Source organism: Stenotrophomonas sp. 89682_Sma, from assembly GCF_056481405.1.
Window position 1 is genome coordinate 3847784 of record NZ_CM151147.1, and the last position, 54374, is coordinate 3902157.

Consider the following 54374-nt stretch of genomic DNA (forward strand, 5'->3'; position numbering starts at 1 on the left):
AGCGGGCTTCCTTCGAGATGGCGGGGCGGGCCCGGTTGCGGGGGGCGCCGTAGACCCATCCATGGGGGCTTGGCCGCGGCATCCATGCCGCGGACACCCCCGCAACCGGCCCCCCCCCGCCTTCGACAGTTTCCCGCTGCTGTCGGAATGGCATGAACTGCTCTTGGTGGATGTCGACCTTGGTCGACACGATGAACACGGCAACGACAGAAACCGGTTTTTGTAGAGTCGAGCCATGCTCGACTGCTTTGGCATTGGCACGCTGGACGCCAGCGCCGACAACGGCGAGGATGGAGCCTGGTTCTTCCGGCTGGCCCTGCATGGCGCAACGCATCCTTGAACCCGGTGAGATCGAGACGCTCGCCTCGCGCGATGTTCCGCGCATCATCCTGCCCGATGTCACTTCCCTGTTCGCCGAGCGCGCGGCGCGACTACGCAGCCTGGCCGCGCACAGCGCCATCGGCGGCTACCTGCAGCTGCTGGCGGCGTTGGCCGATGCACAGCAGGCAGTGCTGGACGAGCTGGCACCACAGCAACGCGAAGCGCTGCAGGCCCAGGCGCGTGCGCAGCAGTCGAGTGCGGCGGCCGATGCCGGCATGCCGTTGCGGCCGGCCAACACGCTTCAACTGGATGGGCGCTGGCGCGACTGGCTGCGCACGCTGTGCCAGCACTGTGCCGACGAGGCCGGGCTGCCGGTGGAGACCCGCCAGGAGCTGCAGCGCGTCGCCGCGGCCGACGATGCCTGGCTGGATGCGCAGGCCCATGCCGTGCTGGAGCGTGATGATGCGCCATCGGTGGACGCGGTCGCTGCGCTGCTGGTGATGAACGCACTGCAGGTCTACTGGGCGGTGCTCGCGGCCAGCTTCCGCCCCACCGACCTCAAGCCACTGGCGGATGCGCCGGGGCTGTGCCCGCTGTGTGGCACGCTGCCGGTGGCCAGCGTGGTGCAGGCACGCCCACCCTATGCGTCTTACCGTTATCTGTCGTGCTCGCTGTGCGCCTGCCAGTGGCACTACGTGCGCGTGCAGTGCAGCCAGTGTGGTGCCGCCGGCAAGGACATTGCCTATCGCGCCCTGGCCGATGTGGATGGCGACAGCGGCGAGGCGGTGCGCGAGAGCGCGGTCCGTGCCGAGACCTGCGACCACTGCCACAGCTATCGCAAGATCCTGTATCTGGAGAAAGACCCGTCACTGGAACCGGTCGCCGATGACCTCGGCACGCTGGCGCTGGATCTGCTGCTGGCCGAGGAAGGCTATGCGCGTGCCAGCCAGAATCCTCTGCTGTGGCAATCCGACGGCGATTGAGGCGATGACAGCCATGCCCCCCGCCCCGGCATCGGTCGCCGCCCTGCCCTCGCTGGACCGACTGCTGCGCCTGCCTGCACTGGCAGCACTGATCGAACGCCACGGCCGCAGCCGCATCACCCAGCTGCTGCGTTCGCACCTGCAGGGACTGCGCGACCGTATCGGCGCCGGCCAGCTGTCGACCGCGCAGCTGCAGGAAGCCATCGACGGCCCTGCGCTGGCCGTGGCACTCGATGCCGAGCTGGCCAGCGATGCACGACTGGACCTGCAGCCGATGTTCAACCTGACCGGCACCGTACTGCATACCAACCTGGGTCGCGCATTGCTGCCCCAGGGCGCGGTGCAGGCAGTGACCCGCGCGATGACCGCGCCGGTCGATCTGGAGTTCGACGTCATCCGTGGCCGTCGCGGCGACCGCGATGCGCGGGTACAGGCACTGGTCTGCGAGCTGACCGGTGCCGAAGCCGCCACCGTGGTCAACAACAATGCGGCGGCGGTCCTGCTGCTGCTCAACAGCCTGGCCAACCGTCGCGAGGTGGTGGTATCGCGCGGCGAACTGGTGGAGATCGGCGGTGCCTTCCGCATTCCCGATGTGATGCGCAGCGCCGGCGCGCGGCTGCTGGAAGTGGGTACCACCAATCGCACCCATCCAGCCGATTTCACCAACGCCATCGGCGCGCGCACCGCACTGCTGATGGAGGTGCACGCCAGCAACTACGCGATCACCGGTTTCACTGCCAAAGTTGACACGGCGGCGATGGCGGGCATCGCGCACGAACATGGCCTGCCGTTGGTCGTGGACCTGGGCAGTGGCAGCCTGTGCGATCTGGCGGCCTTCGGGCTGCCGCACGAGCCCACCGTGCAGGAAGCGCTGGCGGCTGGCGCCGATCTGGTTTCGTTCAGTGGCGACAAGCTGCTGGGTGGTCCCCAGGCCGGCATCATCGCCGGCCGCGCCGACCTGATTGCGCGGATCAACCGCAATCCGCTCAAGCGGGCACTGCGCATGGACAAGATGGGACTGGCCGCGCTGGAAGCGGTGCTGGCCCTGTACCGCGAACCGGAGCTGCTGGTACAACGGCTGCCGACACTGCGTATCCTGTCGCGTACGCACGACGATGTTTCTGCGCAGGCGCAGCGTCTGCTGCAGCCGGTGCGCGCCGGGCTGGCAGCAGACTACAGCGTCGAATGTGCAGCGATGCACAGCCAGATCGGCAGCGGTGCGCAGCCACAGGCCCAGCTGGCCAGCGCCGGACTGCGCATTAACAGCGCGCGCCGTGGCGGACTGGATCGCCTGGCCAAGCGCTTGCGTCAGCTACCACGCCCGGTGCTGGGCCGCATTGCCGATGACGCGTTGTGGCTGGACCTGCGCTGCCTGGAACCCGGGGACGAAGCGGCCTTCCTCGCCCAATGGAGCGCGCTGCAGGCATGATCGTCGGCACCGCCGGGCATATCGACCATGGCAAGACCAGCCTGGTACGCGCACTGACCGGCATCGAAACCGATCGCCTGCACGAAGAGCGTACCCGCGGCATATCGATCGAACTGGGCTACGCCTATGTCCCGGTGGAAAGCAGGGACGTCGAAGGCCCGGCCGCTACGCTGGGCTTCGTCGACGTTCCGGGCCATGAGCGATTCGTGCACACGATGGTGGCCGGCGCCACGGGCATCGATGTCGCCCTGCTGGTGATCGCTGCCGACGACGGCGTGATGCCACAGACCCGCGAGCATCTGGCGATCCTGCAACTGCTGGGCGTGGACCGCGGTGCGGTGGCGCTGACCAAGATCGACCGTGTGGATGCAGCGCGCATCGCCCGGGTCGAGATCGAGATCGCTGCGCTGCTGGCCGCAACACCGCTGCAGAATTCCCCTCTGTTCGCCTGCAACAGCACTGCACCCGACGATGCCGGCATCAGCGCACTGCGCACCCAGCTGCACGCGTGGGCGGCGGACGACGCCGGCACGCGCCAGGCCGAACTGCGCAGCGAACTGTTCCGCATGCCGGTAGACCGCGTGTTCTCGCTGGCCGGCCACGGCACGCTGGTGACCGGCGCTGTGCACGGCGGCATCGCCACTGTTGGCGAGCATCTGCAGCTGATGCCGGCCGCCACTGAAGTGCGAGTACGCAGCATCCACGCGCAGAACCAGGCCAGCGACCACGCGATGGCCGGGCAACGCTGCGCGTTGAACCTGGCCGCAATCGCCCGCGAGGACATCCAGCGCGGCGACTGGATCGCCGACCCGCGCGCACTGCTGGCCACCACCCGCGTTGATGTGCGCCTGCGGCTTTCCGCGCTGGCACCACCGCTGCGCGACTGGGCGCCGCTGCATATCCACTGGGGCACGATGCGCCGGCAGGCCCATGCAGTGCTGCTGGAAGATCGTGACCACGGCGATGGACAGCTCGTGCAGCTGGTGTTCGATGCGCCGGTCTGCGCGATGTGCGGCGATCGCTTCATTGCCCGCGACTCGGCGGCAACCCGTACGCTGGGCGGCGGTGTCGTACTCGATCCGGATCCGCCACAACGGCGGCGGCGCAGCCCTGCACGCCTGGCGTGGCTGGTGGCGCTGGAACAGCTGGCCACCAGCGCAGCTGTTGGCCCGCTGCTTCAGCAGGCGCCCACCGGGATTCCATTGGCCGCACTGCAGCGCTACTGCCGGCGCGCCGCCGACCGGATCGATCTTCCTGCAGGCGCGCAGCGCATCGCCACCCGCGACGACACGGTGGTCATCCTCGCTGCGCACTGGCAGGTGCTGCGCGAACAGGTAATCGCCTCACTGCGTGGCTGGCATGAACGACGCCCTGACGAACCCGGTGTCGACAGCGGGCGCCTGCAGCGCAGCACCCTGCCTGCGCTGGCAACGAGCCTGTGGAACGCGCTTCTCCAGGACCTGCTGGACGACGGCAGCGTGCAGCGCGTGGGCGCCTGGTGGCGCCTGCCCGGCCATGACCATGCGCCACCGGAACGCGAGCGTCTGCTGCTGGAACGCGTGCTGCCGCAACTGCACGCCGGTGGCTTCGATCCGCCGTGGGTGCGCACCCTGGCCGCCGACATCGGCCTGGCCGAAGACGAGGTCCGCGCCGCGCTGCGTCGCGCCGCAGCGCGCGGTGAACTGTTCCAGGTGGTACCGGACCTGTTCTATGCACCGGCCCGCATTGCCGAGCTGGCCGCGATCGTCGCGCAGCTGTCGCAGGCCAGCGGCGCGGTGGATGCGGCCGCTTTCCGCGATGCCATCGGCCTGGGCCGCAAGCGCAGCATCCAGATCTTGGAGTTCTTCAATCGCGTTGGCTACACTCGACGCGTCGGTGACCAGCATCGGCCGCGTGGCGACCTGCAGTGGAACGCAGCCCGCGACTGAGCCCACCGCTACCGCCGTACTTTCGGAAGGCATGCGCATCCGGGCATGCGGCTGGGCTTCAAACCCAGTAGGGGGCGTCGATCGTTCCCTGGTAGGTTCGACTCCTGCTGCCTTCCGCCATTCGTGTTTCCGCAGGAGATGTCGGCATGGCCACGCACGTGCAGTCCCCCGCCCCTTCAACGGCCGATGCCCCGCAACGCCTGACCTCGCTGGCGCATGGCGGCGGCTGCGGCTGCAAGATCGCGCCGGGCGTACTGACGGAACTGCTGCGCGGCGCTCCAGCGCTTCCGGCACCAGCTGAACTGCTGGTCGGCCGCGAGACCAGCGACGATGCGGCGGTATACCGCCTTGATGACCGCCAGGCGATCGTCGCCACCACCGATTTCTTCATGCCGATTGTCGACGACCCGTTCGACTTCGGCCGCATCGCCGCCACCAATGCGCTGTCCGACCTGTATGCAATGGGCGCACGGCCATTGTTCGCGCTGGCCATCGTCGGCATGCCGATCAACATCCTGCCTCAGGACACCATCCGCGGCATCCTGCAGGGCGGCGAACGTGCCTGCGCCGATGCCGGCATCGTGGTGGCCGGTGGCCACAGCATCGATTCGGTGGAACCCATCTATGGCCTGGCCGCGATCGGCGTGCTTGATCCGCAGCGGCTCAAGCGCAATGCCGATGCCCGCACCGGCGATGTGCTGGTGCTGGGCAAGCCATTGGGCGTGGGCGTGTATTCGTCAGCACTGAAAAAAGAAGTGCTGGATGCCGACGGCTACCGGCAGATGATCGAGTCGACCACCCGACTTAACACCGTGGGCGTGCCGCTGGCCGCGCTGGACGGCGTGCATGCGATGACCGACGTGACCGGTTTCGGCCTGCTCGGCCACCTGCTGGAAGTATGCCGCGCCAGTGGTGTCGCTGCCGAGGTGGACAGTGCACAGGTGCCGCTGCTGCCTCAGGCCCTGCAACTTCTGCAGCGCGGCTGCGTGACCGGCGCGTCCCACCGCAACTGGGCCTCGTATGGCGCCGACGTGCGCTTCGCCGACGGGTTGCCAGCACACTGGCAGCCACTGCTGACCGACCCGCAGACCAGCGGCGGCCTGCTGGTGTCCTGTGCCCCGGAAGCGGTGGATGCGGTGCTGGCCTGTTTCCACGACGCAGGGTTCGGCCAGGCAGCCGTGATCGGCCGCTTGAGCGCTGGAACACCGGGCGTCAGCGTGCGCTGATGCGCGGAAACGACAAGGGCGCCCGAAGGCGCCCTTGTTGTTTCGCTGGGTGCAGCATCACTCGATGTTCTGCACCTGCTCGCGGATCTGGTCGATCAGCACCTTCAGCTCGACCGCGGCATTGGACGTGCGGCTGTCCACCGACTTCGAACCCAGCGTATTGGCTTCGCGGTTGAACTCCTGCAGCAGGAAGTCCAGGCGGCGGCCAACCGGCTCGCGCTGCTTGAGCACGCGGCGGATCTCGACGATGTGGCTGCCGAGGCGATCCAGTTCTTCATCCACGTCCAGCTTCTGCAGCCACAGCACCAGCTCCTGCTCGGCACGGCCCGGGTCGACCGGGTGCGGCAGGTCAGCCAGGCGTGCGGCCAGCTTGGCGCGCTGGCCGTCGCGAATGGCCGGAATCAGGGTGCGCACTTCGGTGGCGATGCGTTCGATGCCGTCCACCCGCTCGCTGATGGCCGCCGACAGCTTTCCGCCTTCACGCTCGCGGGCCTCGACGAAGCCGTCCAGCACCTGGTCCAGCAGGGCCAGTGCCTCGGCCTGCAGCGCCGCGGCATCGGTGGCCTCGCCGCGGGTCACGCCCGGCAGCTGCAGCAGCTCGGTGAAGCTGACCTGCAGGTTGGGGAAATCCGAGGTCAGCCGGTGCGCCAGGCGTCCCAGCTGGCCCAACAGGGCTTCATCCACCTGCAGGTTGGCCGCCGCTTCCGGCGCACGCAGGCGCATCACCAGATCCAGCTTGCCGCGGCTCAGGCGCGCGGCAATGCGCTCGCGCAGCTGCGGTTCCAGCGCCCGCAGTTCCTCGGGCAGGCGGGTGCCGACCTCCAGGAAGCGGTGGTTGACCGAGCGCAGCTCGCAGCCCAGCGTGCCCCACGGGGTGACCCGCTCGCCGCCGGCGTAGGCGGTCATGCTTCGAATCATGGATTGTGTCCGGTGCGTGCAAAGGGGGAATGGTACCCTAGCGCCCTCACCAGAGCCCCCTTGCCCGCCCCGTGAAGGCCGCGGGCGTGGCGGCGTACTCCCTCGCCATTACGGAACCCGCACCATGTCCGATTCCCGCCCCAGCGGCCGCCAGCCCGACCAGCTCCGCCCGGTCGTCATCCAACGCGGCTTCACCCGCCACGCCGAAGGTTCGGTGCTGGTGTGCTTCGGCGAAACCCGCGTGCTGTGCACCGCCAGCGTCGAGAACCGCGTGCCGGGCTTCCTGCGCGGCAAGGGCGAAGGCTGGGTCACCGCCGAGTACGGCATGCTGCCGCGCGCCACCCACACCCGCAGTGACCGTGAAGCGGCCCGTGGCAAGCAGGGTGGCCGTACGCTGGAGATCCAGCGCCTGATCGGCCGCAGCCTGCGCGCCTGCGTGGACCGCAATGCGCTGGGCGAACGCACCATCACCCTGGACTGCGACGTGCTGCAGGCCGACGGCGGCACCCGCACCGCCGCCATCACCGGCGCCTACGTGGCCCTGGTCGATGCGGTGAACGTGCTGATGAAGCGCGGCGACATCAAGCGCAATCCGATCCTGGGCGCGGTGGCCGCCGTGTCGGTGGGCGTGTACCGCGGCACCCCGGTGCTGGACCTGGACTACGCCGAAGACAGCGACTGCGACACCGACATGAACGTGGTGATGAACGACGGCGGCGGCTTCATCGAGCTGCAGGGCACTGCCGAAGGGCACGCCTTCCGCCGCGATGAACTGGACGCGCTGCTGGGCCTGGCCGAAAAGGGCGTGGGCGAACTGCTGGCCGCACAGCAGGCGGCGCTGTCGACATGAACCGCCGCATCGCCCTGACCACCCTGGTGGTGGCCGATTACGACGAAGCCATCGCGTGGTACACCGGCAAGCTCGGCTTCGTGCTGCTGGAAGACATCGACCAGGGCCACAAGCGCTGGGTGGTGGTCGGCCCGACCGACGGCAGCGCCGCCGCGCTGCTGCTGGCCCGTGCCAGCAATGAGGAGCAGCGCAGCCGCATCGGCAATCAGACCGGTGGCCGGGTCGCCTTCTTCCTCAACACCGATGACTTCCACCGCGACCACGCGGCGATGCTGGCCGCCGGCGTCGAGTTCCTGGAAGCGCCGCGCGAAGAACCCTATGCAACGGTTGCGGTGTTCCGCGATCTGTATGGCAACACCTGGGACCTGCTGGAGCCCCGTCAATGAAGAAACTGGTACTGGCCAGCCACAACGCCGGCAAGCTGGTGGAGATGCAGGAGATCCTCGCCGACCTGCCGCTGCAGATCACCTCGGCCGCCGAACTCGGCCTGGGTGACGTGGAAGAAACCGGCCTGACCTTCGTCGAGAACGCGCTGCTGAAGGCGCGCGCCGCCTGCGAAGCGACCGGCCTGCCGGCGCTGGCCGATGATTCGGGCCTGATCGTCGATGCCCTCGGCGGTGCGCCGGGCCTGTACAGCGCGCGCTATGCCGGTCACCCGACCAACGCGGCGGCCAACAACGCCAAGCTGCTGGACGCGATGGCCGATGTTCCCGACGGCCAGCGCAGCGCCCGGTTCTATGCGGTGATCGTGCTGCTGCGCCACGCCACCGACCCGCAGCCGCTGATCTGCGAAGGCCGCTGGGAAGGCCAGATCATCCGCGAACTGCGCGGCACGAATGGATTCGGCTACAACCCGGTATTCCTGGACACCACCCACGGCCTGACCGCCGCGGAAATGGAGCCGGCGCTGAAGAACGCCATCAGCCACCGCGCCCTCGCCCTGCAGCAGCTCAAGCAACAGCTGGCGACGCTGTACTGACGCCACCCGATCGAACCAGGGAAGCCGGCCAGCGGCCGGCACTACCGAAGAAGCCCATGCCGCACGCCCACGACCACTGCAACCACCTGCCCGGCGAAGCCTGCTCCGCTGACCACGACAGCCCACCGCGGCTGGTGCCGCCGCCGCTGTCGCTGTACGTGCACCTGCCGTGGTGCGTGCGCAAATGCCCTTACTGCGATTTCAATTCGCACCAGGCCAAGGGCGAGCTGCCGTTCGATGGCTACATCGACGCGCTGCTGCGTGACCTGGACCAGGACCTGCCGCTGGTCTGGGGCCGGGTGGTGCACAGCGTATTCTTTGGCGGCGGTACACCCAGTCTGTTCCCGCCGGAAGCGATCGACCGCTTCCTGCAGCAGGCCAGCGCGCGCCTGCGCTTCGCGCCCAATGCCGAGATCACCCTGGAGACCAACCCGGGCACCGCCGAGCACGGCCGTTTCGACCGCTATCGCGCGGCCGGCGTGAACCGCCTCAGCTTCGGCATCCAGAGTTTCGACGACGCGATGCTCAAGCGCCTGGGCCGCATCCACGACAGTGGCGAAGCCGAGCGCGCGGTGAAGATGGCGCAGGACGCGGGCTACGACAACTTCAACATCGACCTGATGTACGCGCTGCCGGAACAGACCCTGGCCGGTGCCGAGGCCGACCTGGAGCGCGCCTTCGCGCTGCAGCCGGCGCACATCTCGCATTACCAGCTGACCCTGGAACCGAACACGGTGTTCTTCGCGCGCCCACCGCAGGGCATTCCCGATGAAGACAACGCTTGGGACATGCAGGAACACTGCCAGGCGCTGCTGGCGCAGGCCGGTTTCGGCCAGTACGAGGTCAGCGCCTACGCGCGACCCGGCCGACAGAGCGCGCACAACCTGAACTACTGGCGCTTCGGCGATTACCTGGGCATCGGTGCCGGTGCGCACGGCAAGATCAGTTCCGGTGCAGAGGAACACGTGCTGCGGCGCTGGAAGCTGAAGCACCCGCAGGCCTACCTGGACAGCGCGGGTACCCCGGCCTCGTTCGGTGGCTCCGACGTGATCGCGCCGGAGCGGCTGCCGTTCGAGTACATGCTGAACCTGCTGCGCCTGCACGAAGGTTTCAGCCTGCGCGATTTCGAATCGCGTACCGGGCTGCCGCGCAGCGTGCTGGACGCACCACTGGCCGAGGCCGTCCAGCGCGGCTGGCTGCAGCTGGCCGATGGCCATGTGCAGCCGACCGAACTGGGCCGCCGCTTCACCAACGATGTGGTGAGCCTGTTCCTGGACGATTGATCCTCGCTGGACAGAGGGCAGCGCCGGCCGCTGGCCGGCAATCCGGTGCAGATCGAGCTGCCGGCCAGCGGCCGGCACTACCGCACATCAGGGCCATGCCCGGCGCATGTGATTCACGTTCAGCCTAAAGTAGCGCCGACATCGGCCGACACGGTAGATTCACCAGATCGATCCGCGGGAATCCGGGTACCGCTCGCAGATGTCAGCTGTCTTTTCTCCAACCCCTGCCGACAAAGCCCGCCTGGCTGCAGCCGACCTGCCGCCGCGGGTGCGCGAACTGCTGGGCGCGTTGATCGGCCTCTGCCGGCAGACCCTGGCCGCGCCTCTGATCCTGACCGTAGAAGCGCTGGAACAAGCGCTGCTGCACGACGCGGATCGCGCGCGCAATCCCATGCAGCAGGCGGACCTGATGGCCCAGCGCGGCCAGTTGCATGCCTTCGCTGGCCATTTCCCTGATCGCATGCTCGACGCAGTCGCCGAATCCCTGGCACGCCTGCGTGACCCTGCGGCGGCGGCGCCGGTGCTTTCCACGCCACCACCGCTGCCCGGCATGCTGGGCCTGTCCCTGGTCGCCGAACACGATGTCGATCGCGATCTGCTGCTGACCGAGATGGTGCGGCGTGAAACCCTGCGTTCAACCAACTCGCTGAACCTGCTGGGCCAGCGGTTGGGCGTACTCGCCGCTGCGCCGGCATTCGAGACCGACGCCCTGCCCCTTGCACCGCAGGCCTTGTGTGCAATGGTGCGCAGGCTGGCCGAACAGGACGGCCTCAGCACCGAAGTGCAGCTGGCGCTGTACCGCAGCTTCGAACGCCAGGTACTGGAGCGCCTGGGCGATGTACTCGATCGCGCCAACGCCCTGCTGTCCCAGCAGGGCGTCCTGCCCGGGCTGGTCTACACCCCTTACCTGGCACGTTCGGCAAGCACGCGGCGCATCATCACCCAGTCAGTGGGTGGTGGCCGCGCGACACAGCCCGCCAAACGTACCGCAGCGCCGCTGACCGGCTGGAACGGGCCGGCTCCCTCCGGCTCGTGGTCGAACCTGCTGCAGGATGCGGTCAGCGACAGTGGTAGCGTCGGCTCGGCCACCCCCGGGCTGACCACCTCCGCCGGCAGCGCCCTGCATGAACTGCTGCAGCAGGCCCGGCAGGCCAGCGCAGCGCCCGCGCAGAGCGTCGCCGTGCCCAGCGCCGCCGTGGATGCCGTACTCGCGCGACTGCAGGCCCAGTCCAGCGCCGCCACCGGCGTTGCCGATCTGCAGGCGGCCGTTGTCGCCCAGCTGCGCAGCGAACATGGCGCACAGGCGCAGCTCGGCAGCCATGACCGTGACAACCTCGACCTGCTGCGCCTGCTGATGCAGCAGGTGCAGCAGCAGCAACGCCCAGACCCGGTGCCGGCGGCCCTGCTGGCACGCCTGCAGGTGCCACTGGCGCGCGCCGCCATGGCTGACCCCGGCTTCTTCGTGCGTGACGAGCACCCCGCCCGCGAACTGCTCAACCAGGTCGCCGAAGCCGGCGCCAGCTGGCTGGGCGATGATGATGTCGATCCGCAGCTGCTGCAGCGCATGGCGCAGAGCGTGCAGGGCCTGCTGGGCCAGGACGTCCGTACCCCGGAAGCCTTCGCCACCGCCAGCGAGGACGTGCAGCAGCACCAGCGTGCGGCAGTTCACCGCGCCGAGCTGGCCGAGCGCCGCCACGTCGAAGCCGCGCGCGGCAAGGAACGCCTGGAACTGGCCCGGCGCCAGGCCAATGCACAGATTGACCAGTGCTGTGATGCGCAGTCACCGCCGCGCTTCGTGCAGACGCTGCTGCGCCAGGCCTGGGCCGATGCCCTCACCCTGACCCGCCTGCGCCACGGCGATGATTCACCGCAATGGCAGGAGCGCCTGCAACAGACCCAGCGCATTGCAGCGGTGACCGCGCAGGCCGTGGATGCCCCCGGTGGCACCGATGCCGCGCTGGCCGCCGATGTGGAAGCCGCGCTGGTGCAGGTGGGCTACCACGCCGAGGAAGCCGCTGCGGTCGCGCGCAGGCTGGCCACGCCCGGCGGCGAGGATGACAGCACCTCGCGTACCGAGCTCAGTGCGCGCCTGAAGGCGCGCGCGCGGCTGGGAGAACAGGCCGGGCCCACCACCACCGCACCGTCCAGCCCGCGCAACGCCGCCGAGGAAGCCGCTTACCAGCAGCTGTCCGCGCTGCCGTTCGGCAGCTGGTTCGACATCGACAATGGCGCTGGCACGCTGCGCCGCCAGCGCCTGTCCTGGTACAGCCTGCTGACCGGCCATGCCCTGTTCGTCAATCCGCGCGGACAGAAGATCGCCGATACCGACCTGGATACGCTGGCCCGGCAGATCAGCGCGGGCCGCGCGCAGCTGGTCACCGAAGACAAGGGGCGGCTGGTTGATCGCGCCTGGCAGGCCAGCCTCGACGCACTGCGTGCACTGGCCGACGGCCACGCCGGGGAGACATCCGCATGAACACCCAACCGCCCCAGGACACCCGTCGCGCACCACGCCGCCAGGTCTCGGACCTGGTACCGGTCACCGACCAGATGCGCGACTGCGTGGTCGGTCGCCTTGGCAACGTGTCCGAAACCGGCATGCTGATGCTGGCCAGTACGCCATTGCGCGAGGACGCGCTGTACCAGCTGCGTTTCCCGTTGCCGATGGGCGACGGCCGCCAGGAGGCCATCGACGTGGGCGTGCACCTGCTGTGGAGCGAGCCTGCGCACGCCCCTGGGCAGAGCTGGACCGGCTTCCGCTTCCTTACCCTGTCGCGCGAACATCGGCAGCTGCTGCGGCAGTGGGTAGGCGAGGACAGCGATGAGGGACCGGTTTCGACGGCCTGAGTGCCGGTTCCGGCACAGCGGTTTTCTGCGGTATGCGGCAGAATCTAGGGCCGTTTTCCGTGTCGAGCCACCGCAATGATCCAGCAAGACCCCGGCGCCCTGTATTCCGACCACCTGGCCGTGCTGTGCCGACGCGCCGAACAGGCGCTGGCCCGCGGTGGCTTCGACCACCTGGTGGTGCCCAGCGGCACCCTGCATTACCAAATGTTCGATGATCGCGACTACCCCTACGCGGTAAATCCTCAGTTCAAGGCGTGGCTGCCGCTCACCCGCGTGCCCAACAGCTGGATCGTGTTCACCCCGGGCAAGCGCCCGGCGGTGATCTTCCACCAACCCTTCGACTACTGGCACGTGGTGCCGGACGCGCCCAGCGGCTGGTGGGTCGAGCACTTCGATATCCACATCATCCGCAAGCCCGAAGAGGCGCTGGCCCTGCTGCCGGCCGATGCGGCGCGCTGCGCGATCCTGGGCGAGCCGCAGAGCGCACTGGGTGCCTTCGTGCCGAACAACCCGGCGCCGGTGGTGAACTACCTGGAATGGCACCGCGGCAGCAAGACGCCGTATGAAATCGCGCTGATGCGCCAGGCGCAGGTGCTGGGCGTGCGCGGCCACCGTGCCGCCGAAGCCGCGTTCCGCAATGGCGCCGACGAATTCAGCATCCACATGGCCTATTGCCAGGCCGTCGGCCAGGATGCCAACGAACTGCCCTACGGCAACATCGTGGCCCTGAACGAGCATGCTGCGGTGCTGCACTACACCGAGCTGGGCCGCAAGGCACCGCAGCCACTGCGCAGCTTCCTGATCGACGCCGGCGCCAGCGCGCACGGCTATGCCAGTGACATCACCCGCACGTACGCCGCGCACGGCCACGACGAATTCGCCGCGATGATCGCCGCCGTCGACGCCGCCCAGCAGCAGATGTGCGCAGCAGTTCGCCCGGGCTTCGACTACAAGCAGCTGCATGTGGATGCACATGTTTCGCTGATGGGCGTGCTGAAGGACTTCGGCGTGATCAAGGTTTCGCCGCAGACTGCGCTGGAAACCGGCGTCAGCGCCGCGTTCTTCCCGCACGGCATCGGTCACCTGATCGGCCTGCAGGTGCATGACGTGGCCGGCTTCGCCGCCAGCGACGAAGGTGGCCGCATCGAGCGCCCGGCCGGTCATCCCTACCTGCGCCTGACCCGCGTGCTGGAGCCGGGCATGGTGGTGACCATCGAACCGGGCCTGTACTTCATCGACATGCTGTTGAACGAAGTGAAGGACGCCGGCCATGGCGATGCGATCAACTGGGACCGCGTCGACTTCTTCCGCCCGTATGGCGGCATCCGCATCGAAGACGAAGTGCTGTGCACTGATGGCGAGGCGGACAACCTGACGCGGCCGGAGTTTGCGGCGGCGAACGGCTGAGCCCCTCGTGGTTGGCCACACAGGTAGAGTCGACTGTTAGTTGTGTAAACCCACTACGTTGTTCAGCGGCACTCTGGAGATAGGTGGCTGGCCGCCGATCGCCATATGGGGACGGTGCCAGTTGTAGTGGTGCAGCCATTGGCTCAACACGGAATTGCGCTGGTCCGAGGATGCGTACTCGCAGGCGTAAGCCCACTCGCGCAGGCTGGTCTGGATGAAGCGCTCGGCTTTGCCATTGGTCCGCGGCGTGTAGGGCTTGGTTCTGATGTGCTTGATCCCAAGGGATTTGAGCAGCTTGGCAAAGGCGGTGGAGCGATAGCAGGCACCGTTGTCGGTCAGGATCCGCTTGAAGGTGATTCCCAGGCTGGCGTAGTACTCCAGAGCGCCCAGCAACGCCTGGCAGGCGGTTTCGCCCTGTTCGTTGGGGTGGACGCTGCTGAAGGCGACCCGGGAGTGATCGTCAATGGCCACGTGGACGTAGCCCCAGCCACCGCCAGCGGTATTTCCCCGGCGTTTGGCATCGGTTCTGTGCCCTGGCCGCTGGAAGTTGCCCAGCTTCTTGATGTCCAGGTGCAGCAGCCCTCCGGGCTGATCGTATTCGTATCGGATGACCTCCTTGGGCGGATCAAGCCGACACAGCCGATTGAGGCCGTGGGCGCGCATCAGCCTTGAAATCGTACTGTGGCCGACCCCCAGCGCCTTGGAGATGGTCAGGTAGGTCTGCCGCTTACGGCGATGCTCCTTGATCTGCTCGACTACCGGAGCAGGTGTGGCATGCGGCGTCTGGTGAGGCCGTGAGCTGCGGTTTTCCAGCCCCGGTGCCCCGAACTGGCGGAATCGGGCCAGCCACTTGTAGGCCGTACGCACACTTACGCCACACGCTTGAGCTGCTTCTTCCGGGCGTAAGCCCTCGTGGAGGATACGGTGGACCAGAAGCGCTCGACTAAACGTCGTCAAACGGGCATTTTTATGATTGTTCATCCGGGCTCTTTGGGGGCTGGAACGGTGTGGTAACCACCATTTTCCAAAGATGCCCCGGATGAACAACGTACAGAGAGATCACAGTTAGTCGACTGGCATCATGCGTGATGCGCGCTTGGCGGGGCGGGATGGGTTCGCGGGGGACGCCGTGAACCCGTCCATGGGGGCTTGGCCGCGGCATCCATGCCGCGGACACCCCCGCGAACCCACCCCGCCCCACCTCTGACGGTTTCCGTGCGCGTCCAACCACGGAAAAGAAAAAAGAAAAGCAAAAGCGGGTCGCTCGCTGCGCTCGCTCTGTGTCGACCAAGGTCGACACCCACCAACAGCCGCGCGTGCCAACAGCCGCAATTGCCAGTAGATCCACGCCATGCGTGGATGATTCATTCGATATCTGACAGATGTGCCGACCAACGGTCGGCACCCACCAACAGCCGCAGGAATCTGTCAGAGGTGGGGCGGTGTGGGTGCGCAGGACCGTTGGCGCCATGGATGGCGCCATCGAGCCCCCATGGATGGGTTTACGGCGTGTCCTGACCACCCACACCGCCCCGCCATCCCACGGAATGCCGCTCTGGCTTTTGCCGTTGCCGTTGCATTGAGCAGGTGCAGGGCTGCAAGCCCTGCCGAAACCCCTTACCCCGCCATCACCGCTTCGATCTCGTCGGCACTGCGCGCCAGGCCTTCGGTCAGCACCCGATGGCCCTCGTCGGTGATCAGCACATCATCCTCGGTACGGATACCGATACCGCGCCAGCGCGGTTCCACCGTCGTGTCATCCACGCCGACATACAGCCCCGGCTCGATGGTGAACGCCATGCCCGGCTCCAGCAGGCGCGAGTCGCCCGCCAGGCGGTAATCGCCCACGTCGTGCACGTCCATGCCGATCCAGTGCCCGGTCTTGTGCCGGTAGAAGCGCTGGTACAGGCCTTCGGACAGGTTCTTTTCCAACGTGCCCTTCAGCAGGCCCAGCCGCAGCAGGCCCTCGGTCAGGGTCTGCACGGCGGCGAGGTGGCCGGCCTCGTACGGCACGCCCGGCTTGGCCTGCGCCAGCGCCGCGGCCTGCGCCTCGCCCACCAGATCGTGCAGCGCGCGCTGCTCGGCACTGAAGCGACCATTCACCGGGAAGGTGCGGGTGATGTCGCTGGCATAGCCGCGGTACTCGGCACCGGCATCGATCAGCACCAGCTCACCATCGCGCGAACGCGCGTTGTTGTCGCGGTAATGCAGGATGCAGCCGTTGCGGCCGGCGCCGACGATGCTGCAGTACGCCGGCACGGCATCGTTGGCGCGGAACACACGCTCCAGCTCGGCCTGCAGTTCGTATTCGTGGATACCTGCCTTGGCCACCTGCATCGCAGCCAGATGCGCACGCACGCTGATCTGCGCGGCGTGGTGCATCAACGCGACTTCCGCGCCCGACTTGAACAGGCGCTGCTCATGCAGCAGATGGCCCAGTTCCAGGAACTCATGCGGCGGCTGGGCACCATGGCGCACCTGCGAACGCACGCGGTTGACCCAGCCGATCAGTTTCAGGTCGAAGTCGGCATCGCGGCCGAAGTGGTAGTAGACGCGCGAGCGCCCTTCCAGCAGGCCCGGCAGGATGTCGTCCAGATCGTCGATCGGGTAGGCATCGTCCATGCCGTACTGCGCCACCGCCCCTTCCTGGCCGGCGCGGCTGCCGTCCCAGGCCTCGCGCTCGGCATCACGCTCGCGGCAGAACAGGATGGCCTCGCCGTGGCGGCGGCCCGGGATCAACACCAGCACCGCTTCCGGCTCCGGGAAGCCGCTCAGGTACTGGAAGTCCGAATCCTGGCGGAATGGATAATGGGTATCGAGGCTGCGCACCTTCTCGGCCGCGGCCGGCAGCACCAGGATCGCGTCCTCGCCGGCCATGTCCATCAGCTGGCGGCGGCGACGCTTGTATTCGCCGGCCGCGATGCCGGTGCGCTGCTTGATATCCATCAGTTCAGGCGCTGCCGATGGCGCGAGGCCAGCACCACGTCGCCGTGCAGCAGCAGCACCGCCACCCGGATGAATTCCTCGATCTCCGACAGGGCTTCGTCATCATCATCGCCACCGGCCTCGAAATCCTCACTGGAGGCACGGGCCAGGCTGGCCATGTCGGTCAGCGCCTCTTCGCCTTCCTCGGACAGGGTCGGGCGGCGGCCGCCGCTGCCCAGGCCGAAGCCGCCCAGGAACGAGCGGGTCCAGCTGAACATGGCATCGGCCTGCGCGGACACGTCGTCGGTGTCGGTCAGCAGCAGTTCGAAGGCGAAGTCGCGGTCTTCCAGCTGCTTGATGGTGACCTGCAGCAGCTGCCCCAGCACGCTGTCAGCGGCCACAGGCGGCAGGTTGTCGTCGGCCAGCACGCGCGCCGGCCAGTCGTTGCCGGCGGCGCCGCCCGCGGCCAGCCAGCCGCACAGCGCGCCATGCAGCTCGGCAGCGGTGGCGCCCAGGCCCAGTTCGTGGCTGGCGCGGGTAACGTCGTCGACGGAGGGAAGTTCGGTCATCGTGCGGCTCGTTCGGATAAGGAAACCCGGGACGCGCACGCGCGCGCCCGTGAGACCCGGTAGTGTAGCAACCCGACGGCATCCTCTCCGCAGCTGTCCAGCCTTGCTGCGACAACGCTTGACCGCCCTTACCCGGCTTGCCTATCGTGCCCGCATGGAACCCGCCGATCCCCTTGCCCAGCTGCAGGACTTCGCCGCCCGCGTGGAAGCGTTGCTTGAACGCAACCAGCGCCTGGCCGAGGAGAACCGCAGCCTGCGCCACCAGCAGGAACAGCTGGTGGCCGAGCGCTCGACGCTGCTGGCCAAGAACGAACAGGCGCGTTCGCGGGTGGAAGCGATGATCAGCCGCCTCAAATCCCTGGAGCAGCACACATGAGCGCCGAACCGGTCAGTGTCCGCATCCTCGATCGTGAATACACCGTGGGCGTCGGTGGCGATGAACGCGACAGCCTGATGGCCGCCGCGCGCCTGCTGGATGCGCGCATGCGCGAGATCCGCGGTAGCAACCGCATGGCCGCGGTTGATCGCGTTGCCGTACTGGCCGCGCTGAACCTGGCCCACGAACTGCAGCTGCTGCGCGACGAGAACGCCCGCCAGGCGGTGGCCCTGCAGCAGACGCTGGCCGACCTGAACCGGCGCCTGGACCGTGCCATCGACGGCAACGCCTGAAGATCGTGCACAACGCGTCTTCTCATATCTGAATTGGCACGGACTGTTGCCGACGAACGGCCTATCCAGATCCTGCGCGCTGGCTATAATGGCCACGCGTTCTCTGCGGTACTCGACGGCATGTGCAAACATTCGCCTTGTCCCTTAAGAACGACACCGGGAGCGCGACAGCGCCGGGAGTGCAGGTCCGCCTTGTAGCGGGAAGCCCGATGGTTCTCCAGCGTTCCCACTTGAGCCCCCGGGTTCAAGGTCGTTTCGCATGCATCGACATTGCGGAGAATGCAATATTCCAGCAAGGGCGGCGTCTTCGGGCGTCGCCCTTGTTCTTTGCGGCACAATGACGGCTGTTCCTTGCCGCACGCTGCCATGACCGACCCGCGCCAGGCCCTGCGCCACGACCTGCGGCAACGCCGCCGCGACCTTTCCGCCGTTGCGCGCATCGCCGCCGCCGAATCGCTTGCCGATGCCCTGCTGGCGCTGCCGTTCGCCCCACGCGAAGGCGCCGTGGCCGGCTACTGGGCGCTGGATGGCGAGATCGCCCTGCACCGCTGGCAGTTGCAGTTGCCCGAAGGCCTCACCTACTGCCTGCCGGTGCTGGCCGGTGAGGTGCTGCGCTTCGCACCGTGGCGGCCGGGGCAGCCGCTGACCAGCAACCGCTACGGCATTCCCGAACCGGACGTGGCGCTGGAAGACACCCTGGAACCAGGACAGATGGCGCTGGTGGTGACCCCGCTGGTGGGCTTCGACCCGCAGTGCCGGCGGCTGGGCATGGGGGGCGGCTGGTATGATCGCAGCTTCGCCTTCCGCCATGATCGGCCGGCGCCGCCCTGGCTGATCGGTGCGGCGTTCGCGGTGCAGCAGGTCGAGTCCTTGCCGGTGGCGTCGTGGGACGTGCCGGTGGATGCGATCTGCACCGAAGACGGCACCCTGTTCCCCTCCGCTGCCCCCGTGAACGCATGACCGCCCGCAAGCGCTACTGGCTGATGAAGTCCGAACCGGACGCCTTCTCCATCGATGACCTGGCCAAGGTCAAGGTCGAACCCTGGAACGGGGTGCGCAACTACCAGGCGCGCAACTTCATGCGCGATGGCATGCAGGTGGGTGACGGCATCCTGTTCTACCACTCCAATACCAAGGTGCCGGGCATCGTTGGCCTGGCCACCGTGGCCAGCCCGGCCTACCCCGACGACACCCAGTTCGACCCGACATCCGACTACCACGATCCCAAGAGCACGCGCGAGAACCCGCGCTGGATGCTGGTGGACGTGGGCTTCGACCGCAAGCTCAAGCAGGTGATCGCGCTGGACGAGATCAAGCTGCACGCCGAAGAGCTCGGCGAGGGCTTCCCGCTGGTTGCCAAAGGCAACCGCCTGTCGGTGTTCCCGGTGACCGCTGCGCAGTGGAAGCTGCTGCTGTCGCTGGAAAAGAAATCCTGATTCCCTGCCTGAGAGTTCTTCCCATGTCCGAAGCCAAGCGCCTGGCCGCCGAGAAAGCCATCGAGTACGTTGAAGACGGCATGATCGTCGGTGTCGGCACCGGTTCCACCGTGGCCTATTTCATCGATGCGCTGGCCCGCATCCAGCACCGCATCAAGGGTGCCGTGTCCAGCTCCGAGCAGAGCACCGCGCGCCTGAAGCAGCACGGCATCGAGGTGATCGAGCTGAACCACAGCGGCAACCTGTCGCTGTACGTGGACGGCGCCGATGAGTGCGATCCGAACAAGTGCCTGATCAAGGGCGGCGGCGCCGCGCTGACCCGCGAGAAGATCATCGCCGAGGCCAGCGAGCGCTTCATCTGCATCGTCGACCCGAGCAAGCAGGTGCCGGTGCTGGGCAAGTTCCCGCTGCCGGTGGAAGTGATCCCGATGGCGCGCAGCCTGGTCGCCCGCCAGATCCGCGACATGACCGGCGGCCAGCCGACCTGGCGCGAAGGCGTGGTCACCGACAACGGCAACCAGATCCTGGATATCCACAACCTGCAGATCACCGATCCGGAAAAGCTGGAGCGCGAACTCAACCAGCTGCCGGGCGTGGTCTGCGTCGGCCTGTTCGCACGCCGCCGCGCCGATGTGGTGATCGTCGGTGGCGAGCCGCCGGCCGTGCTCTGACCCTTTTGAAGGATGCTGACGATGTCGCTGTTGCGTTCGCTGCTGATGCTCCCGCTGCTGGCCCTGGCCGGCTGTGCCACCGACGCGGCCCGCCATTGGGTCGAGCTGGATGGCGCCCGCTACCAGGTCGAGCTGGCCACCAACGATGAAACCCGCGCGCGCGGGCTGATGTTCCGCGACCGGATGGCGGCCGACCACGGCATGCTTTTCATCCACGACCGCGAGGAAATGCAGGCGTACTGGATGAAGAACACGAAGATCGCGCTGGACATCCTGTACTTCGACAGCGAGCGCAGGCTGGTCAGCCAGCAGCGCGACGTTCCGCCGTGCTCGGCCGGCGACATGTGCCCGCCGTATCCCAGCGGTGGCCCGGCACGGTACGTGCTGGAGCTCAATGCGGGCCAGGCCGAGAAGCTGAAGCTGAAGGACGGCACCGCGCTGACCTTCGGCCCCGGCATCGAGTAACAGGGTTCTGCCGGGCTGCGCCCGGCACCCGCCGAATCAACATCAAAGGCAAAAGCTGGGCGACCGAGGATGGCGGGGCGGTGTGGGCTTGCAGGACACGCCGTAAACCCATCCCTGGGGGCTGGTAGGCGCCATCCATGGCGCCTGCGGTCCTGCAAGCCCGCACCGCCCCCCTGTCAGTTTCCGCGGTAGATCCACGCCATGCGTGGATGGGGCAACGATGACATGAGGAATTCACGCGACACCGCTTGAAACCGCCTGCAATTGCCGCCAGTCTGTGGTCATGCAGGACCGGATCACACTCCCCGACTGGGATGCACTGGCCGACCTCGAAGACGAGGCGCTGCCCTTGTTGCCGACCGCGCTGCTGATCGCGCGCGATGAATACCCCGATCTGCAGCCGTCCACCTACGACGCGCTGATCCAGAGCCATGTCGACCACCTGCGCTCGGAAGTGGAGAGCATCGACAACAGCCCCTTGAAGATGGCGGCGATCAACCGCCACCTGTTCGACGAGCTGGGCTACAGCGGCGACCACGACGAGTATTACGACCCGCGCAACAGCTACCTCAACCAGGTGTTCGAGCGGCGCCTGGGCAACCCGATCTCGTTGGCGCTTGTGCAGATGGAAGTCGCGCGCCGGCTGGGCATCCCACTGGATGGCGTGTCCTTCCCCGGTCACTTCCTCGTGCGCCTGCCGGTGGACGACGGCGTGCTGGTGATGGACCCGTTCAATGGCGGCCGGCCACTGGACGTGGACGAACTGCGCGAGCGCGCCAAATCACACCTGGGCGGGCAGATGCCCGACGACCAGGTGCTGGCGCAGATCCTCGACCCGGCCCCCGCGCGCGCCATCCTCATGCGCATGCTGCGCAACCTGCATGGTGTCTACGCCGAAGCCGGCGAATGGGACCGTGCCGCGCGCAGCGCCGACCGCCTGTTGAAGCTGGCCCCGGAGCAGGACGACGCCCTGCGCGACCGCGGCCTGGCCTACCTGCAGCTGGAGTACCTGGCCGGTGCCCGCCATGACCTGGGCCAGTACCTGAAGCGCAATCCCGAGGCCAGCGATGCGCAGTGGCTGCGCGAGAAGCTGATCGACCTGGGTGGACCGGTGCCGCGGCTGCATTGAAGGAGTCGGTGTGTGGACCAACGGTCCGCACCCGCCGGTAGCGCCGGGCCATGCCCGGCGACCCTTGCGATCAGTCGACCTCGACCATCTCGAAATCGGCCTTGGTCACCCCGCAGTCCGGGCAGGTCCAGGTCTCGGGAATGTCCTCCCAACGCGTCCCGGGCTCAATACCCTCCTCCGGCAAGCCTTCCGCTTCGCTGTACAGGAAGCCGCAGACCACGCACATCCAGGTTCGCAGGGTGGTGGGGCTGGCGTCGCTCATCGGATAATCGGGGCTGGATTCACGGGCCGCCATTGTCCCATTGCAGCCCACGCACCGGTAGCCATCAATGACTTCTGCTTCCCCGGCGCCCCGCGGCGTCTACCTGATCACCCCGGACGAGCCCGATACCGCACGCCTGCTGGCCCGTACCGCGCCGCTGCTGGCTGCCGGCGCCACCTGGCTGCAGTACCGCAACAAGACCGCCAGCGACGCGCTGCGGCAGGAGCAGGCGATCGCGCTGCAGGCGCTGTGCGCACACTACGGTGTACCGCTGATCATCAACGACGACCCGGTGCTGGCCCAGGCCGTGGGCGCAGCCGGCGTGCACCTGGGCGGCACCGACGGCGACATTCCCAGCGCGCGCGCCCTGCTCGGCCCTGACGCCATCATCGGCGCCTCCTGCTACGACCAGCTGGCCAATGCAGAAAAGGCCGTCGCCGCCGGCGCCAGCTACGTGGCCTTCGGCGCCTTCTTCCCCACGACCACCAAGATCACCACCAGCCGCGCCCATACCGACCTGCTGCGGCAAAGCGCCGCACTGGGCGTGCCGCGGGTGGCGATCGGCGGCCTGACGCCGGACAATGTCGGTCCCATCATCGACGCCGGCGCCGATCTGGTGGCCGTGGTCAGCGGTATCTATGCCGCACCGGACCCGGTCGCGACCCAGCGCGCCTACCTCGCCCAGTTCGCGTAATGCCCAGGAAAGCCCCATGAACCACGACCAGTCCCACGCCCTGTTCTCCCGTGCCCAGCAGCTGCTGCCGGGCGGCGTCAATTCGCCGGTACGTGCGTTCAAGTCGGTCGGCGGCGAGCCGTTCTTCGTCGAGCGCGCCGACGGCGCCTACCTGTACGACGTCGACGGCAACCGCTACATCGACTACGTCGGTTCCTGGGGCCCGATGATCGTCGGCCACAACCACCCGGCCGTGCGCCAGGCGGTGAAGAAGGCGATCGACAACGGCCTGTCGTTCGGCGCGCCGTGCGCGGCCGAAGTGACCATGGCCGAAACCATCACCCGCCTGGTGCCATCGTGCGAGATGGTGCGCATGGTCAACTCCGGCACCGAAGCCACGCTGTCGGCGATCCGCCTGGCGCGCGGTGCGACCGGCCGCAACCGCATCGTCAAGTTCGAAGGCTGCTACCACGGCCACGGCGACTCGTTCCTGGTCAAGGCCGGCAGCGGCATGCTGACCCTGGGCGTACCGACCTCGCCTGGCGTCCCGGCCGGGCTGAGCGAACTGACCCTGACCCTGCCCTACAACGACTTCGAGGCTGCCACCGCGCTGTTCGAGCAGCAGGGTGACGACATCGCCGGCCTGATCATCGAACCGGTGGTCGGCAACGCCAACTGCATTCCGCCGCGCGACGGCTACCTGCAGCACCTGCGTGAACTGTGCACGAAGCATGGCGCACTGCTGATCTTCGACGAGGTGATGACCGGTTTCCGCGTCGCCCTCGGCGGTGCGCAGGCGCACTACGGCATCACCCCGGACCTGACCACCTTCGGCAAGATCATCGGCGGCGGCATGCCGGTGGGTGCCTACGGTGGCCGTCGCGAGCTGATGCAGCAGATCGCTCCGGCCGGCCCGATCTACCAGGCCGGCACGCTGAGCGGCAACCCGGTGGCGATGGCGGCCGGCCTGGCGATGCTGGAGCTGATCCAGCAGCCGGGTTTCCACGCCGACTTGGCCGAACGCACCGCGCGCCTGTGCGCCGGCCTGGAAGCCGCTGCCGCCGACGCCGGCGTGGCGGTGACCACCACCCGCGTGGGCGCGATGTTCGGCCTGTTCTTCACCAGTGAGAAGGTGGAAACCTATGCGCAGGCCACCGCCTGCGACATCCCGGCATTCAACCGCTTCTTCCACGCCATGCTGGACCAGGGCGTGTTCCTGGCACCGTCGGCGTACGAGGCCGGCTTCCTGTCCAGCGCGCACGACGATGCGGTGATCGAGGCGACCCTCGCCGCTGCGCGCGTGGCGTTCAAGGCCGCCAAGGGCTGAGACACCCCTGGTAGGTGCCAACCTTGGTTGGCACAAAAAGGGGACGGAGGGGATCAAGTCGTTTGTGCATAAACGACTTGATCCCCTCCGTCCCCTTTTTTCATCCACGCATGGCGTGGATCTACCCGTAGAGCCACGCCATGCGTGGCTGCATCAACCGAAGACGAACTTGCCCTTCATCATCGCGAAGTGGCCGGGGAACGAGCAGAAGAAGGTGTAGTCACCGCCCTTCTGCAGACCCTGGGTCGAGAAACGCACGCGCGTGGTCTCGCCACCGCCGATCACCTTGGTGTGCGCCAGCACGCGCTTGTCGGCCTTCGGCAGGTAGCTTTCGGCCAGGGTCATGCGCATGCCGGCCATCGCCACCGGCTGATAGTCGGCGGTGCGGGTCAGCACCCAGTTGTGGCCCATCGCGGTAGTGGCCAGCTTGCCGGTGTGGCGCAGGGTCAGGTCCACGGCGGTGCAGTCGGCGGCGACCTTGATCTCGCGGCTGCTGAAGCTCATCTGGTCGGTGCTGTCGATGCTCACTGCACACACCCGCGCCATCGCCGACGGCGCCAGCATCAGCGCGCCCACTCCCACTGCCACCCTCCAAGCCTTCATCGTTGCATCTCCTGCGGATTCAAGCGCCATTTTAGGCAGGCCCCTGTGGCCGCGTCTGCGACCGTCTGTCGCACGCGCACTCCAGGGTTTCCGCACATCGGCCACGATGGCATGCTCGGCCGATGCGGATCGATCTGTTGCTGCTGGATGTGGATGGCGTGCTGGTTCAGTACCAGCGCGCGCAGCGTGTACTGCACCTGGCGCAGGCGCTGGGGGTTCCGACGCAGGCCGTGCAGGCCGCGCTGTATGACAGCGGACTGGAAGCGGCGCATGACAATGGCACGCTGGATGGCCCGGCCTATCTGGCGCAGCTGGGGGAGCGTCTGGGCACGACTGTCGATGTGGCTGCATGGACCGCGGCGCGGCAAGCCGCCAGCCATCCGCAGCCAGCAGTATTGCAACGGCTGCAGGCCCTGCAGCTGCCGATAGCGGTGCTGACCAACAATGGCGCGCTGATGAAGCAGGCGTTGCCTTCTCTGTTGCCGGAGCTGTTCCCTGCCCTGCTGGGGCGCGTGTTCTGCAGCGCCGATTTCGGCCTGCGCAAACCGGCGCCGGAGGTGTTCCTGCGCACGCTGCAGATGCTCGATGCAGCGCCTGCACACACGCTGTTCGTTGATGACCTGTTCGCCAACGTACGCGGTGCACGCGCCGCCGGCCTGCATGCGGAAACCGTGCACGATGGCCGCAGCCTGGGCAAGGTGTTGAAGCGCTATCGGATCACGTGACGCGCTGTAGAGCCGAGCCCATGCTCGGCTGCTGTTGCCTGACATCGCGATGAGCCGAGCGTAGGCTCGGCTCTACAGATGCCTCTGCCGGCGTCAGCGCGCTGCGATGAACGCAGCAATTGCCGCGCGCAGGCGTTTCAGGCCTTCGGCCACTTCTTCGTCGGTGATGTTCAACGACGGCACGAAGCGCAGCACGTCCGGGCCGGCCTGCAGGGTCAACAGGCCCTGCCCGGCGGCGTGGTCGAGGATCGCGCCAGCCTGGCCGGCAAAGTCCTTGCTCAGCACTGCGCCCAGCATCAGGCCACGGCCACGCACGTCGCTGAACACGCCGAATTCTTCATTGATGCGCGCAAAGCCATCGCGCAGCGCCTTCGACTGGCGGCTGACGTTGGCGGCGATCTCCGCCGAGGCCAGCTTGCGCAGTGCCACGCGGGCCACCGCAGCAGCCAGCGGGTTGCCGCCGAAGGTGGTGCCGTGCGCGCCGAACTGCATGGTCTCGGCCACCTTCGGGCCGGCCAGCATCGCACCGATCGGGAAGCCGCCACCCAGCGCCTTGGCCAGGGTGACCATGTCCGGCACCACGTCGTCCTGCCAGTGCGCGAACAGAGTGCCGGTGCGGCCCATGCCGGCCTGGATCTCATCCAGCACCAGCAGCGCGTTGTGCTGGTCGCACAGCTCACGCACACGCTTGAGGAAACCGGACTTGGCCGGCATCACGCCGCCCTCGCCCTGGATCGGCTCCAGCATCACTGCAGCCACATCGCCGGCGGCCATCGCGGTTTCCAGCTGCACTTCATCGTTGAAATCGATGTAGCGGAAGCCACCGGGCAGCGGCTCGTAGCCTTCCTGGTACTTCGGCTGGGCGGTGGCGGTCACCGCGCCCATGGTGCGGCCGTGGAAGCTGCCGCGGAAGGTGATGATCACCCGCTTGTCGGCCGGGCGGCCCTGGCTGGAGGCCCACTTGCGGACCATCTTGATCGCCACTTCGTTGGCTTCGGCGCCGGAGTTGCACAGGAACACGCGCTCGGCGAAGCGGCTGGCCTTCACCAGCTCCTCGGCCAGGTGCAGCGGCGGCGCGCTGTAGAACACGTTGCTGGTGTGCCAGAGCTTGCCGGCCTGCTCGACCAGCGCAGCCACCAGGTCCGGATCGTTGTGGCCCAGGCCGCACACGGCGATGCCAGCGGCCAGGTCGATGAACTCACGGCCCTGGCTGTCCCACACGCGGGCGCCCTGGCCTCGCTCCAGTACCACCTGGCGGGGCTTGTAGACCGGCAGGTAATAGTGCGAAAGGGAGATCAGCGGATCGGTAGCGGCGGTCATGGCAGTCGGCAGGATTCAGGAATCCCCATTCTCGCGCCGGAACCCCTGCGGCACAATGCGCCCATGCGACCGTTTTCCGCCCCCCAGCTGAACCCCGCCACCGAGACCGGCTGGCGCCGCCGGTGGTTCGACATCATCTACCGCCATGACTCGCGGCCCTCGCGCAATTTCGACCTGATCCTGGTGGTGGCGATCGTCGCCAGCATCCTGGTGGTGATGATCGACAGCGTGCAGCACCTGCATGCCGAATGGTCCACCGGCCTGTACATCCTGGAATGGGCCTTCACCATCATCTTCACCGCCGAATACCTGCTGCGGCTGGCGGTGGTCAAGCGCCCGCTGCGTTACGCGGTGAGCATCTGGGGCATCATCGACCTGCTGTCGATCCTGCCCGCCTACCTGTCGATGTTCATCCCCGGCGCGCAGAGCCTGCTGGTGGTGCGAGCGCTGCGCATCCTGCGCGTGTTCCGCATCCTCAAGCTGACCCGCTACATCGAGGAAAGCGGCGTCCTGATGACATCGCTGTGGCGCAGCCGGCGCAAGGTGCTGGTGTTCCTGTTCACGGTGATCACCATCACCATCATCGCCGGTGCGCTGATGTACGTGATCGAGGGTCCCGAACACGGCTTCACCAACATCCCGGCCAGCATGTACTGGGCGGTGGTGACCATGGCCACGGTCGGCTTCGGCGACATCGTGCCGCAGACCGTGCTTGGCCGCTTCGTCACCTCGGTGCTGATCCTGATCGGCTACAGCATCATCGCCGTGCCCACCGGCATCTACACCGCCGAACTGGCCAGCACCATGCGCGAAGCCGAGCTGGCCGCGCGCCGTGATGCGCGCGGCTGCCCGCATTGCGGGCTGGAAGGCCACGAACCGGATGCACGGCACTGCCGCAAGTGCGGCGGTGAGCTGCCCGATGCGTTCAACCATTGAGGCACATGCCGGCCAGCGGCCGGCACTGCCGGACCAACCTGGTGCGCGCCGGGCATGGCCCGGCGTGGAACCAGCTCAACGCATGCGGTTGCTGGTGGTCACCAGGTCGTTGTAGGCCGCCAGGATCGTTGACTGTGCCCCTTCCGGGTCGGTCGTAAGCCAACTGCCCGATGCCTTGCGCTCTGCCGCCAGCGCCTCGGCGGTGATCGGCTTGTGCTGCTCCAGGCGCTCGACGCCGCGTCCCGCGGTACGCACCAGCTTGTCCGCCGAACGCTGCACGTGGCCCCACATCGGGTCGTCCTTGCCGACACCGCCGTTCTGGATCTCGGTCACCAATGCCTGGTAGTCGGCGAGCTGCTTTCGCAGGGCCGCTACCTCCGGTGCGTCGTCCTGGAACGCCATGGCCAGCTGCTTGCCATCACCCAGCAAACGAAGGTGGTAGTACGCCAGCGAACGGCCTTCGCTTTGCTCGATCTGCTTCAGCTGTGCGACGCGGCGATCGTTCTCATTCTGTTCCAGCGCCGCGTCCATCGCTTCGCTGGCCTTGAAGAAATCGGCATAGGCCTGCATCAGCGGGGCGTGCTGGCTGCGCATGCCTTCACCGCCATCGCGGCGATGATCTTCGCGGGTGAAGTAGCCGTCGGCGCGCTCGATCAGAGTATTCAATGCCTGGAACGACCGCTGGTAGTCGCGTGCGGGGCCATCCATCGGAAGCGCCGGACTCTTCGCCAGCGCTTCGGTCATCGCTTGGCCGCAGTATTCCACGCGGTGCGACAACACCTTGCCGGGCGAACGCGGCTGCGGTTCCTTGCCGGTCGGGCCGGCATCAGGGTCCTCCATCCATGCCGTGTAGGTCTGGAAGCCTTCGTGGATGGGCTGTTCGACGCCGTTGTAGCACTCGATGTAGGCGTTGACCTTCTCCAGGCCAGGATCGGCCACAGCCAGTCCAGCCGGCTTGCTGCAGCCTGACAGGCCGGTCACAGCGCCAACCAGCAGCAGCGGCGCGATACGCAGAGTGGAAGTCTTCATGGCCTCTCGCGGGGGGACTGATGCGCGGGTCACTGGCGGTTGCTCTGGAAAACGAGCGTGTTGTATTCCTGCATCAGCTTGCTGGCCGAACCGCGCGGTGCCATCGAGGGCGAGTCCAGCATGCGTCGCTCGAAATCGCTGTAGGGCGTCTTGGTACTGACCCGCTGCAGGCGCTCCTTGCCTTCCCGCCGGAAGTTCTCGGCCTCACGCTCGAAGCTGTTCCAGTCCAGCTTGCCCGGCTCCTGATCGGCCACCTTCGCATGCGCTTCGTCGGAAATGCGATTGAACGCATCCAGACGCTCGCGGGCCTTGGCCTGATCGAAATCATCCTCGCTCATCAGGTCCATGATGGCCTTGGCTTCCAGCATCATCGCCAGGCGGTAGTACTCACGCGTGCGACCCTCGGCCTGCTCCAGTGCCTTGAGCTGCTCGCGCTGGGCGGCGTCGTTCTGGCGCTCCAGCTCGGCGTTGAACGTTTCACTGGCAACGGCGAACTCCTTGAAGGCAGCCATCAATGGCCCATGCAGCTGCTTGCCCTTGGCGAACTGGTCGTCTTCGTAATCCTGACGATCGTAGTAGTCGTGCGCGTCCTTGCTGATCGGCACCAGTGCCTTCAGCGCCTGCTGATAACGGCCAGCAGCAGCATCGAGTTCGGCCAGCGCAGGCTTGGCCGCCATCGCCTCGGTCACGGGGCCATCGCACTGCTTCATGTCGTAGTCGCTGATCTCGAACGGACCGTACACCTGTGTCTCGCGACCGGTCGGGCCGGCGGCGACATCCTTGATCCAGCGCGTATAGGACTCGATGCTGCCTTGGGTCTTCGAATCAAGCGCGTTGAAGCACCCGATGTAGGCGTTGAGCTTTGCGGTCAACTGCTGCTGTGCGTCGGACGGCGCCGCGCTGGCGTCCGGCGTGCCGGAGGACGCGGCGCCGCCCGCAGCTGCGGGTGCCTTGGCACCGCAGGCGGTCAGGATCAACGACAGCGAAGCGGCCAGCGCCGCGACGGAAAGAGTACGTGACATGTGCTCACATCCTTGTTGGAAACGATTACAGCCGCGCATTCTAGCGCAGCAGCCCTCGGCCTCTTCCAGCGACGCGCGATCAATCCAGGAACAGATCCGGCAGCAACGGCCTCGACGGGTCCACCGCGTAGCCCGAAAGGTCGGTGACGCCGGCCTGCGCCAGCACTTCATCATCGATCAGGAACTGGCCATGGAAACCGGCCGCTTCGCGCACCAGCACCGCATGCGCGGCGTCGGCCATGATCTGTGGCGTGCGGCAACCGGCCGCATCCACGCCCGGAATCATGTTTATCGCATCGGTGGCGATCACCGTGCGTGGCCACAGCGCGTTCACCGCCACGCCCTGTGGACCGAACTCCGCAGCCAGGCCCAGGGTGACGAAGCTCATGCCCATCTTTGCCAGCGTGTAGCCGGTGTGCGGTGCCCACCACTTCGGCTCCAGGCTCGGCGGTGGCGCCAACGTGAGGATGTGCGGATTCGGCGCCTGCAGCAGGTACGGCAGGCAGGCCTGCGCGCACAGGAAACTGCCGCGCGCATTGACCTGCTGCATCAGGTCGAAGCGCTTCATCGGCGTATCCAGCGTGCCCCGCAGCCAGATCGCGCTGGCGTTGTTGATCAGGATGTCGATGCCACCGAAGGTATCGACCGTGGCCGCGACGGCCGCCTGCACCTGCTCTTCCTCGCGGATGTCGCACTTCAGCGCCAGGCCCTGCCCCCCTGCCGCCGTCACCGCTTCGGCGGCGGTGTGGATGGTGCCCGGCAGCTTCGGATTCGGCACCGACGACTTGGCCGCGATGGCCACATTGGCACCGTCGCGCGCGGCGCGCAGCGCGATGGCCAGGCCGATGCCACGCGAAGCACCGGTGATGAAAAGCGTTTTGCCCTGCAGACTGCCCACGTTCCACACTCCAGCGTATGCAATGAGCCGCTAGTATGCCGCGCCGACGCGGAGTTCACCCGGTCTTGACGATACTCGGGCCTCCAGCCAACGCACGAGGTCCACGCCATGCGCCGTTCCCGCCTGTTGCTGCCTGCCTTGGGGCTTGCCCTGCTGACTGCCTGCCAGGGCCGTTCGCCGGAACCCGGCAAGGAGCCACCCGCCGGTGACGCGCCCAGCGCGGAGAAGGCCGCCGCCGACGGAAAGATGCGCTGGAGCGAGGCCGTGGTCTGGGATGGCGATCTGAACGCCTGCCGCCAGGGCGAGAATGCCGCTACCCGGGATTGCCTGCGCGATGCGATGCGAGCAGGGGGAGCAAGCGCCGAGGCGATCACTGCCGCCGAGCAACTGTCCAGCGCCGGGGAACTGGCGTATGTCACCGCCTGGCATGAGAACGAGGGGCTGGGCATTGCCACGGTCGAGTATCCGTTCCGCGCCAACACCAACGAAGGCACCCGCCTGGTCGACGCCAGCGGCAAGCGCATCGATGTGGACGCCGTGCAGCTGGACGACACGCTGCGTGCCGACCCGGCCGTGCAGGAGCTGCTGAAGGCCAATCCGCAGGCTACGCCGTTCGCGCCTGCACAGTCGGCCGGAGCGACACCGCTGGAGGGCGGCGGCATCCGCCTGCTGTACCGCACGCCGCTGCGCGACTGCCACGCCTGTCCGGACGTGGGCCAGCTGCAGATCGCCTATGACTTCGATGCCAAGCGCAACTTCATCGGCCAGCAGGTGGTGCCGGCGACGCCGTAACCCGGAAACGCTGCGTGTCGCCGGGCCACGCCCGGCGCACGCAGTGGCGCGTCACCGGTACGCCTGCACCTGCTTCTGCAGCAGATGCGGCACGATCAACCTGTGCACGGGCGCGACCGGCAGCATGTAGAGGCGCCCGAACGCGTTGTGCGTATGCACCACCGTCGCCACCTCCAGTACATCGCCCTGCCATTGCAGGGCCAGCTGTACCCGCAGGTGGCGATCATCATCTTCCAGCACGATGGCATCGTCATCCAGCGACTGCAGGGTGAAGATGCCCAGCCGCTGGCCGGGCGCCGGATCGACAGTGCCCTGCACCGCCCGCAACGAACCCAGATGCTTCATGCCCAGCAGGCGCATGCCGTGGTTGCGCAGTGCCATCAAGCCATCGAACCAGCCGGGAATGGTCGCCGCCATGTCGCGGTAGGCCTGCAGTGCGGTACGCCCGTCGCGCCGGGTGGCAGCCTGGCAGGCGTGCACGAAATCCGCACCGGGCAGCTGAGTGCGCAGCACGCTGCCCGCGCTCGGCAGCGCGGTCACCACCTGTGATGTGCTCACGGCTTTGGTCCCTGCCCTTCGTTGTCTTCCCAGTGCAGGATCCGCCGGGTGACGAAGCGATAGACCGGCTTGCCGGTGGCGAACCACAGCTCACGCACCCACGAGGTACGCTTGAGCACGCGCTTTTCCACCGGGGTGAGCGATTCACGGCAGTACATGCGCTTGTGCTTGAGCAGGTGGCGCAGGTCCTCGCGGGCCAGCAGGCGCATCCAGCGCGAGCGCGGGTTGCCGATCACCGCCAGCTGGAAGTCGATCAGCGCCGGGCGGCCATCCTCGGTGACCAGCCAGTTGGCCTCCTTGGCCAGATCGTTGTGGGCCACGCCACGGCGGTGCAGCTGCTGCAGCAGGCGCCGTGCGGAACGGAACCAGGCCAGGTCGCCGCGCGGCGGACGCTGGTACATGGCATCGCCGGCCATGAAGCTGCGGTCGAGGTGGCGGCCATCCCAGGCCAGCAGCTGCGGCACATCGGCCATGCCATGGATATGGCGCAGCGCGCGTGCCTCGCGACGTGCAAGCCACCACGCAGGCAACCGCAGCCACAGCGGCGTGGCGCCCAGATCGCGGCGTACGAACGGGCCGTCGGGCCCTTCAACCAGAAGGATCCGGCCGAAACTGTCGGCCTTCAAAGCATGGTGGGGAGCGTCTGGCGTATGCGGCATGACCCCATTCTAGGCGATGGCGCCGGTTGCAAACGGTCACGAAGCGGCTGGGAACCAGTCACCTTCACGCCCCTATAATCGGGCAATGGACTCTTCATGGATCGACGCCACGCTTGCGTGGATTGCCGCTCACCCCGTGCTGGCGGGCGCCGTTATCTTCCTCATCGCCTTCTGCGATGCGGTGATCATTCTCGGCGCCATCGTGCCGGCCCTGCCATTGCTGTTCGCGGTGGGCGTGTTCATTGGCCTGGGCCAGATCTCCGGGCCGTACGCGGTGGCGGCTGCGGCATTGGGCGCGTTTGCCGGCGACGGCATCAGCTACTGGATCGGCCGCCGCTGGGGCGACCGGCTGCGTGGCGTGTGGCCGTTCAGCCGCTATCCGCAGCTGCTCGACCGTGGCGAGAACCTGTTCCGCCGCAATGCATTCAAGAGCATCCTGGTAGCGCGCTACGTTGGCGCGATCCGCCCCTTCGTGCCGGCCATCGCCGGCATGATGAAGATGCCCGCCAGCCGCTACGTGCAGGCCAGCGGCATCGCCAGCATTTCCTGGGCAGTGCTGTTCCTGGCCCCGGGCTGGATCCTCGGCGAAGCGTATGACGCGGTGGCTGCCGTGGCAGGGCGGCTGGTGGTGGTGGTCGGCCTGCTGGCGGTGATCCTTGGCCTGGTCTGGGCCATCGTGCTGTACGGCTACCGCTGGTCGGCCGCACGCATGGACAACTGGCTGGCACGCTTGCTGGACTGGTCCAACCGCCACCCGACGCTGGGCCGCTACACCGTGGGCGTGCTGGACCCGAAGCGCCGCGAATCGGTGCCGCTGGCGATGCTGGCGTTGATGCTGCTCCTGCTGGGCTGGGGCTGGTTCGCGCTGCTGACCGTGGTGGTCGCACACGGCGAGCCGCTGGCCATCGACCTGCTGGTGCACCAGGCCATGCTGGCGCTGCGTAATCCACTGGCCGACTACCCGATGGCTGCGCTGGCGTCGCTGGGGGCGTGGCAGGTACTGCTGCCGGCCACCGCTGCGGCGATGGGCTACCTGATCTGGCGCCGGCGCTGGATGGCGGCCGCGCACTGGCTGGCCGCCCTCGCCTTCGGCCTGGCACTGACCATGCTGCTGGGCGCCACCGTGGATGTGGTGCGCCCGGTCGATGCCAGCAGTGGCTTCGGCTTCCCGTCGGTGTCGGTGACCATGGCCACCATCACCTTCGGCTTCTTCGCGGTGCTGATCGCACGCGAGATGCCCGGCCGCACCCGCGTCTGGCCGTACCTGGTGTCGGGCATCGTGGTCAGCCTGATCGGCTTCTCGCGCCTGTACCTGGGCGCGCATTGGCTGAGCGACGTGATCGGCGGCATGCTGTTCGGCACGTTCTGGCTGCTGGTGCTGGGCATCGCCTATCGCCGCCGCTTCAACCGCTCGTTCTGGGTGAAGCCGGTCGCCTGGCTGTTCTACGGCGTCTTCGCCGTGGCGGCGATGTGGTACGCGCCGCGCCACATTCCGGTGAAGCTGGAACGCTTCGAACCGACCCTGCCGGCACCGCAGGCGATGGACATGCAGGCCTGGTGGCAGCACGACTGGGCGCAGTTGCCGGCACGACGCAACGAATTCGACGACGATCAGCGCTGGCCGCTGGACGTGCAGGTGGCCGGCCCATTGGCACCGCTGCAGGCGCAGCTGGAAGCACGTGGCTGGAAGCGGCAGGAACAGGCCGGCTGGCAGCAGGCGCTGCTGATGCTGGACAAGAACACCGGTGCCGATGAACTGCCGGTGCTGCCGGCGACGCTGGAAACCCGCGTGGAAGCCCTGCTGATGGTGCGCCAGGGCGCGAAGCCGGATGAGCGCTATGTACTGCGGCTGTGGCCAGCACCGGCCCAGCTGCAGCCGGGCAACACGCCGCTGTGGCTGGGCAGCGCGCAGACCCTGCGTTACGAACGCCACTTCGAGTGGATCGGCATGTGGCACCCGCTGCGTGGCGTCGACCCGGCATTGAATGCCGTGAAGGACGCCGTGCAGGACCTGCCGCAGCGCGAGGATGTGCACACCGAAACCGGGTTGCCGGTGCTGCGGTTGAAGACCACTCCGTGATGGAGCCGCCGGGTATGGCCCGGCGCTACCGGAACACGGACGGGTAGCGCCGGGCCATGCCCGGCGGAGGTAGATCCACGCCATGCGTGGATGGCATTCACCGCATGCCCCTGCGTGTGCACCAAGGTGCACACCCACCCCAGGCAGGCTTCTACGGCATCCAGCCCAGCAACTGCTGCAACCGCTCGTGCGGGTCGTCCATCTGCAGCAGCTGCAACCGCTGCTGCTCGCTCAGCGGCAGCAACTCGGCCAGCCGCCAGCCGACCCAGCTGGCCTGGTCCAGCAACGCCGGATTGGCCGGCGCATAGGCCTCACCGGCCTGCTCGATGATGTGCCCCAGCACCGTGGCCAGCAGTGCATGCTGCGGCCGCAGTTCGTCATCGGGGTCTTCCTCGCACCAGCGCACATCGGCCACCACCAGCCCGTTGTCGCGCACACGGGTGCGCTCGACATGGAAACGGCGGGTGCCGCGCAGGCGCAACTGCAGCACGCCGTCGGCGCCGACATCGAAGTCTTCGATGCGCACCTGCACGCCATAGGCCGCCGGTGTTGCCGGGGCTCCCACTTCCTGGCCGTCGAGGATCAGGCAGACACCGAAGCCTTCGCCACTGCGGCCGCTGTCGCGCACCAGATCAAGGTAACGGCGTTCGAACACGCGCAGGCCCACCGCCGCACCTGGCACCAGCGTGGTGTGCAGCGGAAACAGCGGCAGCGAACCGTCGACGCTCATCGGGCCTGCAGCGCGGCGAGGAAGCGGCGCGGTGCGCCGTCGAAGCCACCATTGGACATGAACACCACGTGGTCGCCGCTGCGCGCGCTGGCTTGCAGCTGCGCCAGCAGCGCGTCGGTATCCGGCACCGCGTGCGCTTCACCACGCACCGCAGCGATCACAGCGGCGGCATCCCAGGCCAGTTCCGGGCGGTGCAGGAACACCACTTCATCGGCCAGCGCCAGCGACGGGGCCAGCGCCTGCGCATGTGCGCCCAGCCGCATCGAATTGCTGCGCGGCTCCATGGCGACCACGATGCGCGCATCGCCGACCTTGGCACGCAGGCCTTGCAGCGTGGTGGCGATCGCGGTCGGGTGATGGGCGAAATCGTCGTAGACGGTGATGCCCTCGTGGCTGCCGATCACTTCCATGCGGCGCTTGACGCTGCGGAAGCGCGCCAGCGCCGGGATCACCTCGGCCGGCGCCACGCCCACGGCATGCGCGGCGGCCAGCGCGGCCAAGCCGTTGAGCACGTTGTGCCGGCCCAGCAGCGACCACTGCACATCACCCAGCGCCTGCCCGCGGTGGTACACGCGGAACGCGCTGCCATCGGCAACCAGCAGTTCCGCATGCCATTCCAGGGACGGGTCGAAACCGAAGCGCTCGACCGGGGTCCAGCAACCCATCGCCAGCACCTCGGCCAGGTGCTGGTCCTCACCGTTGACGATCAGGCGGCCACGCGCCGGCACCGTGCGCACCAGATGGTGGAACTGGCGCTGGATCGCCGCCACATCGGGGAAGATGTCGGCGTGGTCGTATTCAAGGTTGTTGAGGATGGCCACCAGCGGCCGGTAGTGCACGAACTTGCTGCGCTTGTCGAAGAAGGCGGTGTCGTACTCATCGGCTTCGACCACGAATTCGCGGCCCTGGCCCAGGCGCGCGGAAACGCCGAAATCCTCGGCCACGCCGCCGATCAGGAAGCCTGGCGAACGTCCGGCGCTTTCCAGCAGCCAGGTGAGGATGGTGGTGGTGGTGGTCTTGCCATGGGTACCGGCCACGGCCAGGGTGTCGCGGCCCGGCAGTACCTGTTCAGACAGCCACTGCGCTCCCGAAATGTAGCGCTGGCCGGCGTCGAGCACGGCCTCCACGGCCGCATTGCCGCGCGAGAGCGCGTTGCCGATCACCACTTCATCGGTTCCGGCCGGCACGCTGTCGGCGCGATAGCCCTGGTCCAGGGTGATGCCCAACTGTTCCAGCTGGGTCGACATCGGCGGATAGATGGCCTGGTCGCTGCCACTGACTGGATGGCCGAGTTCCCGCGCCAGGGCGGCCACGCCGCCCATGAAGGTGCCGGCGATTGCAAGGATATGTACGCTGCTCATGACCGGGGATTGTGACCGATGACGGCTGTATAGGGCCAATGTCCGCCCCCGGGTAAGACAAGTCCTACACGGGATGTGAGAAAACTCCAATCTTCTGTCAGGGAATTCCCGATAGCGATGTTCTGTGAACCCGGACACAATTCGAACTGCCAGCCGCAGTACCCGAACCGGTCCTACTCCCCAAGAGGCCATCCCCAAGGGAGCTCATGCTGCGGGGCCCTGAGCAAGCCCTCTGCTGGCGCCTATGAAAAAACACAGGCCTGATCCTCGCGGACCAGGCCTGTGTTTTTTCGCCCGAAGGGCCGGCAGCAGGCCGGCCCCGCCGGATCAGGCCTTGATCGCCGCCAAGATGCGGGCTTCGATCTCGTCCAGTTCGCCGACGCCGTCGACGCGGGCGAGGGTGCCACGGCCGGCGTAGAAGTCGACCACCGGGGCGGTCTGGTCGTTGTAGACCTGCAGGCGCTGGCGCACCGCTTCCGGATTGTCGTCGGCACGACCCTGTTCCTTGGCGCGACCGGCGATGCGGTCGACCAGCAGCTCGGTGGCCACGTCCAGCTGCACCACGGCATCCAGCGGCTGGCCGATCTTGGCCAGCAGGCCGTCCATCGCGTTGGCCTGGGCCACATTGCGCGGATAACCATCGAGGATGAAGCCCTTGGCGACATCGGGCTGGGTCAGGCGCGACTCCAGCATGCCCAGCAGGATGTCATCCGACACCAGATTGCCGGCATCCATCACCGTCTTGGCCTGCTTGCCCAGCTCCGTGCCCGCGGCGATTTCCGCGCGCAGCATGTCACCGGTCGAAATGTGGGCGATCCCCAGCTTTTCCTTCAGGCGCGTCGCCTGTGTCCCCTTGCCCGAACCGGGCGGTCCCAACAGAACCAATCGCATTGACCTGACTCCAACGTGTTGAAAACAAAGAAGGTTCGCGTCCCGGACGGTCCGGTATCGCTGCACCGCAATAGCGCCACTTTACCGCATCCGGGTAATGTCCCTGCAATGTCCTTTCCCCCGAGCAGGTAGACGCATGCGCAACGGTACTCTCCTCTACGCCCAATCCGGTGGTGTCACCGCCGTCATCAACGCCACGGCGGCGGCGGTGATCGAGCAGGCCCGGGCCAAGGGCATCAAGGTCCTGGCAGCGCGCAACGGCATCCTCGGCGCGCTGCGCGAGGAGCTGATCGACACCAGCAAGGAGAGCGCCGCCGCCATCCGCGCCCTCGCCCATACCCCGGGCGGCGCATTCGGCTCGTGCCGGGTCAAGCTGAAATCGCTGGACGCCGACCGCGCCCGCTACGACCGCCTGCTGGAGGTGCTGCGCGCCCATGACGTGCGCTGGTTCCTCTACAACGGCGGCAACGACTCGGCCGATACCGCGCTGAAGGTCTCGCAGCTGGCCAAGGCCTCCGGCTACGACCTGACCTGCATCGGCGTGCCCAAGACCATCGACAACGATCTGGCAGTGACCGACACCTGCCCCGGCTTCGGCTCGGCAGCCAAGTACACCGCCGTCTCGGTGCGCGAGGCGGCGCTGGACGTGGCGGCGATGGCCGAGACCTCCACCCGCGTCTTCATCTACGAGGCGATGGGCCGCCACGCCGGCTGGCTGGCCGCGGCCGCCGGCCTGGCCGGCAACGGCGATGACGAAGCCCCGCACATCATCCTGCTGCCCGAGCGCGCCTACGACGAGGCTGCGTTCCTGGCCAAGGTAAAGGCGGTGGTCGAGCGCGTCGGCTACTGCGTGGTGGTGGCATCGGAAGGCATCGCCACCGCCGACGGCCGCTTCGTCGCCGACGCTGGCGGCGGCAAGGACTCGTTCGGCCACTCGCAGCTGGGTGGCGTGGCCGCGCACCTGGCCGGCCGGGTCAAGGACCAGCTGGGCCTGAAGGTCCATTGGGCGCTGCCCGATTACCTGCAGCGCTCGGCCCGCCACCTGGCCAGCAGGACCGACTGGGAGCAGGCACAGGCGGTCGGCAAGGCCGCGGTGCAGCTGGCGCTGAAGGGCCAGAACGGCGTGATGCCGGTGATCGTGCGCAGCAGCGACGCTCCCTACCGCTGGAAGATCGAAGCGGCGCCGCTGTCGAAGATCGCCAACCATGAAAAGAAGATGCCCGCCGGCTTCATACGCCGCGATGGCTTCGGCATCACCGCCAAGGCGCGCGCCTACCTGTCGCCGCTGATCAAGGGCGAAGCGCCGCTGCCCTACGGGGCCGATGGACTGCCCAAGTACGTCACCCTCAAGAACGTGGCGGTGAAGCAGAAGCTGCCGGCCTTCGAAGGCTGACCCGAAAGAGGGGACGGAGGGGGTTAAGTCGCATACACCCCTCTGTCATCTCCAACAGCGTCAGCAGTGGGTCGGATACGACTTAAGTCCCTCCGTCCCCTTTTAATGGAGGAACACCATGGCATTGCGTGTTGTTCGACTGGGTACGCCGCGCCAACCCAGCGAGGGGCTGCGCATCGGTACCGTGCGGCGCCCGCCGCGCGGCGTGCCACGCAGCGAGTTCGCCCGGCAGAACTGGTACGACGTCTGGTTCCCGACACTGTCACCCAGCGCGGCACTGGTGAAGCAGGCGCACGAGGCGAAGACGGCCGCCGACTGGAACACGTTCTTCCGCCACTACACGGCCGAGATGAAGGCGCCTGATGCCGCCCATGCGCTTGACCTGCTGGCTGCGATGTCGCAGCACAGCGACATCAGCGTGGGGTGCTATTGCGAGGATGAGGCGCACTGCCACCGCAAGGCCCTGCGCGAACTGCTGGTGGCACGTGGAGCGACGCTGGCGGAGTGATGATTGCAGGGTTGCCGGCCAGCGGCCGGCACTACCCGTGGATGACCGCGTGGGTACACCGCCCACGCAACTTCAATTGCAGACCTTGCCTTCCATCTGCAACTGCGCGGCAAACATCGTCACCTGCGGAATCTGGCCGGCAGCCGCCTGCTTCTTCGCCTCTTCCAGGTAGATGCGCGACTGGCCCTGCCCATCCAGCTCGACCTTGTTGCTGGACGGCAGGCGCCACACCCGCACCACCGCCTGCTGCGCCGGGCACGCGGCGTTGGGCACACGGATCACATCGTTGAGCTTCCAGCCCTTGTCGGCGCTCGGCTGGGCCTTGGTGTAATCGACGAAGCGCGCGCGTGGCTGGCACTGCTCGCTGGTACGCACGGCGGAGAAGCGGTACGGCGCGGCGGCATCGCCGGTGAACGCACCTTCCAGGCGTGCGCAGGCCTCGGGAATCTGGCGCAGGGTATGCACCGCGCCTACCGCCTGCGGAGCACCCACGGCGCGCTGCAGCTCCGGGGTTTCCGCGGCGAGTGCCGGTACAGCCGGGACCAGGGCGGCAAGCATCAACAGGGACAGGCGCATGGGAGATCTCCTACAGGACTGAGCGCAGGCTTGCAGAGCTTGGCTTAACGGGGTGCAAAGGCCTGTGACTCTCGTGCCCATGGCCCGGCGGCAGGGCCCGCACGCATGGCGATGCGTTCATCCGGAGGGCGCCCTACGGGCCATGCGGCGCGGCTCGCAGAAGCCAGTCGAGCACGGCTCGACTCTACAAGTGGCGGCACGCATACTGCGGGCACCAGGGAATGCTGAACACCGCCATACGTCGGACGACCGCCAAGGTCGGTACGGGTTGGTTCCAGGCTGCAACCCGTCGTCCCCCTCGTGGTGCCGTTCATCGCCACTGGATGCCTACATCCATTCTGCGGAGGGGTCTAATGCTGGAACGTCACGGGCTGTCACTGGCGCTGGGCTGCGCCATTCTCGCGATCCTGTTCGGAATCGTCTCGGCGCGCTGGATCCTGCGCCAACCCACTGGCAATGAGCGCATGGTCGCGATCGCCACCGCGATCCAGGAAGGTGCGCGTGCCTACCTCAACCGCCAGTACCTGACCATCGGCATCGCCGGCGTGGTGCTGTTCGTGCTGGTCGGCATCTTCCTCAGCTGGTACACCGCGATCGGCTTCGCGGTCGGCGCGGTACTGTCCGGCGCCGCCGGCTACATCGGCATGAATGTCTCGGTACGCGCCAACGTGCGCACCGCCGAGGCCGCACGCCATGGCATCAGTGCGGCGATGGACGTGGCGTTCCGTGGCGGTGCGATCACCGGCATGCTGGTGGTCGGGCTGGGCCTGCTGGGCGTGGCCGGCTACTACGCGCTGCTGCTGCGCATGGGCCTGCCGATGGAACAGGCACTGCATGCGCTGGTCGGCCTGGCCTTCGGTTCGTCGCTGATCTCGATCTTCGCGCGGCTGGGCGGTGGCATCTTCACCAAGGGCGCCGACGTCGGCGCCGATCTGGTCGGCAAGGTCGAAGCCGGCATTCCCGAGGATGATCCGCGCAATCCGGCGGTGATCGCTGACAACGTCGGTGACAATGTGGGCGACTGCGCCGGCATGGCCGCCGACCTGTTCGAGACCTATGCGGTGACCGTGATCGCCACCATGCTGCTGGGCAGCCTGATGCTGGCCGAAGCCGGTGCCAATGCGGTGCTGTATCCGCTGGTACTGGGCGGCGTGTCGATCATCGCCTCGATCATCGGCGCGCTGTTCGTCAAGGTGAAGCCGGGCGGCTCGATCATGGGCGCGCTGTACAAGGGCGTGATCGTCTCCGGCGTGCTGGCCGCCATCGCCTTCTATCCGATCACCACCGGGCTGATGTCCGACAACGTGCATGGGCCGATGGCGCTGTATGGCTGTGCGTTGATCGGCCTGGTCCTGACCGGGCTGATCGTGTGGATCACCGAGTACTACACCGGCACCCAGTACAAGCCGGTGCAGCACGTGGCGCAGGCCTCGACCACCGGCCACGGCACCAACATCATCGCCGGCCTCGGCATCTCGATGAAGTCCACCGCGCTGCCGGTGGTGGCGGTGTGTGCGGCGATCTGGGGGGCGTTCGCGCTGGGCGGGCTGTACGGCATCGCCATCGCCGCCACCGCGATGCTGTCGATGGCCGGCATGATCGTTGCTCTCGATGCCTATGGGCCGATCACCGACAACGCCGGCGGCATTGCCGAAATGGCCGAACTGCCCTCGGAGATCCGCGACATCACCGATCCATTGGACGCGGTGGGCAATACCACCAAGGCGGTGACCAAGGGCTATGCGATCGGTTCGGCGGCACTGGCCGCACTGGTGCTGTTCGCCGACTACACGCACAACCTGCAGGCCGCGCATCCCGGTCAGGAGTTCCGCTTCGATCTCAGCGACCACACGGTGATCATCGGCCTGCTGATCGGCGGCCTGATTCCCTACCTGTTCGGTGCGATGGCGATGGAAGCGGTCGGCCGCGCCGCCGGGGCGGTGGTGGAGGAAGTACGCCGCCAGTTCCGCGAGATTCCCGGCATCATGCAGGGCACCGGCAAGCCGCAGTACGACAAGGCAGTGGACATGCTGACCCGCTCAGCGATCCGCGAAATGATCGTGCCTTCGTTGTTGCCGGTAGCCGTACCGGTGGTGGTCGGCCTGCTGCTGGGGCCGCGCGCACTGGGCGGCCTGTTGATCGGTACGATCGTGACCGGCCTGTTCGTGGCCATCTCGATGACCACCGGCGGCGGCGCCTGGGACAACGCCAAGAAGTACATCGAGGATGGCCATTTCGGCGGCAAGGGCAGCGAAGCGCACAAGGCCGCGGTGACCGGCGATACCGTCGGTGACCCGTACAAGGACACCGCCGGTCCGGCGATCAACCCGCTGATCAAGATCATCAACATCGTCGCGCTGCTGCTGGTACCGCTGCTGTAGATCCACGCCATGCGTGGATGGCGACCCCATCGTCAATCACCGCCCGCGCAGGAAGAACGACACCGGTACCATCACTTCCACCGGGTCGCCGGCCACTTCGGCCGGCGGCGCCGGTACCGGATTGGCACGTCGCACGGTATCCAGCGTCTCCTGGTCGAGCCACGCAAAGCCACTGCTGCGGCCCAGTGTCAGACCCGAGACAGCGCCATCGCGGGCCACGGCGAAGCGCACGTACACCACACCCTGCTGGCGCAGCCGCTCGGCCTGGCGTGGATAGCGGCGATGCTTCTGCAGGTGCCCCAGCAGGCGACCTTCCCAGGTGGCTTCAGCGCGACTGCGCTCGCCGGCGGTGGTCTGCGGTGCGGCATAGCGAGCAGCCGCGTCGGCAGCGACCTGCGGCGGCGCGCTGGTCTGCGCGACATTGGCGTCGGCAGTATCCGGCGAGGGCGTCGGCTCAGGTGTGCGCGGCGGCGGCAGGTCACCCTGCGGCTGCACCGGCGCCTTCGGCTGCTCGCGTAGCGCCTGCTTCGGCGCCTGCCGCTGCTGTTGCTGCTGCAGGGGGCCCGTCGCCACTTCGCGCGGCGGCACGGGCGGCGCCTGTGCCATCGGCGCCAACTCCAGCATCAACGCTGCGGGCGGCGCTACGGCAGCCACCGCCGGAGCGCGCGCTGCCCACCAGCTGGCCACGCCAATCAGCAGCGCATGCACCAGCAGCACGATCGCCAGGCTGGTCGCCCAGCGCCGCAGTCCGCTCATCGCGCGCCCTGCTCCAGTCCAACCAGTGCCACCTTCAGGTAGCCCGCAGCACGCAGCGCATCCAGCGTCGCCATCAGTTCACCGTAAGGCACACGGGAATCGGCGCGCAGGAACAGGCGTTGCGAGGTGTCACCCTGGGTGGCTGCCTGCAGCGCAGCGGCCAGCCCGTCGCGTGCCACTGCCTGCTCACCGACGCGCAGTGACAGATCGGCCTGCACGGTCACATACACCGGCGCCTGGTCCGGCGGCGTGGCGCTGGCACTGCTGGCTGGCAGCTGCACCGGCACCGATACGGTGGCCAACGGTGCCGCCACCATGAAGATGATCAGCAGCACCAACATCACGTCGATGAACGGCGTGACGTTGATCTCGTGGGCTTCTTCCAGCGTGTCGTCGCGGTCGGACGCGGTCCTGATCGCCATCGTCGCGCCTCAGTGCACCGCGCGCAGCGGCGTCGCTGCGCTGCGCGGAACGGCACGATCGAGGTCGCGCGAAACCAGCTGCTGCACCGCCGCCGACAGATCGCCGAGCAGGCCACGCAGGCCGGCCAGCACGCGGCTGAAGTGGTTATAGACCAGGACCGCGGGAATCGCAGCGACCAGGCCGAGCGCGGTGGCCAGCAAGGCCTCGGCAATGCCCGGCGCGACCACCGCCAGATTGGTGGTGTTGCTGTGGGCAATACCAATGAAGCTGTTCATGATGCCCCACACCGTGCCGAACAGGCCCACGAACGGCGCCACCGCACCGATGCTGGCGAGCACGCCGATACCACGCCGCTGCACGCGTGCCGTTTCCAGCTCGATGCGATCCAACCGCGACGCCACGCGTTCCTTGATGCCGTCGCGGCTGTCCAGCTCCTGCGACAGGCGCAGTTCGGTGCGTGCGGCGTCCAGCATCGCCAGTGCGGTGCCCTGCTGCAGGCTTGCCGCTTCGCTCTGCGCCGGCAACTGTGCGGACTGCAGCAACAGCGCGCGCGCCGCGCGCAGCTGCCGCGCCTGCCGGGCCAGCTCCCAGCCCTTGGCCAACAGCACGGTCCAGGTCGCGAGCGACGCCAGTGCCAGCGCGATCATCACCGTCTTCACCACGACGTCGGCGGCCAGGTACATGCCCCACGGGGTCAGTGCAGGGGCGGCCACGGGGGCCAGGTCAGCAGGCAGCATCGTCACGGGTTCCATCGCTATCGGGGGCTGCGCCACGGCGACGAGCCGCGCGCGGATCGTTGGCATCGTCCACTTCCACCATCGGTGCAGGTTCAATGCGTGGTGCGGGTCGACTGAGCACATAGCCGGCGCTGACCGCAAAGAACAGGCCCACGCCCAGCAGCAGGCGCCACGACGGGTGCGCGCCCCAGCAGAACAGGGCAAAGCCCACCGCCATCCCGGCGCTGGCGAACGCCTTGCCCTTGCGCGACACCGCGCCCTGCTCCCGCCACAGCCGCAGCGACTGGCCGTAGCGTGGATGCGCCAGCAGACGCTGCTCGAACTTCGGCGAGCTGCGCGCGAAGCAGCCCACCGCAAGGATCAGGAAAATGGTGGTCGGCATTACCGGCAGCAACGCGCCGATCACGCCGAGGCCGACCATTACCCAGCCCAGCGCGAACCAGAGCCAGCGCATCAGCGCTGCACTCGCGGGTGGCGGGCGTTCATCAGGCGAATTCCACTTCAACGTGGCCGTGCACGCTGCGGAACGCCGCATCGGCGGCGTCGATCACCTGCTGCTCCTGCTCCGCGCTCAACGGCACCGCGTCCAGCGCAGCGGTGAACTCGCGCCAGTGGCGGGCGGCGCCATCCGGATGGGCGGCCAGGTGGCGGGCGCCGAAGTCACGGTCCAGGCCGAGCTTGGCCGCCATCTTGTACAGCACGGTACCGCCCAGGTTGGAGCCTTCGGCCACGTACAGCCAGCCCAGCGCGGCGGGCAACGCCAGGTCCGACGGCAGCGCGGCGATGTCCGTACCCGGCAGCGTCTGCTCCAGGTCCTGCAGGTCACGTGCCACCTGGGTCAGGCGGCGGCGCTCGCCAAGATCGGGCAGCAATGCGTCCAGTGCAGGGTTGGCGTACAGCGCGTCGATGCTGCGGTGGAAGCGGTACTGCACGCGCAGGAAACGGGCGAAATTGCTGCGGTCGGCGAAGATGTCGCCGGCCATGATGCGCTTGTCCAGGGCGCCGTGGCTGTCGCGGGTGGCGGCCTTGAGCCGCAGGCTGCGGCTGTCTTCAGGAGCAATGTGTGCGTTCATGGGGGGAATGCCAGGAGGGTCGTCGTGCTGTAGACGTTCGCCGCGGGGCTTTCCCCAAGCCCGTGTGCGCCGATAATGGGGCATTCCCTACTTCCACCAGGAACCGATGATGATCACCACCGAACCACGCATGACCAACCTGTTCCTGCAGCTGGGCCTGGATGCCAGTGCCGAGGGCATCGCCCGCTTCATCCGCGAGCACCAGCTGGCCACCGATGTGGAAGTGGTCGAGGCCCCCTACTGGAACGATGCCCAGCGCCAGTTCCTGTCTGAATCGCTGCAGGCCGATGCGGCGTGGAGCACCGTTGTGGATGAGCTGAACGAGTCGCTGCACGAAGATGCAGTGAAGGCCGCGACCGGGCTGTAAGCGTTCGCCGGGCATGGCCCGGCGCTGGCGATCGCGCGGCAGAATCGGTGCGGACCAAGGTCCGCCCCCGCCGAGGGCGGTCGGGGCACGATGGGGTCAGAGCCCTTTCCGCAGGAAAGGCATCCGACCCCACCGCTCATCCGCGACCGATCAGTACTTCCAGGTCAACGCCAGGCGCGCGGTGCGGCCCGGGGCCGGCATCACGCCCAGGGCGAGCGGATCCAGGTAGTAGCGGTCGGTCAGGTTGTCCACGCCCGCTTCCACCGACCACTGGTCGTTGAAGTTCCAGCTGGCAAACAGATCCACCAGCGTGTTCGGCCGGTACAGCTGCTGGATCGCCGACAGGCCAACGTTCCATTCCTTGTCCAGCTTGCTGATCGGGCCGGCGTTGTGGATCACACGGGTACCGAAGGTCAGGCGTTCGTCGAACAGGCGCGAGCCCAGGGTCAGGTTGACCATGTAGCGCGGCGGGTTCTGCGTGTTGGTGTACGAACCCTCGAAGCCGCCATCCACGCAGTCCGGCGTGCCGGCCAGCTCCGCGTTCCTGCGCTGCACGCCATAGGCGCGGCGCTCGGCGGCGATGTCCGGCGCGCAGGTCTTGGCCTTGAAGTAGTAGTGCGCGGACAGATCGGCGAACACCTTGCCGCTGTCATAGCTGGACTGGAACTCCATGCCCGACACCTTGAACTGGTCGACATTGCGGATCAGGCCCGCCGACAGCGTGCGGTAGTCGCGGGTGATCAGATCGTCGATGCGGGTATCGAAGTAGGCCAGCTTCAGCGCCAGACGGTCACCGGCAGTGAACAGGTCGTAGCGGAGGGTGCTGGCGCCGATTTCCCAGCTGCGCGCGCGCTCCGGCTTCAGCTCGCCCACCGGCTTGGCGGCAGTGAACAGGCCCAGCGTGGTCTCGAACAGGCTCGGCAGCTTGGTGCCCTCGGCGTACTTCACGTAGACCATGCTGTCTTCGCTGAAGCGGTAGGCGACGCTGGCGGTCGGCGAGAACGCGATGTCGCGACGGCGGATCGGCTGCGACCAGGTCCAGCTGACCGGCACTTCCAGATCCTGCGGCTTGCCGGCGTCATAGAAGTTCCAGCCCGAGATGTCGGCCACGGTGCCCTTCTTGTACGGCGACGCCAGCAGCGAGGCCTGGGTGAAGTTGCCGTTGGCGTCCGGGTACCAGTTCAGCAGCGCGATGCGCTTGGCACGCCACGACGGCAGCGCCGGGTTGCCGTTGAGCAGCTCGGTGTAGCGGTACTGGCCCTGCACCTCGTAGGCATCCGGCGTTGCCAGGCGGTTGCGGTCATGCACATCCACCCGGTTCCAGCGGCCCCCGGCCAGCAGCTCCCAGTGTTCGTCAGGCTGCCACTTCAGCGAAGCCACAGCACTGTATTCCTTGCGCTCGGCGTTGCGCAGGAAGCGGTTGTTGACCAGGTCATCGTGCATGACCGGGCCGGAGCTGCCCGGTGCAATGTCCTCATCGCTGTAGGACAGGCCGTAGTCCAGCGTGAACGCGCCGGCACGGGTGTCGAACTTCGACGTGTTGCTGGCATCCAGGTTCAGGCGCTTCTGCCGCAGCGGATTGCGATACGCATCCTTGTAACCGGGGTCGCCGCTGAAGCTCGGGGCGTCATACCACTCGGTGCGGCGGTCGAAGTACCACGGGGTGATGCCGGTCAGGCTGTTGTACATCACGCTGTCGGTATCGGTGTACGCAGCATTGACACGCAGGTCGACCAGATCGCTGTCCGGATTGAAGCGGTAGCGCAGGGTGTAGCTGTCCATGTCGACATGGCCCGGGTCCCACTGCGGAATGCGATCGCGGTCGACGCGGATGATCTGCGAGGCCATGATCTCGCCGGCGGTGCCTTCGTAGCGACGGTAACCGGCTTCCAGCGTCTGCGCGTCGTCGATGCGCCAGGTGCCTTTGAGCAGCGCCGACTTAGAGCGCGACGAGGTGTTGAACACTTCGGTACGCGGCGGATTCAGCGGCGCCAGCGTGCGACGGGTCTGCGGGAAATCATCGTAGCCGTGCTTGCCGGAGAAGTAGTTGCCGTTGTCACGGTAGGCATAGGCGGCGACCAGGTCGAAGCGGTCCCAGTGGCCGGCGCCGGCCACGTTGAAGAACTGGCTGCCGGTAGCGCTGCGATCGGTGCGCGGCGCGGCGCTGTAGGCCGGCAGGTTGTTGGCGCTGCCATTGGCCAGGCCGCCACGCACGCGCACGCCGAAGTCGCGCCCCTCGCGCAGCACGTCACCGATCTTCAGCGTCTCCATTTCGACCACGCCACCGATGCCACCGGAGGCGTTGGCCTGCAGGCTCGGGCCCTTGGTGATGGTCAGGCTGGAGATCAGGTCCGGGTCGAGATAGGTGCGCTGCGACTGGCCGGCATAGCCACGGTAGGTGTCCATGCTGGACTGGCCACCGTCGATGATCACCGGCACGCGGCCCTGGCCCTGGATGCCGCGGATGTTGACGTCGAACCCGTTGCCCACGCGCGGGTCACCGGCGGTGACACCGGCCACGCCCTTGACGATGTCGCCGTTGGAGGTCCCGCGGAAACGCTCCAGCTGCGTGCGGTTGAGCGTCGTGGTGGAACCCACGCTGCGATAGCTGTCGAGCAGCCGCGCTTCGTCACTGCCTGCGCCGCCGTCGACACGGTCGCCGGCCACGCTGAGCGTATCGGTGACGATCACACCGCTGCCGGCCTGGACCGGCGTTGCCGCTTCCAGGGTCACCGCATCGGCACTGACCCGGCGCATCGCCAGCCCGCTGCCCTGCAGCAGCTGCTGCAGCGCCTCGTTGGCCGACAGGCTGCCGTTGACTGCGCGCGAGGTCACTCCCTGGGCGAGGGTGGCCGGATACACGACCTGCACGCCGGACTGGCGCATGAAGCTGCGCAGTGCTTCGTCCAGCGGCTGCGCGGGGATGTCGAAGCGCTGCACGGCAGCGTGATTGCCGGTGGCGCTCTGTGCCAGCACGGACGGTGCGGCGCTGGCCAGGCCGGCGGCCAGCAGGGCGATGCACAGGCGGGACGGGCGCAGCACGCGGCCCGGGCGGTGGGAGTCGAACATGGGGAACCTGTCAGGTAATCGGTGCCGCAGGCGCGGCGTCATCCGCAACACAGGCGGACACGGCGACGTACGTGGCGGCGGCGGGTACGTTCGCGGGGTAAGACGGGTGGCGCGGCAGGAACCCCAAGAGGGATTTGCGATCGCGGTGGGTGCCGACCGTTGGTCGGCACAATGGGATCATCGCGACGATCACCCACGCATGGCGTGGATCTACTGGACGATGGCGACGCCGAATGGAAGGCGGGTAACCTGCAATCCCGCCGTTGCCGCCAACGCGTCCAGCGCCTGTTCCGGGCGATCGATGCGCAGCGCCGCACTGACCGCCGGCAGCCGCGACAGATCGCCGCGCACGAAGGTCGGGCCGGCGCGGTACCGCCCCACCCATTGCACGGCGTCGGCGACGCTGGCCTGCTCCAGCAGCAGTTCGCCCTGTCGCCACGCGCCGACACTGTCGGCAGCCACGTCCTGCAGGCGCGTCACGCCACTGTGTTCGTCGTAGATGGCACGCTGGCCCATCTGCAGGTATGTCCAGCCACCGTCAACCGGGCTCGCCACGCGCACCCTGCCCTGTCCGACCTGGGTTTCCACCTGGTCGCTGTCGCGTGCGACGGAGAACGCGGTCGAGATGTCCTCGACCACGCCACTGCCCGCAAGCACGCTGAAGCGCCGCTGCGCATCCGGGCTGACCTCGAACCAGGCGCGCCCGCGCAGCAGCTCGATCTGGCGTGCATCCGCATCGAACCGCACGGCGATCGCGCTGTCCGCATCCAGCACCGCGCGGCTGCCATCGGGCAGCCGTACGTCCTGCACGGCATGCGTACTACGGTGATCGGCCTGCAGGCGCAGCCAGGCTTCCGGCCATGCCACCAGCATCGCCAGTGCCGCCGCAGTGGCCATTGCCCATCGCAACCGCTTCGGGCGCCGCCGCTCGGTGCGCACAGCCTCCGGCCGCGGCCCGACACAGCGCCACAACGCGCGCTCGTGCTCGAAGGCGCGACGGTGCCCAGGCTGTTCCAGCCAGTGTTCGAACTCATCCATGCGCACATCGCTGATATCGCCTGCGGCCAGCCACGCGATCCAGTCCCGGGCCTGTTCGGCCAGGGCATCGTCATTGGCGGCGGGCAGCGTGTTCGGCGGGCTCATCGGCTGGCAGACAGGCGCATTCAAGCGCGGGCGGGGGAACTAGACCGCATCCTCGGTCCAGTGATCAAGACGTTTCAGCGCGGGCCAGCCCCAAGCCGGGACGATCATCGGCCGCTGCGCGCCCAGGCCAGGCGTTGCAATGCGGTGCGTACATGGTTCTCGACCGTGGTCACCGATACGCCCAGGCGGCGTGCGATCTCGGCCTGGGTCAGGCCCTGCAGGCGATTGAGCCGGAAGATGGTGCGGGTCGGCTCCGGCAGGTGTCCTGCCGCGTCGAGCACCCGCTGCAGCTCGTCCTGGGCCATCGCCTGTTCCTCGGTCGAGATCACCTCGTCCGGTCCCCACAGGTAATGGTCGGCCAGCAGGCGGTTGCGCCGGGTCGATTCTCTGCCATGGTCGGTCGCCAGATTCGCAGCCAGCCGGTACAGATAGGCGCGCGGGTTGTCGATGGCCTGGCTGTCGTCAACCCCACGGGCCTTGAACCACACGGCCTGGATCACGTCCTCGGCGCCGTTGTCGCCCCCAAGGATGCGCTGCACCCGGCGCAGCAGCGCAGGGCGCTCGCGGATCAACAGTTCAGTGAGGGAGGCGGCATTGGAGGACATGCGCGGAACCGGGACGACAGTCGGATGGCGCCGCGCATGCTACTCCGTTAATGAGAATCAGTCACGTTCGCATCAGTGGATGCAGCCGGTCAGTCCGTCATAGACGCTCTCCGAGGTGCCGGGCAAGGGATCGTGCAGCGGATTGCGAGCCGCCAGCGCCGCATGGAAGTCCTCCACCGGAGTGCCAGGCACCAGCGGCAGCCGGCACAGCCAGCTCGGCTGCCGGGCCACGATCGTACCGTCATGCCGCGACACGGCCAGGTCACTGGCGGCAAATGCCCACAGGCACTCATGCACCGTGCCGCGCACCGCATCCACTGAACACCGCAGGCGCAGCGCACGGATGTCGCTGTACTCACCCTCGCAGAAGGTGTCGCCGCAGATCCTGTCGAAGCCTTGCTGCAGACGGCCCTCCAGGGCAAAGAAGCGATCCCAGTTCGCTTCCTGCCGCGGGTAATCGATCAGGTCGACGTAGGGGAAGGCCTGGGCTGTGGGGGCGATCAGCAGCGCGCAGAACAGGCCAGAAGACAGGGCAGAAAGCCTCATGCGGCAACTCCTCGGGAAGGTGCATCCAGCCTGCGCCCGCATGCCTGCCGGCCCCATCGGTCCATCCCGGCCAGCAGCGTCGGCCCCTGCCTCGACCTGCCGTCAGCCCCCTCCCCTGCACAGCGCCCGGCAAAGGCATAAAATGGGGGGCTATCCGTCTATATCCCCCACCTGGAGCACGACCATGGGTCTGGAACTCGTCTCGCCCGGCAAGAACCCGCCGGAAGAAATCAACGTCATCATCGAGATCCCGAAGGACTCGGAGCCGGTGAAGTACGAAGTGGACAAGGAAACCGGCGCGATCTTCGTCGACCGCATCCTGTCCACCCCGATGCGCTACCCCTGCAACTACGGCTACGTGCCGAGCACCCTGTGCGGCGACGGCGATCCGGCCGACGTGCTGGTGGTGCTGCCGCTGCCGCTGGTGCCGGGCTCGGTCGTGCGCTGCCGTCCGGTCGGCGTGCTGAAGATGAGCGATGAGGCAGGCAGCGACGAGAAGATCCTGGCCGTGCCGGTGTCGAAGATCTTCAGTGGCTACGCCCACGTTGAAGACATCGCCCAGGTCTCGAGCCACTGGCTGGAGCGCATCGGCCACTTCTTCGAGCACTACAAGGACCTGGAGAAGGGCAAGTGGGTCAAGCTCGATGGCTGGGGCGGCGCCGCTGAGGCCAAGCAGATCCTGATCGAGGCGCACCAGCGCCATCTCGACAGCAAGGCCTGAGCCTGAACCGGATCGCTCCGGCATGCCCTGCCGGAGCGATGCGGGTCACGTTTCATGATGACGGCACATCACTCTTGCCGTCGTATTAGGTAAATTGCGTCACTTCACACGTCATCGACATCCATCGTCGAGACAGCCAGGGGAATGTGTCGTGCGTATTCTGCTTGTAGGGGATGCAGCCAGCCTGCCGGCTGAGCTGACCGAATTCATTGCCGATCTTGGGGAAGACTGGCAGCCGCTGACCGCCACCGATGGCCAGGCCGCGATGACCGCGGTTGCCACCCAGGGCGTGGACGCGGTGATTGTCTGCCCGCAGCTGCCGGACCTCAATGCCACCACGCTGCTCGGCCAGATCCGGACCCTGCGTCCGGAAACCATCCGCATCGCGCTGGTGGACGCACAGCATGGCAACCGGCCGCCGCCGGCACGCCTGATCGGTGTCGCTCACCGTTTCCTGCCGTTGCCACTGGCACCGGAAGTACTGCTGGAAGCACTGACCAGCCTGGAAGAGCTGCGCGAAGTGCTGGACAGCCCGCGCCTGCGCGATGCCATCGGCCGCATCGAGAAACTGCCGTCGCCGCCGCACCTGTACCTGAGCCTGACCCAGGCGCTGGAGCATGACGACGATGCCGACAGCGCCGACGTCGCCAAGCTGGTGGCCGCCGATCCGGCCATCGCCGCCAAGGTGCTGCAGCTGTCGAATTCGGCATTCTTCAGCCAGGGCCGCACCATCGCCGACCTGCGCACCGCAGTGACCCGGCTGGGCCTGGCGACACTGCGCGACCTGGTACTGGCCAGCGAAGTGTTCTCGGCACCGACGCTGTCGACCGCCGAACGCAACTCGCTGCAGCAGCGCGCCCTGCTCGCCTCGCGGCTGGCCGCACGCCTGCTGCCCGAATCCAGTGCCGAACTGGGCGCAACCGCGGCACTGCTGGCCGACATCGGCCTGCTGCTGCCCGGCGTACGCAACGAACGCACCGAGCCGTCGCTGGCCGGTGATACCCGCCCGGGCCATGCCGAAGCCGGTGCCTACCTGTTGGGGCTGTGGGGCCTGCCGATGCCGATCATCGAGGCCGTGGCGTTCCACCTGCAGCCGCAGCGCGCCAACACGCGCAGCTTCTGGGTGACCGGTGCGGTGCACGTGGCGCTTGCGCTGGTCAACGGCGACCCGGTGAATGAGGACTACCTGCAGCGCGCGGGCGTGCTCAACAAACTGCCGCAGTGGCGCGAACATGCCAACAGCCTGATGGGGCTTACGCCCAGCGAAGCCTGAGCACACCGGCAATGCATGCGATGAAGGCGCGCCCGCAAGGACGCGCCTTCGTTGCATCAGGGCTGCGCGCAGTGGTCGTACACGCAGCGTTCGAAGAGAAGCTGGCAATACGCCGCATCTTCGCCGGCCTTGATGCAGTCGCTGCGTACTTCGGCGCAATAGCGTCCATTGGCACACACCAGCGGGCCGGCCGACACTCTACCGGCCAGGCTCAGGACGGCAAGAACTGCAGCAGCGAACATCCGTGGCATCGCGTTTTTCATTTCGCGCTCTCCTTGGTCCGGAATGGACCTCCGCGACCGTACCAGCGGTCCAATTGCGACAAGCGTGGCCCCTGTCGCTGAACCGCCCGATTCAGAGTTTCCCGACCCGGCTCTGCCAAACGCAAAGAGGGCGGGCCTTGCGGCCCGCCCTCCTCGTCTTGCCTTCAGGCTTCGATGGATCAGAAGCGCTGGTTGTACTGGATGAACAGGAAGCGGTCGTAATCCAGCATCGGGTCCAGCTGCACGGCACTGGCGTTGGTCACCGCGTAGGTGATCGGCGGGGTCTTGCCGAACACGTTGCGGGCACCGACGGTCACGCTGCCGTTCCACGGAGCCTGCCAGGTGGCCGAGATGTCGTGATAGACGATCGCGCCCTTCTTGTTGGCACCCGTGCCGCCGGTCCAACCGCCGTTCTCGGTCACGTAGCCCGGGTCGTTGCACTCCAGGCCTGCCTTCTGGTCATAGCAGAAGTCACGGAAGCCGCCGTAGTAGCGCATGGTCCAGGTGGCCGACAGGTCACCCTTGGTCCAGCTGGTGGCCAGGGTGCCGCGAACGCGCGGATAGTTCCAGTAGCCTGCGTAGTCATCCCATGCAGAACCCTTGGTGGCCTGCTGGCGGAAGCTGGACAGGTAGTTGGTG

The 54374-nt window shown here is 67.4% G+C and carries 58 protein-coding genes, 1 tRNA gene and 1 other RNA gene (2 of these 60 running past the window's edge); 32 read left to right on the forward strand and 28 right to left on the reverse strand.

From position 1 onward, the window contains the following. Positions 1–322, reverse strand: the 5' portion of a protein-coding gene (locus tag ACZK29_RS17765; protein WP_478453098.1) for a hypothetical protein. Its footprint begins 5 nt before the window's first position; 322 of the gene's 327 nt are visible here — the first part of the coding sequence; its start codon is at positions 320–322; its stop codon lies off the left edge, out of view. On the opposite strand from ACZK29_RS17765, the gene fdhE reads away from it, so the two are divergent. From fdhE to selD, 5 genes are all read left to right on the forward strand, one after another. Beyond that, positions 321–1304 (forward strand): formate dehydrogenase accessory protein FdhE, encoded by a 984-nt coding sequence (fdhE, locus tag ACZK29_RS17770; RefSeq protein WP_111202671.1) that lies wholly within the window; start codon positions 321–323, stop codon positions 1302–1304. The two genes, ACZK29_RS17765 and fdhE, sit on opposite strands and share 2 nt — an antisense overlap. Before the next feature lie 4 nt (positions 1305–1308). Beyond that, complete coding sequence (selA, locus tag ACZK29_RS17775; RefSeq protein WP_111202672.1) at positions 1309–2733, forward strand: L-seryl-tRNA(Sec) selenium transferase; 1425 nt, start codon at positions 1309–1311, stop codon at positions 2731–2733. Next, entirely contained in the window at positions 2730–4661 is a 1932-nt protein-coding gene (gene selB, locus ACZK29_RS17780) for a selenocysteine-specific translation elongation factor (protein ID WP_111202679.1), read from the forward strand. Before selA ends, selB begins: the two co-directional genes overlap by 4 nt. A gap of 24 nt (positions 4662–4685) precedes the next feature. Further along, positions 4686–4781, forward strand: a tRNA-Sec gene (locus ACZK29_RS17785). Between the two features lie 26 nt (positions 4782–4807). Beyond that, complete coding sequence (gene selD / locus ACZK29_RS17790; RefSeq protein WP_111202673.1) at positions 4808–5887, forward strand: selenide, water dikinase SelD; 1080 nt, start codon at positions 4808–4810, stop codon at positions 5885–5887. Positions 5888–5944: 57 nt separating this feature from the next. On the opposite strand, the gene ACZK29_RS17795 is transcribed toward selD, so the two are convergent. Beyond that, positions 5945–6805, reverse strand: a complete 861-nt coding sequence (locus ACZK29_RS17795; protein WP_072168451.1) for a YicC/YloC family endoribonuclease — start codon at positions 6803–6805, stop codon at positions 5945–5947. Positions 6806–6929: 124 nt separating this feature from the next. Between ACZK29_RS17795 and rph the strand changes: the two genes are divergently transcribed. The 7 genes from rph (at position 6930) to pepQ (ending at position 14171) form a co-directional block, all read left to right on the forward strand. Then, entirely contained in the window at positions 6930–7655 is a 726-nt protein-coding gene (gene rph / locus ACZK29_RS17800; RefSeq protein ID WP_164147375.1) for a ribonuclease PH, read from the forward strand. Next, positions 7652–8041, forward strand: coding sequence for a VOC family protein (locus ACZK29_RS17805; protein ID WP_111202674.1), 390 nt, complete (start codon positions 7652–7654; stop codon positions 8039–8041). Before rph ends, ACZK29_RS17805 begins: the two co-directional genes overlap by 4 nt. After that, on the forward strand, positions 8038–8634 hold the full coding sequence (gene rdgB, locus ACZK29_RS17810; protein ID WP_111202675.1) for an RdgB/HAM1 family non-canonical purine NTP pyrophosphatase: 597 nt from the start codon (positions 8038–8040) through the stop codon (positions 8632–8634). The genes ACZK29_RS17805 and rdgB overlap by 4 nt, the downstream gene beginning before the upstream one ends. A gap of 56 nt (positions 8635–8690) precedes the next feature. Next, the gene (hemW, locus tag ACZK29_RS17815; RefSeq protein WP_478446311.1) at positions 8691–9917 is read left to right on the forward strand and encodes a radical SAM family heme chaperone HemW; all 1227 of its coding nucleotides are present in this window, start codon (positions 8691–8693) and stop codon (positions 9915–9917) included. 199 nt (positions 9918–10116) lie between these two features. After that, positions 10117–12393: a DUF1631 family protein gene (locus ACZK29_RS17820; protein WP_111202677.1), complete on the forward strand. Its 2277-nt coding sequence runs from the start codon at positions 10117–10119 to the stop codon at positions 12391–12393. Continuing rightward, positions 12390–12764, forward strand: a complete 375-nt coding sequence (locus ACZK29_RS17825; RefSeq protein WP_049426705.1) for a PilZ domain-containing protein — start codon at positions 12390–12392, stop codon at positions 12762–12764. The genes ACZK29_RS17820 and ACZK29_RS17825 overlap by 4 nt, the downstream gene beginning before the upstream one ends. Before the next feature lie 75 nt (positions 12765–12839). Beyond that, positions 12840–14171: a Xaa-Pro dipeptidase gene (gene pepQ, locus ACZK29_RS17830; protein ID WP_459048076.1), complete on the forward strand. Its 1332-nt coding sequence runs from the start codon at positions 12840–12842 to the stop codon at positions 14169–14171. A gap of 36 nt (positions 14172–14207) precedes the next feature. On the opposite strand, the gene ACZK29_RS17835 is transcribed toward pepQ, so the two are convergent. The 3 genes from ACZK29_RS17835 to ACZK29_RS17845 form a co-directional block, all read right to left on the reverse strand. Next, positions 14208–15152: an IS481-like element ISStma3 family transposase gene (locus tag ACZK29_RS17835; RefSeq protein WP_478446312.1), complete on the reverse strand. Its 945-nt coding sequence runs from the start codon at positions 15150–15152 to the stop codon at positions 14208–14210. 636 nt (positions 15153–15788) lie between these two features. Next, complete coding sequence (locus tag ACZK29_RS17840; RefSeq protein WP_204301840.1) at positions 15789–17111, reverse strand: aminopeptidase P N-terminal domain-containing protein; 1323 nt, start codon at positions 17109–17111, stop codon at positions 15789–15791. A gap of 5 nt (positions 17112–17116) precedes the next feature. Beyond that, a complete protein-coding gene (locus tag ACZK29_RS17845; protein WP_478446313.1) occupies positions 17117–17665 on the reverse strand; it encodes a UPF0149 family protein in 549 nt (182 codons plus the stop codon). 154 nt (positions 17666–17819) lie between these two features. On the opposite strand from ACZK29_RS17845, the gene ACZK29_RS17850 reads away from it, so the two are divergent. The 8 genes from ACZK29_RS17850 to ACZK29_RS17885 all read left to right on the forward strand — a co-directional run bounded on the left by ACZK29_RS17850 (position 17820) and on the right by ACZK29_RS17885 (position 22035). Continuing rightward, positions 17820–18041: a TIGR02449 family protein gene (locus tag ACZK29_RS17850; RefSeq protein WP_005410898.1), complete on the forward strand. Its 222-nt coding sequence runs from the start codon at positions 17820–17822 to the stop codon at positions 18039–18041. Next, on the forward strand, positions 18038–18334 hold the full coding sequence (locus ACZK29_RS17855; protein ID WP_010484026.1) for a cell division protein ZapA: 297 nt from the start codon (positions 18038–18040) through the stop codon (positions 18332–18334). Before ACZK29_RS17850 ends, ACZK29_RS17855 begins: the two co-directional genes overlap by 4 nt. A 97-nt stretch (positions 18335–18431) precedes the next feature. Next, positions 18432–18617: non-coding RNA, 6S RNA (gene ssrS, locus ACZK29_RS17860), on the forward strand. 83 nt (positions 18618–18700) lie between these two features. Then, on the forward strand, positions 18701–19294 hold the full coding sequence (locus ACZK29_RS17865) for a 5-formyltetrahydrofolate cyclo-ligase (RefSeq protein WP_111202739.1): 594 nt from the start codon (positions 18701–18703) through the stop codon (positions 19292–19294). Next, the gene (locus ACZK29_RS17870; RefSeq protein WP_099552957.1) at positions 19291–19770 is read left to right on the forward strand and encodes an EVE domain-containing protein; all 480 of its coding nucleotides are present in this window, start codon (positions 19291–19293) and stop codon (positions 19768–19770) included. Before ACZK29_RS17865 ends, ACZK29_RS17870 begins: the two co-directional genes overlap by 4 nt. Positions 19771–19793: 23 nt before the next feature. After that, on the forward strand, positions 19794–20441 hold the full coding sequence (gene rpiA, locus ACZK29_RS17875) for a ribose-5-phosphate isomerase RpiA (protein ID WP_111202740.1): 648 nt from the start codon (positions 19794–19796) through the stop codon (positions 20439–20441). 21 nt (positions 20442–20462) lie between these two features. Continuing rightward, positions 20463–20906 (forward strand): DUF192 domain-containing protein, encoded by a 444-nt coding sequence (locus tag ACZK29_RS17880; protein ID WP_111202741.1) that lies wholly within the window; start codon positions 20463–20465, stop codon positions 20904–20906. A gap of 283 nt (positions 20907–21189) precedes the next feature. Then, a complete protein-coding gene (locus ACZK29_RS17885; protein WP_005410904.1) occupies positions 21190–22035 on the forward strand; it encodes a SirB1 family protein in 846 nt (281 codons plus the stop codon). Positions 22036–22105: 70 nt separating this feature from the next. On the opposite strand, the gene ACZK29_RS17890 is transcribed toward ACZK29_RS17885, so the two are convergent. Continuing rightward, positions 22106–22297 carry a rubredoxin gene (locus ACZK29_RS17890; protein ID WP_012481171.1) on the reverse strand — a complete coding sequence of 64 codons (192 nt, stop codon included), beginning with the start codon at positions 22295–22297 and terminating at the stop codon, positions 22106–22108. A 67-nt stretch (positions 22298–22364) separates the two neighbouring features. Here ACZK29_RS17890 and thiE point away from each other — a divergent pair, with 67 nt between their 5' ends. Both thiE and hemL read left to right on the forward strand, forming a co-directional pair. Further along, on the forward strand, positions 22365–22991 hold the full coding sequence (gene thiE / locus ACZK29_RS17895) for a thiamine phosphate synthase (RefSeq protein WP_106551420.1): 627 nt from the start codon (positions 22365–22367) through the stop codon (positions 22989–22991). 16 nt (positions 22992–23007) lie between these two features. Continuing rightward, a complete protein-coding gene (gene hemL / locus ACZK29_RS17900; RefSeq protein WP_111202742.1) occupies positions 23008–24297 on the forward strand; it encodes a glutamate-1-semialdehyde 2,1-aminomutase in 1290 nt (429 codons plus the stop codon). 153 nt (positions 24298–24450) lie between these two features. Here the strand turns inward: hemL and azu are convergent, their stop codons facing one another. Then, positions 24451–24900 carry an azurin gene (gene azu / locus ACZK29_RS17905; RefSeq protein ID WP_478446314.1) on the reverse strand — a complete coding sequence of 150 codons (450 nt, stop codon included), beginning with the start codon at positions 24898–24900 and terminating at the stop codon, positions 24451–24453. A gap of 122 nt (positions 24901–25022) precedes the next feature. Here azu and ACZK29_RS17910 point away from each other — a divergent pair, with 122 nt between their 5' ends. Continuing rightward, positions 25023–25625 (forward strand): HAD-IA family hydrolase, encoded by a 603-nt coding sequence (locus ACZK29_RS17910; RefSeq protein WP_111202744.1) that lies wholly within the window; start codon positions 25023–25025, stop codon positions 25623–25625. Between the two features lie 93 nt (positions 25626–25718). Here ACZK29_RS17910 and ACZK29_RS17915 read toward each other — a convergent pair whose 3' ends face one another. After that, positions 25719–26945: an acetylornithine transaminase gene (locus tag ACZK29_RS17915; RefSeq protein WP_111202745.1), complete on the reverse strand. Its 1227-nt coding sequence runs from the start codon at positions 26943–26945 to the stop codon at positions 25719–25721. A 63-nt stretch (positions 26946–27008) separates the two neighbouring features. Between ACZK29_RS17915 and ACZK29_RS17920 the strand changes: the two genes are divergently transcribed. Next, positions 27009–27881, forward strand: coding sequence for an ion transporter (locus ACZK29_RS17920; protein ID WP_478446315.1), 873 nt, complete (start codon positions 27009–27011; stop codon positions 27879–27881). A gap of 75 nt (positions 27882–27956) precedes the next feature. On the opposite strand, the gene ACZK29_RS17925 is transcribed toward ACZK29_RS17920, so the two are convergent. From ACZK29_RS17925 to ACZK29_RS17935, 3 genes are all read right to left on the reverse strand, one after another. Continuing rightward, the gene (locus ACZK29_RS17925; RefSeq protein ID WP_478446316.1) at positions 27957–28910 is read right to left on the reverse strand and encodes a YiiG family protein; all 954 of its coding nucleotides are present in this window, start codon (positions 28908–28910) and stop codon (positions 27957–27959) included. Between the two features lie 29 nt (positions 28911–28939). After that, on the reverse strand, positions 28940–29932 hold the full coding sequence (locus tag ACZK29_RS17930; RefSeq protein ID WP_111202748.1) for a YiiG family protein: 993 nt from the start codon (positions 29930–29932) through the stop codon (positions 28940–28942). 79 nt (positions 29933–30011) lie between these two features. Beyond that, the gene (locus ACZK29_RS17935; protein ID WP_049427294.1) at positions 30012–30830 is read right to left on the reverse strand and encodes an SDR family oxidoreductase; all 819 of its coding nucleotides are present in this window, start codon (positions 30828–30830) and stop codon (positions 30012–30014) included. 108 nt (positions 30831–30938) lie between these two features. Between ACZK29_RS17935 and ACZK29_RS17940 the strand changes: the two genes are divergently transcribed. Then, positions 30939–31622, forward strand: coding sequence for a hypothetical protein (locus tag ACZK29_RS17940; protein WP_005414380.1), 684 nt, complete (start codon positions 30939–30941; stop codon positions 31620–31622). Between the two features lie 51 nt (positions 31623–31673). On the opposite strand, the gene ACZK29_RS17945 is transcribed toward ACZK29_RS17940, so the two are convergent. Further along, positions 31674–32180, reverse strand: a complete 507-nt coding sequence (locus ACZK29_RS17945) for a DUF2867 domain-containing protein (protein ID WP_478446317.1) — start codon at positions 32178–32180, stop codon at positions 31674–31676. Continuing rightward, positions 32177–32839 (reverse strand): serine/threonine-protein kinase, encoded by a 663-nt coding sequence (locus ACZK29_RS17950; RefSeq protein ID WP_478446318.1) that lies wholly within the window; start codon positions 32837–32839, stop codon positions 32177–32179. The genes ACZK29_RS17945 and ACZK29_RS17950 overlap by 4 nt, the downstream gene beginning before the upstream one ends. Positions 32840–32924: 85 nt before the next feature. On the opposite strand from ACZK29_RS17950, the gene ACZK29_RS17955 reads away from it, so the two are divergent. Next, positions 32925–34919: a bifunctional DedA family/phosphatase PAP2 family protein gene (locus ACZK29_RS17955; protein ID WP_111202751.1), complete on the forward strand. Its 1995-nt coding sequence runs from the start codon at positions 32925–32927 to the stop codon at positions 34917–34919. Between the two features lie 151 nt (positions 34920–35070). Here the strand turns inward: ACZK29_RS17955 and ACZK29_RS17960 are convergent, their stop codons facing one another. From ACZK29_RS17960 to ACZK29_RS17970, 3 genes are all read right to left on the reverse strand, one after another. Further along, on the reverse strand, positions 35071–35649 hold the full coding sequence (locus ACZK29_RS17960) for an LON peptidase substrate-binding domain-containing protein (protein ID WP_111202752.1): 579 nt from the start codon (positions 35647–35649) through the stop codon (positions 35071–35073). After that, positions 35646–37010: a UDP-N-acetylmuramate:L-alanyl-gamma-D-glutamyl-meso-diaminopimelate ligase gene (gene mpl, locus ACZK29_RS17965; protein WP_111202753.1), complete on the reverse strand. Its 1365-nt coding sequence runs from the start codon at positions 37008–37010 to the stop codon at positions 35646–35648. Before mpl ends, ACZK29_RS17960 begins: the two co-directional genes overlap by 4 nt. A gap of 327 nt (positions 37011–37337) precedes the next feature. Further along, on the reverse strand, positions 37338–37901 hold the full coding sequence (locus tag ACZK29_RS17970; protein WP_478446319.1) for an adenylate kinase: 564 nt from the start codon (positions 37899–37901) through the stop codon (positions 37338–37340). Positions 37902–38037: 136 nt separating this feature from the next. Here ACZK29_RS17970 and ACZK29_RS17975 point away from each other — a divergent pair, with 136 nt between their 5' ends. Next, positions 38038–39294, forward strand: coding sequence for a 6-phosphofructokinase (locus tag ACZK29_RS17975; protein WP_111202754.1), 1257 nt, complete (start codon positions 38038–38040; stop codon positions 39292–39294). A gap of 118 nt (positions 39295–39412) precedes the next feature. Then, entirely contained in the window at positions 39413–39802 is a 390-nt protein-coding gene (locus ACZK29_RS17980; RefSeq protein ID WP_478446320.1) for a DUF488 domain-containing protein, read from the forward strand. Positions 39803–39874: 72 nt separating this feature from the next. On the opposite strand, the gene ACZK29_RS17985 is transcribed toward ACZK29_RS17980, so the two are convergent. After that, complete coding sequence (locus ACZK29_RS17985; RefSeq protein ID WP_111202756.1) at positions 39875–40378, reverse strand: hypothetical protein; 504 nt, start codon at positions 40376–40378, stop codon at positions 39875–39877. Between the two features lie 353 nt (positions 40379–40731). Here ACZK29_RS17985 and ACZK29_RS17990 point away from each other — a divergent pair, with 353 nt between their 5' ends. Further along, on the forward strand, positions 40732–42759 hold the full coding sequence (locus ACZK29_RS17990) for a sodium-translocating pyrophosphatase (RefSeq protein ID WP_164147057.1): 2028 nt from the start codon (positions 40732–40734) through the stop codon (positions 42757–42759). Between the two features lie 36 nt (positions 42760–42795). Here the strand turns inward: ACZK29_RS17990 and ACZK29_RS17995 are convergent, their stop codons facing one another. From ACZK29_RS17995 to ACZK29_RS18015, 5 genes are read right to left on the reverse strand one after another with little or no spacing between them, the layout of a single operon-like run. Continuing rightward, entirely contained in the window at positions 42796–43515 is a 720-nt protein-coding gene (locus tag ACZK29_RS17995; protein ID WP_478446321.1) for an energy transducer TonB, read from the reverse strand. After that, the gene (gene exbD, locus ACZK29_RS18000) at positions 43512–43937 is read right to left on the reverse strand and encodes a TonB system transport protein ExbD (RefSeq protein WP_478446322.1); all 426 of its coding nucleotides are present in this window, start codon (positions 43935–43937) and stop codon (positions 43512–43514) included. Before exbD ends, ACZK29_RS17995 begins: the two co-directional genes overlap by 4 nt. 9 nt (positions 43938–43946) lie before the next feature. Beyond that, positions 43947–44675 (reverse strand): tonB-system energizer ExbB, encoded by a 729-nt coding sequence (exbB, locus tag ACZK29_RS18005; protein WP_111112898.1) that lies wholly within the window; start codon positions 44673–44675, stop codon positions 43947–43949. After that, a complete protein-coding gene (locus tag ACZK29_RS18010) occupies positions 44662–45129 on the reverse strand; it encodes a YbaN family protein (protein WP_478446323.1) in 468 nt (155 codons plus the stop codon). Before ACZK29_RS18010 ends, exbB begins: the two co-directional genes overlap by 14 nt. Before the next feature lie 31 nt (positions 45130–45160). Next, positions 45161–45748, reverse strand: coding sequence for a biliverdin-producing heme oxygenase (locus tag ACZK29_RS18015; RefSeq protein WP_111202761.1), 588 nt, complete (start codon positions 45746–45748; stop codon positions 45161–45163). A gap of 109 nt (positions 45749–45857) precedes the next feature. On the opposite strand from ACZK29_RS18015, the gene ACZK29_RS18020 reads away from it, so the two are divergent. Further along, positions 45858–46115, forward strand: a complete 258-nt coding sequence (locus tag ACZK29_RS18020; RefSeq protein WP_010483993.1) for a DUF2789 domain-containing protein — start codon at positions 45858–45860, stop codon at positions 46113–46115. A gap of 150 nt (positions 46116–46265) precedes the next feature. On the opposite strand, the gene ACZK29_RS18025 is transcribed toward ACZK29_RS18020, so the two are convergent. The 4 genes from ACZK29_RS18025 to ACZK29_RS18040 form a co-directional block, all read right to left on the reverse strand. Then, a complete protein-coding gene (locus tag ACZK29_RS18025; RefSeq protein WP_478446324.1) occupies positions 46266–49184 on the reverse strand; it encodes a TonB-dependent receptor in 2919 nt (972 codons plus the stop codon). A gap of 210 nt (positions 49185–49394) precedes the next feature. Further along, complete coding sequence (locus ACZK29_RS18030; protein WP_478446325.1) at positions 49395–50327, reverse strand: FecR family protein; 933 nt, start codon at positions 50325–50327, stop codon at positions 49395–49397. A gap of 104 nt (positions 50328–50431) precedes the next feature. Then, entirely contained in the window at positions 50432–50932 is a 501-nt protein-coding gene (locus tag ACZK29_RS18035) for an RNA polymerase sigma factor (RefSeq protein WP_014038389.1), read from the reverse strand. 72 nt (positions 50933–51004) lie between these two features. Beyond that, on the reverse strand, positions 51005–51478 hold the full coding sequence (locus tag ACZK29_RS18040; protein WP_111202764.1) for a hypothetical protein: 474 nt from the start codon (positions 51476–51478) through the stop codon (positions 51005–51007). A 184-nt stretch (positions 51479–51662) separates the two neighbouring features. On the opposite strand from ACZK29_RS18040, the gene ppa reads away from it, so the two are divergent. Both ppa and ACZK29_RS18050 read left to right on the forward strand, forming a co-directional pair. Next, complete coding sequence (gene ppa, locus ACZK29_RS18045; protein ID WP_005410935.1) at positions 51663–52199, forward strand: inorganic diphosphatase; 537 nt, start codon at positions 51663–51665, stop codon at positions 52197–52199. Between the two features lie 151 nt (positions 52200–52350). Then, complete coding sequence (locus tag ACZK29_RS18050) at positions 52351–53472, forward strand: HDOD domain-containing protein (RefSeq protein WP_111202765.1); 1122 nt, start codon at positions 52351–52353, stop codon at positions 53470–53472. Between the two features lie 56 nt (positions 53473–53528). On the opposite strand, the gene ACZK29_RS18055 is transcribed toward ACZK29_RS18050, so the two are convergent. Further along, the gene (locus ACZK29_RS18055) at positions 53529–53735 is read right to left on the reverse strand and encodes a hypothetical protein (protein WP_111202766.1); all 207 of its coding nucleotides are present in this window, start codon (positions 53733–53735) and stop codon (positions 53529–53531) included. Positions 53736–53914: 179 nt separating this feature from the next. Next, on the reverse strand, positions 53915–54374 hold the end of the coding sequence (locus tag ACZK29_RS18060) for a TonB-dependent receptor plug domain-containing protein (RefSeq protein WP_111202767.1). 2498 nt of this gene lie beyond the right edge of the window; only the last 460 of its 2958 coding nucleotides appear in the window; its start codon lies off the right edge, out of view; the stop codon is at positions 53915–53917.

Excerpts from the sequence above, each read along its gene's own strand:
- ACZK29_RS17975 (WP_111202754.1), top strand. The coding sequence starts at position 38,038 with ATGCGCAACGGTACTCTCCTCTACGCCCAATCCGGTGGTGTCACCGCC.
- selA (WP_111202672.1), top strand. The coding sequence starts at position 1,309 with ATGACAGCCATGCCCCCCGCCCCGGCATCGGTCGCCGCCCTGCCCTCG.
- ACZK29_RS18055 (WP_111202766.1), bottom strand. The coding sequence starts at position 53,735 with ATGAAAAACGCGATGCCACGGATGTTCGCTGCTGCAGTTCTTGCCGTC.
- rph (WP_164147375.1), top strand. The coding sequence starts at position 6,930 with ATGTCCGATTCCCGCCCCAGCGGCCGCCAGCCCGACCAGCTCCGCCCG.
- ACZK29_RS17870 (WP_099552957.1), top strand. The coding sequence starts at position 19,291 with ATGACCGCCCGCAAGCGCTACTGGCTGATGAAGTCCGAACCGGACGCC.
- ACZK29_RS17890 (WP_012481171.1), bottom strand. The coding sequence starts at position 22,297 with ATGAGCGACGCCAGCCCCACCACCCTGCGAACCTGGATGTGCGTGGTC.
- hemL (WP_111202742.1), top strand. The coding sequence starts at position 23,008 with ATGAACCACGACCAGTCCCACGCCCTGTTCTCCCGTGCCCAGCAGCTG.
- ACZK29_RS18040 (WP_111202764.1), bottom strand. The coding sequence starts at position 51,478 with ATGAGGCTTTCTGCCCTGTCTTCTGGCCTGTTCTGCGCGCTGCTGATC.
- exbB (WP_111112898.1), bottom strand. The coding sequence starts at position 44,675 with ATGCTGCCTGCTGACCTGGCCCCCGTGGCCGCCCCTGCACTGACCCCG.
- rdgB (WP_111202675.1), top strand. The coding sequence starts at position 8,038 with ATGAAGAAACTGGTACTGGCCAGCCACAACGCCGGCAAGCTGGTGGAG.
- ACZK29_RS18030 (WP_478446325.1), bottom strand. The coding sequence starts at position 50,327 with ATGAGCCCGCCGAACACGCTGCCCGCCGCCAATGACGATGCCCTGGCC.
- ACZK29_RS17835 (WP_478446312.1), bottom strand. The coding sequence starts at position 15,152 with ATGAACAATCATAAAAATGCCCGTTTGACGACGTTTAGTCGAGCGCTT.
- ACZK29_RS17910 (WP_111202744.1), top strand. The coding sequence starts at position 25,023 with ATGCGGATCGATCTGTTGCTGCTGGATGTGGATGGCGTGCTGGTTCAG.
- ACZK29_RS17955 (WP_111202751.1), top strand. The coding sequence starts at position 32,925 with ATGGACTCTTCATGGATCGACGCCACGCTTGCGTGGATTGCCGCTCAC.
- ACZK29_RS17940 (WP_005414380.1), top strand. The coding sequence starts at position 30,939 with ATGCGCCGTTCCCGCCTGTTGCTGCCTGCCTTGGGGCTTGCCCTGCTG.
- ACZK29_RS17990 (WP_164147057.1), top strand. The coding sequence starts at position 40,732 with ATGCTGGAACGTCACGGGCTGTCACTGGCGCTGGGCTGCGCCATTCTC.
- ACZK29_RS17880 (WP_111202741.1), top strand. The coding sequence starts at position 20,463 with ATGTCGCTGTTGCGTTCGCTGCTGATGCTCCCGCTGCTGGCCCTGGCC.
- ACZK29_RS18010 (WP_478446323.1), bottom strand. The coding sequence starts at position 45,129 with ATGCGCTGGCTCTGGTTCGCGCTGGGCTGGGTAATGGTCGGCCTCGGC.
- azu (WP_478446314.1), bottom strand. The coding sequence starts at position 24,900 with ATGAAGGCTTGGAGGGTGGCAGTGGGAGTGGGCGCGCTGATGCTGGCG.
- ACZK29_RS17805 (WP_111202674.1), top strand. The coding sequence starts at position 7,652 with ATGAACCGCCGCATCGCCCTGACCACCCTGGTGGTGGCCGATTACGAC.
- ACZK29_RS17925 (WP_478446316.1), bottom strand. The coding sequence starts at position 28,910 with ATGAAGACTTCCACTCTGCGTATCGCGCCGCTGCTGCTGGTTGGCGCT.
- ACZK29_RS17825 (WP_049426705.1), top strand. The coding sequence starts at position 12,390 with ATGAACACCCAACCGCCCCAGGACACCCGTCGCGCACCACGCCGCCAG.
- fdhE (WP_111202671.1), top strand. The coding sequence starts at position 321 with ATGGCGCAACGCATCCTTGAACCCGGTGAGATCGAGACGCTCGCCTCG.
- ACZK29_RS18025 (WP_478446324.1), bottom strand. The coding sequence starts at position 49,184 with ATGTTCGACTCCCACCGCCCGGGCCGCGTGCTGCGCCCGTCCCGCCTG.
- ACZK29_RS17930 (WP_111202748.1), bottom strand. The coding sequence starts at position 29,932 with ATGTCACGTACTCTTTCCGTCGCGGCGCTGGCCGCTTCGCTGTCGTTG.
- ACZK29_RS17980 (WP_478446320.1), top strand. The coding sequence starts at position 39,413 with ATGGCATTGCGTGTTGTTCGACTGGGTACGCCGCGCCAACCCAGCGAG.
- mpl (WP_111202753.1), bottom strand. The coding sequence starts at position 37,010 with ATGAGCAGCGTACATATCCTTGCAATCGCCGGCACCTTCATGGGCGGC.
- ACZK29_RS17855 (WP_010484026.1), top strand. The coding sequence starts at position 18,038 with ATGAGCGCCGAACCGGTCAGTGTCCGCATCCTCGATCGTGAATACACC.
- selD (WP_111202673.1), top strand. The coding sequence starts at position 4,808 with ATGGCCACGCACGTGCAGTCCCCCGCCCCTTCAACGGCCGATGCCCCG.
- exbD (WP_478446322.1), bottom strand. The coding sequence starts at position 43,937 with ATGGCGATCAGGACCGCGTCCGACCGCGACGACACGCTGGAAGAAGCC.
- ACZK29_RS17845 (WP_478446313.1), bottom strand. The coding sequence starts at position 17,665 with ATGACCGAACTTCCCTCCGTCGACGACGTTACCCGCGCCAGCCACGAA.
- ACZK29_RS17850 (WP_005410898.1), top strand. The coding sequence starts at position 17,820 with ATGGAACCCGCCGATCCCCTTGCCCAGCTGCAGGACTTCGCCGCCCGC.
- ppa (WP_005410935.1), top strand. The coding sequence starts at position 51,663 with ATGGGTCTGGAACTCGTCTCGCCCGGCAAGAACCCGCCGGAAGAAATC.
- ACZK29_RS17795 (WP_072168451.1), bottom strand. The coding sequence starts at position 6,805 with ATGATTCGAAGCATGACCGCCTACGCCGGCGGCGAGCGGGTCACCCCG.
- ACZK29_RS17985 (WP_111202756.1), bottom strand. The coding sequence starts at position 40,378 with ATGCGCCTGTCCCTGTTGATGCTTGCCGCCCTGGTCCCGGCTGTACCG.
- ACZK29_RS18020 (WP_010483993.1), top strand. The coding sequence starts at position 45,858 with ATGATCACCACCGAACCACGCATGACCAACCTGTTCCTGCAGCTGGGC.
- ACZK29_RS17920 (WP_478446315.1), top strand. The coding sequence starts at position 27,009 with ATGCGACCGTTTTCCGCCCCCCAGCTGAACCCCGCCACCGAGACCGGC.
- ACZK29_RS17820 (WP_111202677.1), top strand. The coding sequence starts at position 10,117 with ATGTCAGCTGTCTTTTCTCCAACCCCTGCCGACAAAGCCCGCCTGGCT.
- ACZK29_RS18015 (WP_111202761.1), bottom strand. The coding sequence starts at position 45,748 with ATGAACGCACACATTGCTCCTGAAGACAGCCGCAGCCTGCGGCTCAAG.
- ACZK29_RS17950 (WP_478446318.1), bottom strand. The coding sequence starts at position 32,839 with ATGCCGCATACGCCAGACGCTCCCCACCATGCTTTGAAGGCCGACAGT.
- rpiA (WP_111202740.1), top strand. The coding sequence starts at position 19,794 with ATGTCCGAAGCCAAGCGCCTGGCCGCCGAGAAAGCCATCGAGTACGTT.
- ACZK29_RS17915 (WP_111202745.1), bottom strand. The coding sequence starts at position 26,945 with ATGACCGCCGCTACCGATCCGCTGATCTCCCTTTCGCACTATTACCTG.
- pepQ (WP_459048076.1), top strand. The coding sequence starts at position 12,840 with ATGATCCAGCAAGACCCCGGCGCCCTGTATTCCGACCACCTGGCCGTG.
- ACZK29_RS18035 (WP_014038389.1), bottom strand. The coding sequence starts at position 50,932 with ATGTCCTCCAATGCCGCCTCCCTCACTGAACTGTTGATCCGCGAGCGC.
- ACZK29_RS17865 (WP_111202739.1), top strand. The coding sequence starts at position 18,701 with ATGACCGACCCGCGCCAGGCCCTGCGCCACGACCTGCGGCAACGCCGC.
- ACZK29_RS17970 (WP_478446319.1), bottom strand. The coding sequence starts at position 37,901 with ATGCGATTGGTTCTGTTGGGACCGCCCGGTTCGGGCAAGGGGACACAG.
- ACZK29_RS17885 (WP_005410904.1), top strand. The coding sequence starts at position 21,190 with ATGCAGGACCGGATCACACTCCCCGACTGGGATGCACTGGCCGACCTC.
- ACZK29_RS17995 (WP_478446321.1), bottom strand. The coding sequence starts at position 43,515 with ATGAGCGGACTGCGGCGCTGGGCGACCAGCCTGGCGATCGTGCTGCTG.
- hemW (WP_478446311.1), top strand. The coding sequence starts at position 8,691 with ATGCCGCACGCCCACGACCACTGCAACCACCTGCCCGGCGAAGCCTGC.
- selB (WP_111202679.1), top strand. The coding sequence starts at position 2,730 with ATGATCGTCGGCACCGCCGGGCATATCGACCATGGCAAGACCAGCCTG.
- thiE (WP_106551420.1), top strand. The coding sequence starts at position 22,365 with ATGACTTCTGCTTCCCCGGCGCCCCGCGGCGTCTACCTGATCACCCCG.
- ACZK29_RS17960 (WP_111202752.1), bottom strand. The coding sequence starts at position 35,649 with ATGAGCGTCGACGGTTCGCTGCCGCTGTTTCCGCTGCACACCACGCTG.